This window comes from Alistipes communis (assembly GCF_006542665.1).
Classification (GTDB): Bacteria; Bacteroidota; Bacteroidia; order Bacteroidales; family Rikenellaceae; genus Alistipes; species Alistipes communis.
In genome coordinates, this window is record NZ_AP019735.1 from 1,671,048 (window position 1) to 1,728,718 (window position 57,671).

The following is a 57,671-nucleotide window of genomic DNA, read 5'->3' on the forward strand; positions in this document are numbered from 1 at the left end:
GTCCTGAGCGACGGCGATCGCCGGATGCTCTACCGCGGTAAAACCCGCGGCTGGCAGCCGTGGCAGGGCCGTACGTTCAACGAGGTACCGCAGCATCGGATGCTGTACGGCGTGTCGGGCGGCATCATCACCGACGGCTGGTCGGCCGAGGCTTCGGCGATGCGGTACCTCAATCGGTTCAACTATTTCGGGATAGGAGGTTTCGTCCGTTATACCGAAACGGCTCCCTCTAAACGGAAGGATGCCGAGATGGTTTATTCGTATCGCAACCGCGCTGTTTCTGTGGGAGTTCAGTTCGAAGTTTGCGGATATATCCGCAGCCTTAAAACATTCTACTATCTCCAAGCGGGAGTAGGCTGTTCTTATCACGATTTCAGCGATTGGAGCGTAGAGGGGTATGATTACGAGAATCGGTTCGATGACGCACTTTTGGGGACAGCTTTCGATTTGATGAACTATCCGTCCTCCCAGTGGGCAGCTTCGGTTCATGGCAAAGTCGGGTTGTATACCCGATTGAGCCGGGGGCTTTACGCCGACTTGTCTTTCGGTTGCGTCTGGCGTTCGTTGGATTATAGGGCGACGGAGGACAAGATCGTTTATAAAGCGTCGGATCTGTATCCTTTCGGTGTCTCGCTCGGACTTCGTTTCGGACGGGAACGCAGGTGAGGCGCATGGGCGGTAAGAAAGCTGCTGCAACCTTTTCGGTTGCAGCAGCTTCGGCTTTGATCGGTGCGGTCAATCGGGCGGGTCGGCTCGATGACAGGGACTTATCTCCCTGCGGAGAGCGTGTCGGCCGTGCCGGAAACCGCTGCCGTATCCGCCGGAATTCCGGCAGCAGTCGTATCCTCAGGGGCGTTCACGAGGCTGTCGGACGTCGAATCGGGTGCCGCAACGGAGGTCGCGGCGGGTGCCGCGGCCGATCGGCCGGCCCGTCCGATAAACGAAGAATAGGTGCCGGAACCCAGGATGGCGAAGACAACCACGGCGAGAACGGCTGCCGCGGCCAGCAGTCCGACGATGCGCTTAATCATGCGGCGCCTCCTCCGCAGGCTCTTCTTCGGCAGGCTGTTCCTCCGCCGGTTCTCCCTCGGCGACGGCCTCTGCGGCCTTTACCGTCGGAATCGTGGGATGTTCCAATTCTCCGATCGCGCGCACGATCACCTCGTCTTCGGGATAGATGCTCAGGAAATAGCCGCTGTCTTCGAGCGAGGTGTTCCGGCCGATGTAGGCTTTGAGCTGCGCCTCCATCAGCTGCCGCGAGCGGGCGATGTCGCCGTAGCGCGGGGCGACGCCCTTGCGGGCGGCGTAGCGGACGAAGTCGTCGACGAGTCCCCGGTCGGCATCGAGCAGCGCCCGCAGGTCGGCTGTCGTCCGGACGGCGTTGAGCGCCTTGCGGTGGGCGTCGGCGTATTCGATCGTATAACGGTAGAGAATGTTACGTCCCGATACTTCGAGGTAATATTTGGTCAGGTCGGTCGTGTCGAGCGGTACGAAGATGTCGGGCATGATGCCGCCGCCGCCGTAGACCACCTTGCCGCCCGGCGTTGTGCGGCGCAGCGCGTTGTCGAAACGGATCGAATCGGCCGAGAAGAACTCGTTGTGCTGGTAGCGGTTCCAGATGTCGGCGTCGTAGCTCTCGGCGTCGCCCGAGGTGTAGGGTTTCTGGATCGAGCGCCCCGTGGGGGTGTAGTAGCGGGCGACGGTCAGCCGCAGCGCCGAACCGTCGGCGTAGGGAATCTGCTGTTGGACGAGCCCCTTGCCGAACGAACGGCGGCCGATGATCGTTCCGCGGTCGTTGTCCTGCAACGCTCCGGCGAGGATTTCGCTCGACGAGGCGCTTCCCTCGTCGACGAGCACCGCCAGGTCGAGGTCGGCGGCGCTGCCCGTGCCGTCGCTGTATTGTTCGATGCGCTGGTGGTTGCGGTCTTCGGTATAGACGATCAGTTTGTCGGCGGGCAGGAACTCGTTGGCGATGGCGATCGCCTGGTCGAGGAACCCGCCCGAATTGCCCCGCAGGTCGAGGATCAGTTTGCGCATTCCCTGCGTGCGGAGCGTCGAGAGCGCTTCGAGCAGTTCGGTGTGCGAGGTGCGGGCGAACTGGTCCAGTTTGACGAAGGCGATGTCGCCGGTGAGCATCAGTGCCGCCGTGAGGCTGCGGATCGGGATCTTGTCGCGCACGACCGTCACCTCCACCAGTTCGTCGATGCCGCGCCGTTCGAGCCCCAGCCGCACCTCCGAGCCGCGTTTGCCGCGCAGCCGGCGCATGATCTCGCGCTGGGCGATCTGTTGTCCGGCCACCAGCGAATCGTTGATGCGCACGATGCGGTCGCCCGCCACGACGCCCGCCTTGTCGCTCGGCCCCGACGGAATGACGTTCAGCACGATCACCGTGTCGGTGGCCATGTTGAATACCACGCCGATGCCGTCGAATTCGCCGTCGAGCGGTTCGTTGATTTCGGCCATCTCCGAGGCGGGGATGTAGACCGAGTGGGGGTCGAGTTCCGAAACGATGACGGGCAGCGCCCGTTCGACGAGCGAATCGATGGCCACCGAGTCGACGTACTGCGTCTCGATGAGCGACAGCGTCTGCGATACCTTGTTCTGAGGCAGCGCCAGCGAGCGCAGGATGCCCTTGATGTCGGATTCGGCCGACGACCTCCCCAGAAATTGTCCGAGGAAGATGCCCAGGGCGACTGCCGCTGCCACGACGAGCGGAAGCAAAACGGTGGAACGGGAGTTTTTGTACATGATGCGCGGCGCTTATTTCTTGGGTTTGGGTTTGTTCTGGAACGTGTAGCTCAGTCCGACGCTCAGAATGGCCTGGGTCTGTACCGCATAACTTTGGGCGCGGTTGTAGTAGAGCTGGAAATAGATGCTCGTGGTGAGATATTTCGTCGCCTTGATGTCGAGCGTGTTCTCCCAGCGGACGGTGGGGTGGATCGGCAGCGTCGGTTTGGTCTCCTGATCCTTCCCGTCGGCCTCCCACTTGTCGTAGGCGGCGATGTAGTCGGAGAATTTCGCAATCTTGTTTTTCTGGCCGAGGTTCGAGATCCAGCCGTAGAACGAGAAGAAGGTCGTGCGGTAGCGCAGCACGTCGCGGTTGCCGAATTTGCGGTCGAAATCGATCTGGATCGACGAACCGCCTTCGTACTTCGACGTCTTGTTCGACGGCACGCCGTAGGGTTCGACGTATTTGCGGGTGCCGGCCTCCTTGTTGGCCTCGCTGAAATCGTAGACGAAGTTTTCGCGGATCTGCTTGCTCTCGACGAATACGGCGCTCAGTGCCACCGGCGACATGTTGATTTTGACCGGGAAGCTCTTGTTGGGGCAGTTGTAGGTCAGACCGACCGACAGGTCGAGATAGCCCGGTGACATGAAGGTGCTCTTGCGGTGGATCTCCTTCTGCTGCGTGCGGGCCTTGTAGCCGTTGGCGAACTGGGTGCGGAATTTGAGCATCGCGCCGTAGGACCAGTTTTTCGAGAAGTTGAACGACGGGGCGGTCTGTACCCAGAATTCGTCCTGATTCTTGTACCAGATGCCGACCTCGCCCTCTTCGCCTTCGGGGACGGCCTTGATGCGGTTGTAGCCGAATTTGGCGCTCGCCTTGGTCTCGATCGAGAATTTGTCCTTGGTGAAGATATGATCCAGAAAGAAGGTGCCGATCGCGGCGATCGAGTTGTCGCCGCCCGACACTTCGATCCACGGGTCGTTGAACGAGGTGAGCGTTCCCTGCACCGAAGCCGATATTTCGAGGTAGTTGCGCTCCTTGCGGATAGCGGCCCGTTCGGCACGGTACTTGGCCAGCGAGAAGGCGTCGCGTTCGACCTGCTGCCGGCGGATCGAGTCGGCGAAACTGACTTCTCCGGACTGGGGTTCCACGCGGTCTATGGAGATTTGCGCGGCGGCGGACCCCGCGAGCAGGATCGCCGTGGTCAGGAGAAGCGTCGTACACTTGTTCATACGCGATTTATTTTTTGCAAAAATAGGAAATTATTCAGGAAATCCCGTATATTTGTCGGTAAAAGAGTTGTTATGAAATACTTCGGAGCACATGTGAGCGCTGCGGGCGGCGTCGAGAACGCACCCCGCAACGCCCGTGCCATCGGGGCGACGGCATTCGCCCTTTTTACCAAGAATCAGCGGCAGTGGAGCGCTCCGGCGCTTACGGCGGAGCAGGTCGCGGCCTTCCGCGCCGCCTGCGACGAGTGCGGTTATGCGCCTGCGCAGATTCTGCCCCACGACAGTTACCTGATCAATCTGGGCCACCCCGACGACGAAGCGCTCGAAAAGTCGCGCCGCGCCTTCGAGGAGGAGATGGCGCGCTGCGAGGCGCTGGGACTCGACCGGCTCAACTTCCATCCGGGCAGCCACCTGCGGCAGATCGTGCCCGAGGAGTCGCTCGACCGGATCGCCGCGTCGATCAACCGTGCGCTCGACCGCACGCACGGTGTCACGGCCGTGATCGAGAATACGGCGGGGCAGGGGTCGAACCTCGGTTTTTCGTTCCGTCATCTGGCCTATCTGATCGAGCGCGTGGAGGACAAGTCGCGCGTGGGCGTCTGCATCGACACCTGCCACGCCTTCGCCGCCGGCTACGATCTCTCGACCCGCGCGGGGTGCGAGGCGACCTTCCGCGAACTGGACGAGGTGGTGGGGATGAAGTATCTGCGCGGGATGCACCTCAACGATGCGATGAAGGGTGTCGGCAGCCGTGTCGACCGTCACGCGCCGCTGGGCGAAGGGATGCTCGGACTCGAATGTTTCCGTTATATCGCCGAGGACAGCCGTTTCGACGGTATTCCGCTCATTCTGGAGACGCCCGACGAGAGCCGCTGGCCGGAGGAGATCGCCCTGCTGAAAAGTTTCGCGGAGGGCAGGTAGGAATGCGTCCGTGGCGATCGACCGGATCGAACAAGCGCCGTGAAGCTGACTTCACGGCGCTTTTATTCGGTTGCTGCGGATGCACTTACAGTTTGTCCAGGCACTCGGCGACGATACGGGCCGAGTCGCGCACCTCCTCTTCCGAAATGGTCAGCGGCGGCGAGATGCGGAACGCCGTGTCGCAGTAAAGGAACCAGTCGCTCAGAATCCCCGCCTCCTTGAAAAGCTCCATCATGCGGTAGAGTTTGGCCGCATCGCCCAGCTCGACGGCCAGCAGCAGCCCGCTGCGGCGGATTTCGCGCACCTGCGGATGTCCCGCGAGCAGCTCCTCGTAGAGCGCTCCCTTGGCTTCGACCTGCTCCACGACGCGGTTGCGTGTCAGGTAGTCGAAGGCCGCCAGTCCCGCTGCGCAGCAGACGGGATGGCCGCCGAACGTGGTGATATGTCCCAGGGCGGGGTCGGTCTGCAAGGCGTCCATCGTCCGCTTCGCCGCGACGAACGCCCCCAGCGGCATTCCGCCGCCGAAGGCCTTGGCCAGGCAGACGATGTCGGGCGTGACGCCGTAGCGCTGCATGGCGAAGAGCGCTCCCGTGCGCCCCAGTCCGGTCTGTATTTCGTCGAAGACGAGCAGTGCGCCCGTGCGGTCGCAGCGTTCGCGCAGCGCTTCGAGCCAGCCCGCAGCCGGCAGGCGCACGCCCGCTTCGCCCTGCACTGGCTCGACGAGTACGGCGGCCGTGCGGCGGGTGATCCGGTCGAGTGCCTCGAAATCGTTGAATTCGATCGCGCGCACGTCGGGCAGCAGCGGCCGGAAAGCCGCCTTCCACTCCTCGCCTTCGGGGGTGCCCATCATGCTCATCGCGCCGTGCGTCGAACCGTGGTAGGCGCGGCGCATCGAGACGAGTTCCGTGCGTCCGGTGACGCGCTTGGCCAGTTTGAGCGCCCCTTCGACCGCCTCGGCGCCCGAATTGACGAAATAAACGCTGTCGAGCGGTGCGGGCAGCGCAGCGGCGATCCGCGCGGCATAGGTCACCTGCGGCGACTCGACCATTTCGCCGTAGACCATCACGTGCATGTAGCGCGCCGCCTGCTCCTGCACGGCGCGCACCACGTCGGGGTTGCAGTGGCCGACGTTGCTCACCGAGACGCCCGCCACCAGATCGTAATAGCGTTTCCCGTCGGGGGTGTAGAAGAACGACCCCTCGGCCCGCGCGACCTCGACGAGCATCGGCGACGGCGAGGTTTGTCCCACGTGGGCGAGAAACTGTTTGCGTAGAATCGTATTCATCGTTGTCTTCGGAAATTTCACTCTTCGGGAAAGCGCCGCGCCAGAATCCCTTCGGCGTCGCGTACGGCGGCCCGCATCCAGCGCAGGCGCAGCGCCGCGGCTTCGAGCGGCGGCAGCCGCCACCCCTCGACCTTCGAGCGCACGCGCTGCGAGAGCATGTAGACGAGGATCGCCGCCGAGGCCGAGACGTTGAGGCTCTCGACCAGCCCGCACATCGGGATGCGCAGGTATTCGTCGGCCGCCGCCATCGCCTCGTCGGAGATGCCGGCGTGCTCGGTGCCGAAGACCAGCGCGAAGGGACCGCGCGCGACGTCGAACGTTTCGGGCGTGCAGCTTTCGCGGTGGGGCGTCGTGGCCACGATCCGGTAGCCTTCGGCCCGCAATGCGGCGATCGCTTCGGCCGTCGAGGCGTGGCGGCGCACGTCGACCCACTTGTCCGTCCCGCGCACGATCGAGGCGTTGGGCGAGAACTTGCAGAGGGTTTCGACCGTGTGCAGCTCCTGCACGCCGAAGGCGTCGCAGTGGCGCATCAGCGCCGAGGCGTTGTGCGGATGGAAGGTGTTTTCGGCCAGCAGCGTCATGTAGCGCGTCCGCTCGGCGAGCGCCGCTGCGAGCGTGCGGCGCCGTTCGTCGGTGAGGAACTCGGCGAGGTGGTCGGCGCGCGCGTCGTACCACTCCTGCGGGCGGTCATTTGCGGTATTTGTCATCTTCGTCGCGGATTTTCAGGTAACTTTCGTAGCGCGACCGCGCCACCTCGCCCCGTGCGACCGCCTCGCGCACGGCACAGCCCGGTTCGTGGGTGTGGGTGCAGTTGTAGAAGCGGCAGCCCGCCCCGATGCGCATCATTTCGGGGAAGTAGTGCCACAGTTCGTGATCGTCGATGTCGATCAGGCCGAATCCCTTGATGCCGGGGGTGTCGATCAGGAACCCGCCGCCCGTGAGGGGGTACATGGCCGAGAAGGTGGTCGTATGCCGTCCTTTGCGGTGGCTCTCCGAGATGCTTCCCGTGCGCAGCGCCAGTCCGGGTTCGAGTGCGCCGACGAGCGTCGACTTGCCGACGCCCGAGTTGCCCGCCACGAGCGTCGTGCGGCCGGCGACGAGCGCACGCACCGCGTCGAGCCCCGTGCCGTCGAGCGTCGAGAGGTCGACGACGCGGTAGCCCGCGCTTTCGTAGGTGGCGTGGAAGGCCGCCGCGGCTTCGGGGTCGGCCGCAGCGAGGTCGTATTTGGCCAGCAGGATCGTCGCGGGGATCTTGTAGGCTTCGCACGTCGCCAGAAAGCGGTCGAGGAATTCGGGGGCCGTCACGGGTTGCGAGAGCGTGGCCACGAGCAATGCCTGATCGATGTTCGCGGCGATGATGTGCGACTCTTTCGAGAGGTTCGAGGCGCGCCGGATGATGTAGTTGCGGCGCGGCAGGATGCGTTCGATCACCCACTCTCCGTCGCCGCCTTCGGTGCAGACCACCTCGTCGCCCACGACGACCGGATTGGTCGAGCGGACGCCTTTGAGGCGGATGCGGCCGCGGATGCGGCAGGCGATCGTGCGCCCTTCGTGCAGCACGTCGTACCAGCTCCCCGTGGCACGGGTGACGACTCCTCGGATCTCGGTGCTCATGCGTTTTGCAGTTTTTCGGTTGTCTCCGGCTTTTCCGCGGGTTCTTCCCGCTCCGGTCGGGGCAGGTACTCGCGGGCGTATTCCCCCAGCGAGGGGAAGATCTTGTCCGCCACGCACATCACCGGTGCGTAGCATTTGGACTCTTCGCGCGTGGAACGGGCGATGAGTTCGGGATCGAAATAGTCGGTCGCCTTGAAGGCGAGTCCCAGCAGCAGCACGGCCTGCAACAGCGCCAGCGCGATGCCCAGCAGCGTGTCGAGACCGCCCAGTCCGATCGTGCTGCATGCCTTGCTTACGAGCCGGCCGACGAGGTTGGCCGCGACGGCCGCGGCGACGAAGACGACGATCGGTCCCGCTACGGCGGCCGTCGTTCCCTCCATGTGCAGCGCCTCGCCGCAGCGGGCGCCGTAGCCCAGTGCGAGCCAGATGCCGCCGACGAGTCCGGCCAGCGAGAAGAGTTTGCCGATGAAGCCTTTGCGCCAGCCGTTGAACACGGCGACGGCCAGTGCGAGCCAGACGATGATGTCGAGAATGTTCATTGGTACGCGGAGCGGGTTATTGTATGGGACAAAGATAGTGCAAGCCGAGCGCAGAACCAAATTTATTTGGTTTTGCCGAGGCGCCGCCTAGCTAAGCGGAGGCTTTGCCCTCCGCAAAGTGGTGCAAGGCAAAGGCAAAAGCAACCTGCGATTTGCAATTTAAGAATTAAAATTAGGAATTCCGTTCCGTCATCCCGAGGATGCGTGAGGATCGGTTGCTGCCGTATCTGCGGGTCGAAGTCTGCGGAGCACGCCCACAGTGGCGGGCCTCCGCGGGCGGAGGCTTCGGCCCGCGCGGCGCTGAGCGCCGCAATGTTGCAGCAGGGTATCGTAACGGCTCGGCAGGATGCTGTTTTAATTGCCTGGCGCTTGCTTCTGCCCTCACTTATTCGTATCTTTGGCTGACGCCTTAGATACTCCCGTTCGGCATAATCAAGCCGGTGCTTGCTTCTGCCCTCACTTATTCGTATCTTTGGCTGACGCCTTAGATACTCCCGTTCGGCATAATCAAGCCGGTGCTTGCTTCTGCCCTCACTTATTCGTATCTTTGGCTGACGCCTTAGATACTCCCGTTCGGCATAATCAAGCCGGTGCTTGCTTCTGCCCTCACTTATTCGTATCTTTGCACGAGGACGGGTTCCGCTCCGTCGCGGACGGAGGCGATCCGGATGCGCCGTTCGAACTAAAACGATAGGAGGATTATGAAACGTTATCTGCTTCTGATCAGTATGCTGGCGGCCTTCGTGGCGGAGTCCGCCGCGCGGGAGGTCTACCGTCTCAACGACGACTGGACTTTCTATTTTCGCAGCGAAAACAGCGCTGACGACGCGCGCAATATCACCCTGCCCCATACGTGGAACCTCGATGCGCTGGCCGGCAACTCGGAGTACCAGCGCACGACGGGCAACTACATGCGCCGGCTCTACATTCCTGCCGACTGGGCGTCGAAGCGGCTCTTCCTGCGCTTCGACGGCGTGCAGACTGTGGCCGACGTCTTCGTCAACGGCTATCATGTCGGCGAGCACCGCGGCGGCTTCACGGCCTTCACGTTCGAAATCACCGGCCGCGTGAAGTTCGGCGCCGAGAACCGCCTGCTCGTGGTGGTCAGCAACACTTTCCAGAACGACGTACTGCCCACCTCGACCGAGCAGAACGTCTACGGCGGCATCTACCGCGACGTCGACCTGATCCTGACCGACAGGGTAGCCGTATCGCCTACGGTCTGGGGAACCGACGGGCTCTTCGTCGAGCAGGTGTCGGTGGACGACGACGCGGTCGAGGGCCGTGCGGCGGTCTATGTCTCCGCGCCGAAGGATTGCCAGGGGATGATTACCCTCACGGTGCGCGATCCCGACGGCTATGTGGTGGTCGAGAAGACGCAAAAGAACAACCGGACGGCCGGCGAGCCGGTGACGATTCCCTTCACCGTCGACGCGCCGCGGCTGTGGAGCCCCGCCGCGCCGAACCTCTATACGGTGACGGCGCGCGTCGCGTGCGACTCGCTGTCGGACGAGGTGACCGTGCGCACCGGGTTCCGGCGGATCGCCGCTTCGGGCCGCGGCCTGCTTGTCAACGGCGACACGGTGCGTCTGCACGGCGTGGCGCTCTACCACGATCGGGCGAGCGTCGCCAACGCCTTCACGGCGGCCGACTACGACGAGGATCTGGCCTTCGTACACGATGTGGGGGCCAATGCCGTCCACTCGGTTTCGGGACCGCACGACCAGTACCTCTACGACCGGCTCGACGAGCGGGGGCTCATGGCGTGGATCGATCTGCCGCTCATGCGTTCGCCCTATCTGGGCGACGTCTTCTACTTCCCGACGGAGCGTTTCCGCGCCAACGGCCGCGAGCAGCTGCGCGAGATCGTCGCCCAGAACTTCAACCACCCCTCGGTGGTGATGTGGGGGATCTTTTCGCTCGTCTGGCAGCGCGGCGACGACGTGACGCCCTATATCCGCGAACTGCATACGGCGCTCAAACGGGTCGACCCGTCGCGTCCGACCGTCGCGCTGAGCAATCAGGACGGCGAGCTGAATACGATCACCGACCTCATTGCGCTCAAACAGAACGTGGGCTGGATGCGGGGCACGACCGACGACGTGGGATACTGGTGCGAGACGCTCCACAAGTCGTGGGGCAATCTGCTGGCGGCCCCCTGCTACGGCGTGCCGGGTTATCCCTCGCAGCAGGACGACCTGCTGGGACGCCCGACGCCCGGAACGCACTGGCTGCCCGAACGGTGGCAAACGCGGTTCCATGAGGAGTACGCCCGCAGGATCGTCTCCGATCCGGCCTTCTGGGGCGAGTGGGTCAACGCGATGTTCGATTTCGGTACGGCGCGCGGCGCCAACGACCGCTACGCCTGCGGCATGGTGACGCTCGACCGCCGGCAGAAGAAGGACATCTACTACCTCTACCGTACCTTGTGGAACCGGCGCGAGCCGACGCTCTACATCGCCGAGCGGCGGTGGCGCGTGCGTCCGTCGGCCGAGCAGCGGATCAAGGTCTATTCGTCGGGCGAAGATCCCGTGCTGCTGGTCAACGGCGACAGCGTGGCGCTCACGAAATACGCCGAGGGGCAGTTCCGTGCCGACTGCAAGCTGCTGCCGGGCGAGAACCGCATCGAAGCGCGCTGCGGCGAGCTGCGCGACAGCGTGGCGCTCAGAGTCGGCACTGCTTTAAAAGCGCGGGACTTTGAGGCCCTTCGCAAAACAAAAGGTCTGCGATCGAAAGATTAGGCGTGAAAGGCAGGCGGTCGGAGAAGACCTGAATATAGGGCGGGGACGCGAAGTCCGCGCCCTCTTTTCGTTTGGGGCGCAGGTCGAGATCGCCTTCGTCGGCCGTCAGATACGCTTCCGAGACGGCCGGCATGGGCAGGCCGAGCAGTTCTGCGATCGTCTCCATGAGGCGCAGGTCGTAGTCGAAGAGGAATTCGTAGCGGCGGGTGTAGAAAGGCTCGAAACGGGGGGCGTAGTGGTCGAAGTAGGGCGAAGCCTTGTAGGCCGAGACCAGCGCCGTCCAGTGCTGATGCTGCCAGCGCTTGGAGTAGTCGATACGCACGTCGCGCATCGGCGTGCGCGGGCGGTTGGCGCGCACTGCCTGCACCGTCAGCGCGAGTACGCCGCCGGCCGTGAGGATGTGCGTGCGGTTGCGCTCCGAGCGTTTGACGAAGTGTTCGCCGCCGTCGACCACGCACGGCCCCTGCGCCCAACGGGCGCAGTATTCGATGCTGGGCAGATAGGCTGCGGGAAGAATCGTCATCTCGGGTCGTATCGTTTCGCTGCGGCGGCACCGTCCGCCGGCTGCAAAAATACGAATCTTTCGGCAATCCGAGCTTTTTTTCTGCGATTTCGCTATTTTTGTATTCCGAAAAAACTACTCCTATGCCTCAGACTTCGCTCCCCTCGGCCGCCTATGCCGACAGCAAACCCCATTACGATATTCTGGACGGCCTGCGCGGCGTCGCTGCGCTGCTGGTCGTGGTCTTCCACCTCTGCGAAGCGCACGCCACGAGCCATTTCGACCAGCTGCTCAACCACGGCTACCTGGCCGTCGATTTCTTCTTCGCCCTTTCGGGATTCGTCATCGGCTACGCCTACGACGACCGTTGGGGGCGGATGACCGTCGGCGGCTTCTTCAAGCGGCGCCTGATCCGCCTGCAACCCATGGTGGTGCTGGGCATGGCCGTCGGTGCGGCGCTGTTCTATTTTCAGGATTGCGATATGTGGCCGGTGCATGCCGTGCCGGTGTGGAAGATGCTCGCGGTGATGCTCGTCGGCATGACGCTGCTGCCCGTGCCGGTGTCGATGGACGTGCGCGGCTGGCAGGAGATGCACCCGCTCAACGGGCCGGGGTGGTCGCTTTTCTACGAATATTGCGCCAATATACTCTATGCCCTCGTCGTGCGGCGTTTTCCGAAATGGCTGCTGGGGGTGCTGGTGGCCGTGTCGGGCGCGGCGCTGATCCGCTTCGCCCTGACGAGCCCCTCGGGCGACATCATCGGCGGCTGGTCGCTCACGGCCGAACAACTGGGCGTGGGCTTCACACGCATGATGTATCCCTTCTTCGGGGGATTGCTGCTCTCGCGTCTCGTGCGTCCGGGGCATGTCCGCCGCGCCTTCTGGTGGTGTTCGCTTGGGCTGGTCGCACTGCTGGCCGTGCCGCGCGTCGGCGGGACGGAGCATCTGTGGCAAAACGGGCTCTACGACGCGCTGGTCGTCGTCGTGCTCTTCCCGCTCATCGTCTGGACGGGTGCGAGCGGTACGGTGACGGGGCGTTCGGCGCGTGTCTGCGAGTTTCTTGGCGATATCTCCTATCCGATCTATATCACCCACTACCCGCTCGTCTACACCTACACGGCGTGGGTGCGCAACCATGGCCTCACGCTCGGCGAGGCATGGCCCGCTGCGGCCGGCACGGTCGTCGTGAGCGTCCTGCTGGCTTACGCCGCGCTGAAATGGTACGACGAGCCGGTGCGCCGCTGGCTCCGACGCGAATTCATGTAGGCACCGCCGTTATTCGGGTTCCTGCCAGTCGCCGTTTTCGCGGATCAGGGCGATGAGGCGGTCGAGCGCCTCCTCCTGCGGGATGTTGCGTTCGACGACGGTGCGCCCCTTGTAGAGGGTGATGCGTCCGGGGGCGGCGCCCACGTAGCCGTAGTCGGCGTCGGCCATCTCGCCGGGGCCGTTGACGATGCAGCCCATGACGCCGATTTTGAGATTTTTCAGATGCGACGTGCGCGCCTTGATCTGCGCCAGCGTCCCCTCGATGTCGTAGAGCGTGCGGCCGCACGAGGGGCAGGCGATGTATTCGGTATGCGAGAAGCGTACGCGCGCCGCTTGCAGGATCATCAGCTCCACGTCGCGCAGCTGGGCCTCCGTGAAGCGGTCGTCGAGGATGCGGATGCCGTCGGCCAGTCCGTCCAGAAAGAGCGGTCCCAGGTCGGCTGCGGCCTTTACGGCCAGTGTCGTGAGATCCGTGTCGTCGTAACGGCGGACGACCGCCGCCGGTTCGTCGCCGTCGAGCGAGAGGATCGCCGCACGCAGTTCGGCCGTGGGGTTCTGCGACGTGCTCTCCAAGAGGCGGAACGCGGAGGTGATCTCGTCGCGCACGACGGGCGTCTGTACGCTGCTTCGGCGGCGGTAGACCGTGGGCGAGTAGCGTTCGGGATGTTTCACCTCGAATGTCCCGGGACGTTCGCGGAAATGGTCGGCGAGCAGCCGGGCCACGGGTATTTCGTTTTCGGGCGCTTCGGTCAGCGAGACGCGGATCGTGTCGCCGATGCCGTCGGCGAGCAGCGCGCCGATCCCCACGGCGCTCTTGATGCGCCCTTCCAGTCCGTTGCCCGCCTCGGTGACGCCCAGGTGGATCGGGTAGGTCATCCCTTCGCGCTCCATCGCCTCGACGAGCAGCCGGTAGGCGGCTACCATCACGCGCGTGTTGCTCGACTTCATCGAGACGACCACCTGGTCGAACGCCTCGCGGCGGCAGACGTGCAGAAACTCCATGGCTGCGGCCACCATCCCTTCGGGCGTGTCGCCCCACTCGTCGAAGATGCGCTTCGAGAGCGAGCCGTGGTTGACGCCGATGCGCAGCGCGACGCCCCGCTCGCGGCAGCGGGCGACGAGCGCTTCCAGTTCGCCGCGGTCGAGGCGGTAGTTGCCCGGGTTGATGCGTACCTTGTCGACGTACTGCGCCGCCACGGCCGCCGCTTCGGGCAGGAAATGGATGTCGGCCACGAGGGCCGTCGTATTCCCGTCGGCACGCAGCCGCTCGGTGATGTCGCGCAGGTTCTCGGCTTCGCGCACCCCCTGCGCCGTGAGGCGCACGATGGGCGCGCCGGCGCGGGCGATGCGCTCGATCTGGGCGACGCAGGCCGCAGTGTCGCGCGTGTCGGTGTTGGTCATCGACTGCACCGCCACGGGATGCGTGCCGCCGATCGTGCAGGCGCCGATGCGGACTTCGTGCGTCGCGCGGCGCCGGTATTGCGTAAGGTCGATCATCTTTTTCCGGTTTTATGACACAAAGTTAGGGAATTATTCCTAACTTTGGCATACGACCCTTTAAATGCGCTGACAATGAACAAGCTATGGATGCTGCTGCTCTCCCTGCTCGGATTCGCGGGGTGCGATGAACCGCAGGAGGACATGTACGGTACCCCCTATGCCGAGTATACGGTCAAGGGGCGTGTGACCGACGCCGCGGGGACGCCGATCGCGGGCATCGAAGTGCGGAGATCGTCCTGGGGCTCCGATCCGTCGGCCGTTCGCACCGATACGCGGGGAGCCTACACGTTCGAAGCCGACGGAAATGTGCTTTACATGCCGCCCGTGCTGACCTTCACCGACACGGACGGCCCGGCCGGCGGCGGCGATTTCGCCGGGAAGGAGGTCGAGGTCGCCTTTGCGGAGAGCGACCGGACGGGCCCGGGCGAGGGAAATTGGATGTACGGGCGTTTCGAGCGCTCGGGCGTCGACGTCGTACTCGCGGAGAAAACAGGAGAGGAGTAGCATGGACGGACGACATCTTTCGCTGCGTAAACGGCTGGGGCTGGAACTCTACCGCCGGCTTCACCGCGAGGCGGTGGAGCGGCACGAACTGCGCACGCTCTTTTGGGAGTGTACGCTGCGCTGCAACCTCCGGTGCGGCCACTGCGGTTCGGACTGCACGGCCTCGCCCGACTGCCAAGACATGCCGGCCGAGGATTTTTTCCGCGTGCTCGACCGCCAGATCACGCCCCGCGTCGATCCGCACCGCGTGATGGTCGTCCTCTCGGGCGGCGAGGTGCTCGTGCGCTCCGACCTGGAACGGATCGGCCGTGCGCTCTACGACCGCGAATACCCGTGGGGGATGGTCACCAACGGCATGGCGCTCACGCCGCAGCGGTTCGACGGACTGCTCGGGGCGGGTCTGCACTCGATGACCGTCTCGATCGACGGATTCGAGGCTGAGCACAACCGTTTGCGCCGCCATCCGCTCAGTTTCGTCCGCGCTGCGGAGGCGGTGCGCATGGCCGCCGCCGAGCCTTCGATCGCCTTCGACGCCGTGACCTGCGTCACGCCGGCGCTCGTGCCCCGGCTCGACGAGTTCAAGGAGTACCTGCTCTCGCTGGGGCTGCGGAGCTGGCGGCTGTTCGCGATCTTTCCGGCGGGACGCGCCGCCGAAGACCCTGCGCTGCAACTCTCCGACGGGCAGTTCCGTGCGCTGATGGAGTTCGTCCGCCGCACGCGGCGCGAAGGGCGTATCGCGTGCAGCTATGCCTGCGAAGGGTTTCTGGGCGGCTACGAGATGGAGGCGCGCGACCATTTCTACCACTGCGACGCCGGTGTGTCGGTGGCCTCGATCCGTGTCGACGGCGCCATCTCGGGCTGTACGTCGGTGCGGGCCGACTATGCGCAGGGTAATATCTACCGCGACGATTTCTGGCAGGTGTGGACCGAGCGGTTCGAACCCTTCCGCCGCCGCGAATGGATGCGTCGGGGTGCGTGCGCCGACTGCGCCGCGTGGCGCTACTGCGAGGGCGGCCCGATGCACCTGCGCGACGCCGACGGAGGGATGATGCACTGCTCCTACCGGCGGCTGTGCCGCTGAGCGGCAGGATGGTTCCGTACGGGTGTCGCAGGAGACTGCGAAACGTCTGTACGGGCCATGAAATCGGCGGCGGCGGGAAAAAAGTGGGGGGGGGGTAGCAGGCTCCGCTTTTTTCGTTATATTTGCCGACGTAATGAGGAAACTTTTTTCGAGATACGCCCTGTCGGCGATCGTCGCGCCTCTGCTGGCCGTCGGTTGCAACGACGGGGTTTTCATCGACGACTTCCTGCCCGAAGCGCCCTCGGTGACGGTCGGGCCGGACGATACGTCCGCCACGATCCGCTTCGAGGCGGGCAACTGGGACATTCTGTCGGTCGAGGGGCCGACGACCTCGCTCCGCGGCGACATCTACGATGCGGAGGGAAATCTCCTCTACGGCAACCATCTGCTCTACGGCGACGGTCTGCTCCGCATGACCTACGACGACGGCCTGCTCGATTTCGGCATCGAGCGCAACGACTACCGTACGTTGCGGATCACCCTCGGCGAGAGTCTGCGCGACGAACCCTGGGAGACGCGGATCCTCGTGGGGAACGACTACGAAAGCGAAACGGTGTCGGTGACGTTCGCCCCTACCGAGAAATACCGTGTCGACAGTGTGGTCTACCGCTGGGACGAGTTCGAAAGCTGGGACAATTCGATCGAGTTGCAGGATGCCTTCACGATCGACAACACCGCCTCGTCGGAACCCGCTTCCGTGGTCGTGTCGCCCTTCCGGAACGCGAAACGGACGGTTCGTTTCTGGCCGGACGACTTCAACGATCGTCGGGAGGAGATCTTCGGTGTGCCGCTGCCCGAAATCGTGATTCCCGACATGGCGGACGGCGCGCCGGTCGTCGCGGAGTCGTCGGCCCGCTTCGCGAGGAACGACCAGCAGCTTCCGCTCTCCTTCCCCGACGACGAGCAGGTGACCGTCACGGCGAAGCCCCACGAACGTTTGAACGTCGAGGTGTATCTGTCGCTCGAACAGTTCCGCGTGCCCTATACCGTCTACGCCTCCGGTCCTGCCGGACGGCAGCGCACCTTCACCGGCACGCTGCACAGTTCGCTGCCGTACGACTATCTGATCCTCAAACCCAAGACCGATGAATAAGGCCATGCGCGTGATCTCCGCTTCGTTTGCTGCTGTTCTGCTGTGCCTGACCGTCGTGTCGCTGCCCGCTCCGGTGCGGGGCGAATCCCTGCGGCGTCCGACGCCGGACAGCCTCGCCCGCCCGGAGGCGCTCGTTCACAAATTCGGCCTCGACGTCAGTCCGGGGGCGCTGTTCCGCACGGACGACTTTTTCAAGGGGGCCAACGCCGCGGGGAAAGAGTTCGGGACGACGCTCTCCGTGCATCTGAAATATGCCTTCCAGTTCGGCCCCGAAACCCGTTTCGGCCGCAACTACCCCTTCACCTATCAAGGCGTCGGACTGGGTTACAACACCTTTTTCAACAGCGCCGAGGTCGGTACGCCCGTAGCGCTCTACGTGTTCCAGCATGCGCGCATCGCCGCGCTGACGGAGCGGCTGTCGCTGGATTACGAGTGGAATTTCGGCCTCTCGTTCGGTTGGAAGCCCTTCGACGAACAGACCAATCCGTTCAACACGGTGGTCGGTTCGAAAATCAATGCCTACATCAATCTGGGGTTGATGCTCAACTGGCGTTTCGCACCGCGGTGGAGCCTGACGGCGGGCGTCGGGCTCACGCACTTCTCCAACGGAAACACGCGCTATCCGAACGGCGGGGTCAACCTCATCGGCGGCCGGGTGGGCGTGATGCGGACCTTCGGCCGCGACGCGGCCGACGACCGGAGGGCCGCCGTGCGGCGCAGCGATCCGTTCCGCCCCTATGTGAGCTACGACGTGATTCTCTACGGCGCGCTGCGCAAGAAGGGATTCTTGCAGGAGAGCCGGGCCTACCTGATCCCCGGGTCGTTCGCTGTGGCGGGTTTGAATTTCACCCCGATGTACAATTTCAGCCGGTTCTTCCGCGCCGGTCTGTCGCTCGACGCCCAGTACGACGAAAGCGCCAACCTCAAAGACCATATCGCCAACGACTATCCGCTGGCCGACGAACTCAAATTCCACCGTCCGCCCTTCAAGGAGCAGTTCGCCGTGGGGGTGTCGATCCGCTGCGAGGTCGTGATGCCGATCTTTTCGATCAATCTGGGTATCGGCAAGAACCTGATCGGCAGGGGAGACGACACGAATTCGTTCTACCAGGTCTTCGCCCTCAAAGCCGATGTGGCGTGCAACGTCTTCCTGCACGTCGGGTATCAGCTCTACAAGTTCCGCAATCCGAACAACCTGATGCTGGGCGTCGGTTACCGGTTCAACGGGCGTTGACGGTTCGCTGCACGATTGAAATCAAATAGGGCTTCGCGGCAAAATCTTTATTTGGCTGCGGTCTCGATGTACCTCTGCCGTTCGGCTTTTCGGATTTTTGGCTTCGCCGAAGATACTCCGTCTCGGCATAATCAAGCTGTCGCTTGCTTCTGCGCTCGACTTTTCGTATCTTTGTAAAAACAAACGATAGACCCGATGAAACGTACCCTCTCCTTTCTGCTTCCGGCCGCAGCGATGCTGCTGGCCGCCTGCGGCGGTGCGAACGACCGTCCCTCCTTCCCCGATTTTCAGGAAATGGCCGATCCTGCGGCCGCATTCGCCGACTGGTCGGCGGCCGGCGATACTCCCTGCGCGTCGTTCGTGACGACGGATCGCCGCTTCGGCAAGTCGCAGCTGCCCGACGTGGAGCCGCGGACGGCGTGCCGCCTGACGGCATGGCGCGGCGAGCGGGTGTCGGCGCAGTTGCTCGTATGGAGTGCGCAGCCCGTGGAGCGGCTCGTCTGTACGGCAGGGGTGCTGACCTCCGATGAAGGGCGGCTGCCCGAAAGTGCGGTGCGCACCCGTTTCGTGCGCTACGTGATGAGCGACGAATTCGCCTGCGGCTGCTGCAAGCGCAAGCCGCAGGATTTCGCGGCGGTGCTGACTGCCGACATGCTCGACGAGCGGCCTTCGATGGCGCTCGAAGCCTGCACGGTGCGTCCGGTATGGATCACCGTCGACGTGCCGCAGGATGCCGCGCCCGGACTCTACCGCACGCCGGTGACGGTCGCCTGCGACGGCGACGAGCAGCGGCTCGAACTGGCCGTGGAGGTCACCGGCCGCACGCTTCCCGCACCCTCCGAGTGGCGGTACCACCTCGATCTGTGGCAGCATCCCGCCGCCGTGGCGCGCGTCGAGGGGACGGAGATGTGGAGCGACGCCCATTTCGAGGCGCTCCGCCCCGTGATGAAGCCGCTGGCCGACGCCGGACAGAAGGTCGTCACGGCGACGCTCAACAAGGATCCGTGGAACAACCAGTGCTACGACGCCTACGCCGACATGATCGTCTGGACGAAGGGCGCCGACGGCGCGTGGACATACGACTATGCGGCCTTCGACCGCTGGGTGGAGTTCATGGAGGGGCTGGGCGTCGACAAACAGATCAACTGCTACTCGATGCTGCCGTGGAACAATATGCTGCACTACCGCGACGCCGCGACGGGCGAGTGGGTGGACGTGAAGGCCGAACCGGGCCAGCCCGCCTTCGACGAGATGTGGCGGCCGTTCCTCGCCGATTTCGTGCGGCATCTGGAAGAAAAAGGGTGGCTGGCGAAGACCTGCATCGCCATGGACGAGCGGTCGCCCGAACAGATGGAGATCGCCGTGGCCTTCCTCGCGGAACACGCTCCGCAGCTGGGCATCGCGCTGGCCGACAACCACGACAGCTACAAGCGTTACCCGCAGCTGCACGACATCTGCGTCTCGGCACGGCAGGAGGTCGCTCCCGAGGATATCGCCGCGCGCCGCGCCGCAGGGCAGGTGACGACCTACTACGTCTGCTGCTCGCACCGCTATCCCAACATGTTCACCTTCTCCGATCCGGTCGAGGCGACCGTGGCGGCGTGGTACGCCGTGGCCAACGGCTACGACGGCTTCCTGCGCTGGGCCTACAACTCGTGGACGGAAGACCCGCTGCGCGATTCGCGTTTCCGCACGTGGCCCGCGGGCGATACCTACGTCATCTATCCGGGCGGCCGGTCGTCGATCCGTTTCGAGCGCCTGCGCGAAGGGATTCAGGATGCCGAGAAGATCCGTATCCTGCGCGCCGAAGCGGGCCGCGGGAACTCGGCCGGGGCTGATGAAAAACGGGCGCGGCTCGAAGCGGTCATCGCCCCTTTCGCATCGCGCGAGCCGGCCGCCGACCTGCACGAGCGGCTGGCCGAGGCCAAGCGGGTGCTCAACGAATTGTAACGCCGCAATGGGAAACTGGTATACGGACGACGTGAAATACATCGCCGGCGTCGGCGAGGCACGGGCCAAACTGCTCGACAAGGAGTTGGGTATAGCGACCGTGGGCGATCTGCTTTACCATTTCCCGTTCCGCTATATCGACCGCACGAAGATCTACCGGATCGCCGAAATCGGCGCTTCGGGGCAGACGCTCGTCCAGTTCCGGGGTCGCGTCACCGGCGTGGCCTATGCCGGCGCAGGACGCAAACGACGCTTCACGGCCTATGTCGCGGATGCCACGGGACAGGCCGAGCTGGTGTGGTTCCAGGGGATCAAGTGGATCGAGAAGCGCATCGAAGTGGGGCGCGAATACCTCGTCTTCGGCCGCCCGTCGTTCTTCCGCAACGAACTCTCGCTGGTGCATCCCGAGGTGGAGACCGTCGAAAAGGCGTTGTCGCGGCGTGCCGAGAGCGGTTTGCAGGGGATCTACTCCTCGACCGAGCGGCTGTCGTCGGTGTTGGGAACCAAAGGGTTTCATACGATCGTGAGCAATGCGTGGCGGATTGCGGGCGAGCGCATCGGCGAGACGCTGCCTCCCGAGATGCGCAGGCAGTACGGACTGGCGACCCTGCGCGAAGCGCTCTACAACATCCATTTCCCCCAGTCGCCGGAGGCGCTCCGGCAGGCGCAGTACCGCCTCAAATTCGAGGAGCTGCTCGGCGTGCAGCTCAACGTGATGGCGCGCCGTTCGGAGCGTCTGGCCCGAAACGACGGTTTCTATTTCGCCCGCGTGGGGGAGTCGTTCAATACGTTTTACAGGGAGAAGCTGCCCTTTCCGCTTACGGGGGCGCAGAAGCGCGTCGTGCGCGAAATCCGGCAGGATACGGTGACGGGCTACCAGATGAACCGGCTGTTGCAGGGCGACGTGGGGTCGGGCAAGACGCTCGTGGCGCTGCTGTCGATGCTGCTGGCCGTCGACAACGGTTTTCAGGCCTGCATGATGGCTCCCACCGAGATTCTGGCGCGGCAGCACTACGCCACGCTCACGCGCCTGCTCGACGGGCTGTCCGTGCGGGTGGCGATCCTCACGGGTGCGTCGAAGGCCCGCGAACGCCGCGCCGCACTCGAAGGGGTCGCGTCGGGCGAGGTGCAGCTGCTGGTGGGAACCCATGCGCTCATCGAGGACAGGGTGCGCTTCGCCAACCTGGGGCTGGTCGTCATCGACGAGCAGCACCGTTTCGGCGTCGAACAGCGGGCGCGGATGTGGACGAAGAACGAGCAGCCGCCCCACGTGCTGGTGATGACCGCCACGCCCATTCCGCGGACGCTCGCCATGACGCTCTACGGCGATCTCGACGTCTCGGTGATCGACGAGCTGCCGCCCGGACGCCGGCCCGTGCGCACGGTGCACTACACCGATGCGGCGCGGCTCAGGGTGTGGGGGTTCCTGCGGCAGGAGATCGCCCGGGGTCGCCAGGCCTATGTGGTCTACCCGCTGATCGAAGAGTCGGAATCGATGGATTACAAGGATTTGCAGGACGGTTACGAGGCCATTTCGCGCGACTTTCCGCTGCCGGAGTACGTCGTCGAGGTGGTGCACGGCCGCATGAAGCCCGAGGACAAGGAGGCGGCGATGCGCCGCTTCAAGTCGGGCGAGGCGCAGATACTGGTCTCGACGACGGTTATCGAGGTGGGGGTCGACGTCCCCAATGCCACGGTGATGGTCATCGAGTCGGCCGAACGTTTCGGCCTGTCGCAGCTGCATCAGCTGCGCGGACGCGTGGGGCGCGGCGCCGAGCAGTCGTACTGCATCCTCATGTCGGGCGAGAAACTCTCGAAGGAGGCGCGGGCGCGGCTCGACGCGATGTGCCAGACCAACGACGGGTTCCGCCTTGCGGAGCTCGACCTCAAACTGCGCGGCGCGGGCGATATCGCCGGTACGCAGCAGAGCGGTATGGCCTTTGATTTGAAGATAGCCAATCCGACGCTCGACGTGCAGATTCTGCAACTTACGCGCGATGCGGCCGGCGGGGTGCTCGCCGCCGATGCGGCGCTCGCGGCGCCCGAGCACGCCGGATTGCGCGAACTGAAACGACGCTATTCGGGGGAGAAGTCGATCGATTTCTCGATGATCTCCTGACGCCGCGAAAATAAAAGCGGCGCGGAACCCGTTTGTTTATTAACAGACGCTTTCCCGCCTCGGCGAAGTCCGAACAAGTTCGGCTCTATGCTCGGCTTAACGAAAACGGTGAATTTTTTTCTTCGTTTTCTCGCCTCGGCAAAGCTCGCGCAAGCGCGGCTCTGCACTCGGCTTAACGAAAACGGTGAATGACAGATGAAACAACTTACGATGAAACGAATCCTCATACTTTTTCTGCTGACGGGAGGCATATTCTCCGCCGCGGGACAGATCTACGTGCCCGGCGAAGAGTTGTTCTACCGTGTCAGCTACCGCGCCAAGCTGGTGCCCAATACGGAGGTGGCCACCGTCGTGGTGCGTACCTCCGAGGTCGAACTCGACGGACAGACCGTCTATAACGTCTTCGGACAGGGCAAGACGCTGGCCTCGTTCCGGTGGTTCTTCTCGCTCGACGACCGGTACAACATCTGGGTCGATACCGCGACGCTGCGCACCGTGCGATTCACGAGCGATATCCACGAAGGGGGCTATACCTTCCGCAGCCGGTTCGACTACGACTGGCCGGCGCGGCGCGTGGCGACCCGCTGGCAGCGGCGCACGCTGCCCGAAAACCGGAAGGAGATGGCGCTCACCGACGTGAGCATGGACGCCGTGTCGCTCTTTTTCAACATGCGCAGCGCCGACGCTGCGTCGTTCCGCGTCGGCGAGCAGCGTGTCTTGCAGATGGTGCTCGAAGATACGATCCGCCATTTGCGCTACCGCTTCGAGGGGCGCGAGGTGAAGAAAATCCGCAACATGGGGAAATTCAACACGTTGAAGTTCGCCTGCCAGATCGGTACCTCCGAGAGTTTCTCGTTCACCGACGGATCGGAGTTCTTCATCTGGCTGTCGGACGACGAGAACAAGATTCCCCTTCACCTCGAATCGCCCATTCGCGTGGGAAGCGTCAATGCCTATATCACGGGGTATAAGGGGCTGAAATATCCGTTGACCAGCAAAATCAGGTGAAGATGAAACTGACGCAGATCGATTTGGCGGAGGGCCGCGGCGGATCGCAGCGGGAGGTGTCGGCATCGGAAGCGGTCGCACGCGCGGAAGAGGCGTGCGGCGGTACGCTGCTGCTTTTCGAACCGGACGGCGCGCCGCGCGCGGCCGTCGCGATCTGTCCGGGCGGCGGATTCGGTAAGGTCAACACGGAACACGAGGGGGTTGCCTTCGCCGAATGGTTCGTTGCACACGGCATCGCCGCCGGCGTGGTGAAGTACCGTCTGCCCGAAGGCGATCCGGCGCTTCCGCAGCAGGATGTCGAACGGGCCGCGGAGTTGCTGCGCAATCGTTTCGACGGCGTGAAGACCGGTGTGCTGGGCGCCTCGATCGGCGGTTATCTGGCGGCTTGCGCGGCACTCGCGCAGCCTGCGGCGCGGCGTCCCGATTTCCAGCTGCTGTTTTATCCGGTGGTGAGCATGGAAGAAGAGTTCGCGCATCGTCCTTCGATGCTGCGCATGTTCGGCCGCGAGCTGCACGGCCTGGAAGCCAAACGCCGTTCCCCGCTCTACCGGATCGATCGGGCGGCGCCTCCGGCCTTTCTCGCCGCGGCGGCCGACGACGGCGCCGTGACGCCGCTCGGCGCGTGCCGTTATGCCGAATGCCTGCTGGCGGCGGGTGCGGGCGCCGCGTTGCATCTCTATCCCTCCGGCGGCCACGGATTCGGCCTGCGACGGGAGTTCGCGTGGCGCGAAGCGCTTGTCGGGGAGTTGAGGATGTGGCTCGATGCGACGATCGGGACGGTGTGATTTCTCCGTTTCCGAAAAAAATTCTATCTTTGAGACCAAAACCGTATCGTTATGGAAGAGAATAAAGACTATAATCCGTCGCAGTACGAGGACGACGATCGAATGGAGGCTCCGAAGAGCGCCAAATCGATCCGCGGTTACCAGACGATCATCGTCATCCTGGCCGTCATCCTGGCCGCGCTGTCGATCCTCTATTTCAATATCCACCGTCAGCAGCAGGAGGAGTACGATCTGCTGTTGGTCGACCGCGATTCGATCAAGAGCAACCTCTCGCACCTGATGGAGGATTTCGACAACCTTCAAATTTCGAACGACAGCATTTCGCAGAGCCTCGGTCTCGAACGCAGCCGCGCCGATTCGCTCATGGAGCGGCTCACCAAGGAGCGTTCGTGGAGCTACGCCAAGATCAAGAAGTACGAGAAGGAGATCGGAACCATGCGGACGATCATGCGCGGCTATCTGCGTCAGATCGATTCGCTCAATACGCTCAACAAGAACCTGATCAAGGAGAACGTCTCCTACCGCAAGGAGATTTCGTCGGCCAACCTGCGTGCCGAAGTGGCCGAGGAGAAGGCTTCGGAGCTGAGCACCAAGGTACGTCAGGGTGCGGTGATCCGCGCACGGGGCATCCGGCTCGTGCCGCTCAACGCGCGCGACAAGGAGGTGTCGCGCGTGAAGAACGCCTCGCGCCTGCGCGTCGAATTCACGCTGGCGGGCAACGACCTGGCCGAGCCGGGCGAACGGACGGTTTACGTGCGCATCACCTCGCCCGACGGGTACGTGCAGTCCAATGCATCGGCGGCGACCTTCGAGTTCGAGGGCGAGCGGCTGACCTACACCGCTTCGCGCGACGTCGACTACCAGAATGAAGACCTGGCCGTGGGCGTCTACTACAACGACGGCGCCGGCTTCACGGCCGGAACCTACCGCGTCGAGGTCTATGCCGACGGCCGCCTGGCCGGTCAGAGCGACATCGTGCTGCGGTAAGGGCCGGTTTCGTTAAGGCGGGTGCAGAGCTGCGCTTGCGCGGGCTCTGCCGAGGTGAGAAGACGGAGAAAAGATTCGACGAAAAGGTCGGGAACGATCTGTTTGCAGCATGAAAAAAGGAGTCGCAAGACTCCTTTTTCCTTTATCTGCCCGCCTGCCGGACGGTGAGTTGACTCCACTCCATCCAATAGTTTGGAATGTTCGTGATGAACCGTATCCGGATCTCCTTTTGCTGTCCGGTGTTCGTGTCGGCGCCGAGATGAAGCGTTTGGAGATAACGTGGAACACAGTGCTGTTCGCCTTTGTATTCTACGTCGATGTAGTCGTAGATTTCCAACTTCTCCGATGCCGGATCGGGGGTGACCTTTATGGTGAATCCTTCGACCTTGTATTCTCCGAGTCCGGACATCGAGTATCCTCCGATACCGAACTCTTGAACACCTTTCGAAACGATCCGTAACTCGACGGTGTTTTGTTCGGCCGGCAGTTCGAGAATGTATCCGTCGGTTTCCACGAGCTGTTGCCCGTCGAGCATATAGATTCCACCGAAGACAAGACCCCCTTCGGTGTACTCCTCTTCTTTTTCCTTACAGGAGAAGTTCGAGAGTGCCGACAGCGCAATCAGTATGGCGAATATCTTTTTCATAATTAGGTGTTCGTTATTTCGCTCCCGCCTGCCGGATGGTGATGTCGGCGCATTCGGGCATGGGATTCTGTGTGATAATTCGGAATCGACAGTCTCTCGCTTGCTTTTGCCCGTTCGTCTCTGCGATTATTCTGAGTGTCTGTACATATCGCGGAATGTTCCGTGTCTCGCCGTCAACCTTGATCGGAATATAGTCGTAGATAACAGCATCGTCCCCCGTGAATCCGGTCAGGATCGTAAGGGTAATTTCGGGTGATTGATCCAGTTTTTCGATCTTTACGGCTCCTTCCGATACGATTTGCAGGTCGACGTCACGTTGCTTGGAGTCGATATCGATCGTATGTTCGTGCAGCAAGATCAGTTCATCGCCGTCGAGCAGGAAGACGTCGTGGGCGAGGTATACGCCGCCTTCGAAATCGACGTCGTCCTTGCAGGAGGTGCTCAGCATCGCGCCCAGCGCAAGCAGAACGGTAATCAGTTTTTTCATAATCAGTAACCGTTATTTCGTTCCCGCCTGCCGGACGGTGATGTCGGCGGCACTGCTGTCTAAGGCCCCGGGTGTCCAAATCCTGAATTTTACAATTCTGGGGAGTTTGAACGCATTTTGTTTTGCACTTATGCTGACGGTTTGCAGATAGCGCGGTCGATCTTTGTGTACGACTCCCCAAGAATCGACGGTGTAGTCGTATATCTCGGCCTCTTCGAGTTTCTTCGTGAGCGTGACGGAAATAGCGTCGGGGAGGTTCATGCCGAAGTGATCCAGATCGATACTTTGTTGGTTGTAGATTCCCGACGAAACGATTTGCAGATCGACGGTGCACTGCTGTGCGGGCAATTCGACGGTGTATCCGTGTGCCTCGATGAGATTTTCGCCATCGAGAATATAAGCGTCATGGAAATCCCAGTCACCACCTACTTGCTTTTCCTCACAGGCACAGCAAAGCAACGCGAGCAGGGCGATGGAGATGGTTGTATGTTTTTTCATTTGTTCAATATTATATTAAAATCCCGTAATGAGAAGATCTTGTCGATCGGAAGAGTAGTTGCATATCTCATTGTTTTTATTGGGGAATTGGATACTGCTGTCTAAAAACCAACCGTCTTGGTTTGCGTATTGCCCCCAGTTCATGTGGAAGAAGACATTCTGTGCATGATAGACCCTTTCGGAATCGAGTTCGATGTACCAAGGTCGTGGAAGTCCGTTGTTCAGCGCATATAACTTGTATTCCGTATAGGCGGTTATCGAGTTGCTGCCATCAATTACCCAAGCGTGGCCTTTATCGCGGGCTCTATCCTGTCCATCCGTATAGACTGGAAGATTGCTGTTCAGCATCGTATAGACGGTCGAGGCGTTATGACTCCTTTTCGAGCAACTGTATCCGTAACTTTCGAGAACCCGTTTCGCATGGTCGATATTGCTCGATCCGCTGTCGGATACGCGCAGTTCTCCGTGTAATTGCGCCAAAAAAGAGGATAAGGTCGAGTTGCTCGTTTCGTCAGGCATGTCCGACCAGTTGAAATAGGCGGGGTGTTGGTAGTAGCGCATCAGTTGGCCGACGGCGATGGTTACGCAGCCCAAGGGCTTTTCCCCGCCTATCTGTGAATTATAAGGTGCATATTGTCTCCATTTCGTCGTGAGGAACGGGCCTTTCTTTGTTCCCGATTCATGGTATTTGACCGTAATAATTCCCGACTCCATGCAGTTGTAGGGGGTGTCGACCCAAGCGTCGTCGCCGATAGCGGTTTCGCAGAAACGCTGATAGGCATCTTCGGGCATGTCGTCGGGTTTGATGGCCAAACGATACGTGTCGGCTCCTTCCGCGAACCATTTTCCATACCATTCGTTCTGGATGTCGTAGAACTCGTCGTCGGTCATTCGCGTTTGTACCCGTTCGGGGCGGGTGCGCTCTTCGTAGGGAAGCCATGCGGAGCGGCAGTCGAAGACGGCGGCGGAGTCGCGTGCGGCCTCGATCGTCTCGGTCATCTCCTGCAAGACGACGTCCAGCCCGCTCGGTTCGCGGTCGAGTGTGAAGGTGCCGCGGTCGATCTGCGCCAGGATAGGATAGCAGCGTTTGGTGGCGGAGATCAGCAGGTAGCCCTCTTGCAGGTTGACCGCATAGATTGCCGGACGCCCTGCTGCGTCGCGGATCGTCACGACGTTGCGGACGACTGCACCGCTGCCGGCACGGGTCGGACGGTTGCCGTTGCGGAAAATGCGGGCGACCGCCGCCGCGTCGCCTGCCGACAGATCGGAATCGTCTGCGACGAATTCCGCCGCCGGTGCGGGGAGAGAGGGCGTCGGGGCGGAGTCGGACAGTTCGGTTTGCTGACAGGCGCCGATTATGAGTGTAACGGAGATGACAAACGCTCCGAAAAGAGTTTTGTTTGGTTTCATAGGCGCATGTTTTTTTTAATTAGATTGGCTCTTAGTGCAAATATAATAAAAATCAAATGTAAAAGAAGGTATATTTGTAAAAAAAATAGCATCCCTTTTCAGGAATGCTACCTTCGTGCGAAACGGCAGGCGGAAAATTCTATTTTCCGTGCGCCTCTTTGAGAAGTTCTCCGAACTCTTTGAGCGACAGCGCCGTGACGTCGGGCTGCGGGTCGGCTGCCGAGGCGACCTCCTCGGTCGTCTCGCCCGAGAGTACCAGTACGCCCAGTGCGCCGGCGTTGCGGGCCATCGCTACGTCGGTATAGATGCGGTCGCCCACCATGGCGATCTCATCGGCGCGCAGGCCGAAGCGCTCCTTGATGCCGGTGAGCATGTTGGGATCGGGTTTGCCCAGCACGATGTCGGGCGTGCGTCCCGTGGCGTGTTCGAGGCACTTGCAGATCGAGCCGCAGTCGACCAGCACGACGGGCTGATCGGTAGGACATACGCGGTCGGGGTTCGTGGCGATGTAGGGGATGCCCTGCGATGCCCACCATGCGGCGCGGCACAGGCGCGGGTAGGTGAGCGTCATGTCGAAGGCGGCGACCACCACGTCGGGGACATCGTCGGCGCTGTCGGCCGTCGATTCGAAGCCGGCGGCCTCGAACTCCGAGATCATGCTCGGCGTACCCAGCAGGAAGAGTCGTTTGGCCGTCGGGTAGTGCGAGCGGATGTAGTCGATCGTGGCCAGCGCCGTGGTATACATCTCCTCGCGCGTGGCTTCGATGCCCAGCGTTTCGAGCTTGTGGAGGTAGTCGGCGATGCTCTTCGAAGGATTGTTCGTCAGGAACGAGTAGCCGATGCCCATCTCCGTCAGGTCGGAGAGGAACCGCTTGGTCCAGGGGAAGAGGGACATGCCCATGTAGATGGTGCCGTCCATATCGAGCGCCACGTGCCGGATGCGGCGGGCGCGTTCGAGAAGCTCCTCGTGCGGAAAGGGCGAGCGGTAGGAGTCGATTGTAGCCATGAATGTAATTTTAGTGCGGTTGCGTAAATTCGTGAAGTCCGGCCGCATGGAGCGGGCCGGACTTCGCAAAGATACGAAAAGTCGGGGGCAGAAGCAAACATTCATGTTTGATTATGTCGAGACGGAGTATCTAAGGCGAAGCCAAAGATACGAATAAGCCGGGCGCAATGTAAATTTATTTGCTTTTTGCCGGGCGGGAGCATCTAAGGCGCAAGTTGAAATAAAAATAAGCAAATGCAATGTCAGAATAAATTCGACATTGCATTTGCGGGATAAGGCGTCAGCCCAAGATGAAAATTCGCAGAATGACCTGACCGGTTATTCGGCGATCGCAGGATAGTTGTCCACCATCGGATAGTCCGTTTCGGCGGCCGTGGTGAAGACGTTCTGCGTGTAGACCTTGCCGAAACAGTCGGTTGCGCGGATCTCGACGGCCGCTTTGGCATCTTTGAGTTTGTAGTGGTAGAAGTGGTCGTAGGTGGTCTTGCCGTGCGAATCGGGATTCGCGCTCAGGACTCCCACGTGATAGCCCGCACCCCATGCGTCCAGCGATTTCTCGCGGGTCATCTCGCCGGTTTTGTTGCCGTTTTCATACACTTCGACCTTCCAGTTCCTGTCGTCCGAGTTCCAGATGTTGGCCACGATCTCGTCGGAGGCCGTGTAGGTGAACTTGTAGCCGCCCGCGAAGGTCGTCTCGCCCCGGTACATGCGGATCTGGAAATCCTTCGACAGCCGCGTGGGTTTGTAGTACCAGTTCTCGATCTTGCTGCCGGAGATGTCGTAGACGCCGTAACCGTTAGGGGTACCGTCGACGTTGATGGTCGATTTCCACCAGGCGCCGCAGACGGCACCGTGGATATGTTCGTAGACGTCGCCGTCGATATAGTTCTGGGCGTAGTGCGTGTGGCCGGCCATGATGTGGACGTTGTCGAACTCTTTGAGCAGGTTGCGCACGGTCTCGCGGTTGAACGACGTGGCGTTGCGCAGCGGAATATGCACGCAGAAGATGACGAGCTTCTCCTTCGGGACGAGGCTCAGATCCTGCCGCAGCCACTCGACCTGCGCATCGGTGAAGCCCCCTTCGTAGTCCGAGGGGTTGTGTTTCTCGTCCGTCAGCAGAACGTCGTCCATGGCGACGATGTGGGCGTTGCCCCGGTCGAAAGAGTAATCGCACGGGCCGAACTTGTATTCGAAGTTGCGGCGTCCGGCCAGATCGAAGTTGCTGCTCTCGTCGGTGACGGTGGGCGTCATGCAGTTGTCGTGGTTGCCCATCACCTGAAAGAGTTTCAATCCGATCTCGCTTTCGCGCATGGCCAGCGCGATGGGAGGCATCATCTGGTTGGTGACGTCTTTACTCCTCTCGTTGAAGATGATATCGCCCAGCGTAATGCCGTAGACGGGACCTTCGAGCGTCGAGACATGCGCGCGGATATCGGGCACGGACTCCTCCTTGAAACGGGCCAGATCCGTGTCTTTCTGTACCTGCGGATCGGCGATGCAGACCAGTTTGAAGTCGGTTTCGACCGCCTGCTGCGGCATCAGAACGAAGTCGTAGCGTTCCTGCGTCTTCGAAAGACGCTGCCAGAAGCAGGGACGGCCCTCCGACATCGGGATTTCACGGTCGGCGGGGATGCGGTAGAAGACATGGAAGGCGTCGGCATGGCGCGGCATCTGGTAGACGCCGTTGGCATCGGTCGCCACGCACGAGAAGCCGTCGCTCACGACGATTCCTCCGACCGGAGCGCCGTTGGGGTCCGTCACTACGCCGTAGAGATTGTTCCCCTCCTGGATCGGGGTGTTCAGCGGGGCCTGCGTATCGTCGTCGGAGCAGCCCGCGAAGAGCGCACCGGCGGCAAATAACAAAGAATATATGATTCGCTTCATTGTTTGAATGTGTTATGTTTTACGGATCGGATGTCTGCGGCGGCCGGCCCGAACCGACCGGCCGCCGCAGCGTCCGGGAGTGCTATTTCCAAGCTACGTTCTGTCCCAGATCGGGGTTCTTGTCGAGTGCCGTCTTCGGAATCGGGTGGACGTAGCGCTGCTCGTTGAAATAACGTTGCAGGTTGTAGACCAGACGGCCGCTGGCGCCGTCTTCGAGGGCGCGTTCCGAGTTGCGGACGATGTACTTCACGCCGGGTTCGCTGCCCGCCTTGTCGGTCACGCATACGTCGTTGACGCCGTCGTTGTTGAGGTCGTAGGCCTTGTCCACCTCACCGATGTAGATGCCGTACCACTGTTTGTTGAGCAGTCCGCCCAGATGCCAGCGCATCAGGTCGTCGTAGCGGCGTCCTTCGAGCAGCAGCTCGATGGCGCGTTCGCGGCGGATTTCCAGAATATCGCAGTCGGTGATCTTGGGGTTGCCGTCGTCGGTGCTGTAATAGGCGTTTTGCAGGTATTCGTCGATCTTCGTGGGACGGGTTCCGTCAACGCCGGCACGTTCGCGCAGCGGTTTGATCGTCTTGTCCCAGACCGCGTCGTCGAACTCGCCCAGCTCGGCTTTCGCCTCGGCGTAGTTGAGCAATACCTCGGCGTAGCGCAGGATCGGCAGGCAGTTCCAGCAGATGCCCGACGCTTCGTAGGAGTCGTCGTCGATGTTGAACTTGATGACCTGATAGCCCGTGTAGCTTACCGAGAGGTCGGGGGCGAAGAGCTTCGAGGTGCCTCCGACCAGTTTGCGGTATTCGGGCGAGATGACCGTCTGCTGCAAGCGGTAGTCGCGGTTTTCGAACTGCTCGGCGTAGGTCGTCGACTTGTAGTCGGCCCGGTCGGTGAAACGGCTGCCGTCGCGGTTCAGATAGGTGTAGACGAAGTCGGCGTCGAGCGACCAGCCCTGGCCCATCGACCCCGAGGTGAAGTACCACGTCACGTCGTGCCGGACGTTCTTCTCGTCGTTGTATTCGCGCGCCCACATCACCTCCTGTTTGAGCACGGAGGGCGACGTGAAGAGCGAACGGTATTGCGTGGCCACGTCGGCCGGCGAGTTGACGAGCGAGTAGACGCCCGCCTCCATCAGCTCTTCGCAGGCATCGGCCGCCTCGCGCAGCCATTTGTTGTCCTTGTTGTATTCGGGATCCCACGCCTTGCCCGTCGACGGATCGACGCGGTGGTATTTGCGGTAGGTTCCCTCGAAGAGGCAGATGCGCGACTTGATGGCCAGTGCGATGTAGCGGTTGATCTTCTGGTTGTTGACCCATGCCTCCGAGGTGTAGCAGTGTTCGCAGGCGTAGTTGAGGTCTTCGAGCACGCGCTCCATGACGTATTCGCGGCTGTCGCGGGGCTTGTAGAGGTCTTCCTCGCTGTCGGAACGGACGACGTGGTCGTACCAGGGCACTCCGCCGAAGGTCTTCACCAGTTCGAAATAGTTCCATGCCCGCCAGAAGCGCGCCGTACCCTCGTAGTGGGCGAAGGCCGCTTCGCTCACGCCCTGCGCTTCGTGCATCCGTTCGAGGAAGGTGTTGATGTAGTAGACGAAGTTCCATGTGCTGTTGCTCCAACCGCCTTGCAGCGAGGAGTTCCAGACGGGTTGGTAGAGGTAGCTCGACGTCTGTTTCACCTCGATGATGTCGCAGTTGCCGTCGCCGCGCGTGACGTCGCCCGAACTCGGCGTGTAGGAGTTCAGGAAGCCGTTGGTGTATTTCTCCAGCGAAGCTTCGTCCTTGAAATATTCGTCGGTGCCGATCTGCTCGATCGGCTGCTTGTCGAGGAAATCCTCGCAGGAGGCGAACGTCAGACAAGCCAGAGCCGCATAAATTATTCTTTTCATAGTTTCGTTCAAATTAGAAGGTGATACTCAAACCGATGCTGTACGAACGCATGACGGGATAACCGTCGCCGTCGCCCGAACCGTCGCCGCCGCGCGTGCTCGAAAAGTCGGAGTCGCCGGCGTAGATGTTCTCGGGGTCGTAGTTCTTGGCGTACTTTTTCAGCGGGGTGATCGTGAACAGGTTCTCGCCCGAAAGGTAGATGCGCAGGTTCTGGATGCCGATCTTGGTGAGCATCTGCTTGGGGAAGGTGTAGTCGATCGTCAGGTTTTTCAGACGCACGTAACGGGCCTTCTGCAAGTAACGGGTATTGGGCTGCGAAAGGATCGCATTCGCGCCCTGTGCCGTGTAACCGATCAGACGCGGCCAGTAGGCGTCGGTGTTCTGGTTGGCATCGGTGTAGCGGTCGTTGTGCCACGGCAGCGCGATGCTGTACGGCCGGCCGTACTGTCCCCAGAAGTAGCCCGACTCTTTGGCGGGATACCAGTCGCGGCGGCCGACGCCTTGCCAGACCATCGAGAGGCCGATGCCGTTCCAGCGTGCACCCGCGGCGAGGCTGTAACAGTAGCGGGGCGAGGTGTTGCCGATGATCGACAGGTCGCCGTGGTCTTCCAGCCGGTTGGAGCCGTTGTCGATGCGGCCGTCGCCGTTGAGGTCTTCGTATTTCGGGTCGCCCTTCTGCCATACGATCTTGTTCTGCGCGAACTTCGAGTAGTCGGCGTAGGTTTGCGCCTCTTCGTTGCTCTGGAACAGTCCGTTGCAGGTGTAGCCCCACAACTCGCCCAGCGTCATGCCTTCGTAGTAGTTGGTGGCGTAGTTGGTCGGCAGCGTGTTGGTCGTGGCCATGTATTTGGTCACTTTGGTCACGTTGTCCCAGATGGCGAATTTCAGGTTGTAGCTGAAATCCTTGCCGCCCAGTTTGAAGTTGTCGCGCCACGAGATGCTGGCCTCCCAGCCGTCGGTGCGCATGTCGGCGTAGTTGCCCTTGGGGGCGGAGTTACCGAATACGGCGGGAAGTTCGGGGCCGACGACGTACATGTCGGTCGTGTTCTTGCGGTAGATGTCCGCCACGATCGACAGCCGGCCGTTGAGCATCTCCCAGTCCAGACCCAGGTCGTAGGTGCTGACCGTCTCCCACGTCAGGCCGTCGGGGATGAGCGACGGTTTGTCGGCGTAGATCAGCGGGCTGTCGCCTGTCAGGAATCCGAGATTCTTCTTGATCGCGATCTTGCTCAGGAAAAGGTAGTTGTCGACTTGGCCGTTGCCGGTAGAACCGAACGAGGCGCGGATTTTCAGGTTGTCGAGCCAGCTTTTGGCTCCGGCCATGAAGGGCTCCTCCGAAATACGCCAGCCGACCGACGCCGAGGGGAAGAAGCCCCAGCGCTGGTTGCTCGGGAATTTCGAGTTGCCGTCGTAGCGGCCGCTCACCTCGACGAGGTATTTTCCCTTGTAGCCGTAGTTCACGCGGAAGAAGGTGCCCACGAGGCTGGCCGAGTAGCTGCCGTTGCCCTGCGCCTTGGGCAGTTCGCCGTCGGTAAGGCTCAGACTGGGGTGCTCGGGATCGATGACACCCGTATTCTGCCCCAGCGTGGAGGTGTAGTCCATGTTCTCGATGTTCCAGCCGCCCATGAGTTTGAGCCAGTGGTTTTCGCCCAGTTTCGGCGTCCACGTCAGCACGGCGTTGCTGGCCACGCGTTCGCGGTTGTAGTAGCGCTCCTCGTACCACGAGGTCGCGGGACGTTCGCCCGAACTTTCGGGCCCCGTGTAATAGGTGTAGGGCACGGCGAGCATGTGGCGCTCGGTGTGGTTGCGATAGTAGCTGACGTCGATCTCGCCGACCAGCACGTCCTTGATGAAATCGAGGGTGAATTTCGTTTTGTTGTTCAGGTCGAACTTGTCGTCTTCGCGCCACGTGTTCCCTTCGACGAATCCGGCCCAGCCCATGTAGACGGCCGCGTCGGTCCAGGTTCCGTCGGGGTTCTTTTCGAGCGTCATCGGGAAGCCCTGGTGGTTCATCATGCGCGTCGGGGTCACCGTGAACGACTGTCCGCCCGTGGTCAGCGTCGGCTGGTGCGAAAAACGGCTCATGAACGAGGTGGTGTTTTCGACGCGGAGCCATTTGGTCGCCTGCACGGTGCCTTTGGCCAATACGTTGTACTGGTTGTAGCGTTCGTCGCCGGCGTTGTAGATACCGTCCTGATGGAAGAAACGGCCCGACACGTAGTACGACGCCTTGTCCGTTCCGCCCGTAATCGAGAGGTTGTGCTGGTGTCCGGTGGTGTAGTCCTTGTAGAATATCTTGTACCAGTTGGTGTTGCCGAAGTACTCGTAGCGGTTGTCGGCAGGATTGATCCGCCACTTCTCGTAGGAGGGGTCGCTGTTGCGGCGTTCCAGTTCGCTGTACCATGCGCGGCTGAAACGGAAGACGTTGTTGATGTTGGTCGGATCGGTGGCGTAGCTGTTGGTGTACGCTTCGAGGTAGGAGGTCGTCCAGTCGTAGCCGTTGTCGACCAGTTCGGGCGTCACGGTGCGCTTGTAGAAGTTGTACGAACCGTTGTAGGTGATCTTCATCTGGCCTTTTTCGGGGCGTTTGGTGGTGATGAGGATGACGCCGAACGTACCGCGCGAACCGTAGACGGCCGTCGATGAGGCGTCCTTCAATACCGAGATGCTCTCGATGTCTTCGGAGTTGACCGTCGTGATGTCGGTCTCCACGCCGTCGACGAGGATGAGGGCCGAACCGCCCGCACCGATCGAGTTGGCGCCGCGCACCTGGAACGAGGCGCCGCGCGTGGGTTTACCGTCGGAGAAGGTGACCGTCAGGCCGGGGATGGCTCCCTGCAACGAACGCGACACGTTCTGGTAGGAGCCGATGCGGTCGGCGATATCCTTGCTGGATATCTGTTCGACAGCGCCTACGATGTCGCGCTTCTTCTGCACGCCGTAACCTACGACCACGACCTCTTCGAGCGAGGTGTTGTCTTCGGTCAGTACGACGTCGATCGTCGTTCGGTTGTTGATTTGGATGAGTTGGGATTGGTAGCCGATATAGCTGAAATTCAGCGACTCCTTGGCTGAGGCTTTGATGGTGTAGCGACCGTCGATGTCGGTAGAGGTGCCGCGCGCCGTGTTGGGGATCGTGACGGCTGCACCTATGATGGGATTACCGCTCTTGTCCTTGACTGTGCCGGTGATATTCCCCCCCCCTTGTGCGAAGGCACTGGTTGTCAGGGCAGTCAAAACAAGTGCGACCACGAAGAATCCCATACGCCGGCAGCGGTTCGCGAGCGTGCGGACTCCTCTCTGAGTAGGACATTGTTTCATTGTTAAAACAGTTTAAGTTAACATTCGGTTGGGTTCGGACATCCGTGTCGGATTTTTAAATTATTTAAAATATGAAAGTCCGGTACGGGAATCCTCACGTTGCAGACTGATCCGATCTAAACTGTTCCGGGAGGGATGAAAAAGGTTCGGTTAGTTTCTGTTCATTTGTTTTGATGTGTGTTTTAAGGTTTGGTTTCGTGCTCTTTTGGAGAGCGGGTTATGGCTTTATAGATGCAAATGTAAATTTATTATTTGTTTTATGCAATAATTTATACGATAATTTTTTGAAGAGATCCGATAACACGCGACGAAGGAAAAATCGGCGAAGAGCGTCGAAATCGGAGCCGTCTCTCTTTTCCGGAAAGGTTTCTGCCGTGTGCCGGAGCGTGTTTTTCAGGGCGCGTTTTGGATTATTTTAGGATTGTCGGCGATATCTACTGAAAAATATTATTTTCGAAAAATTTGGATACAATGAAAAATTGTGTACATTTGTTTTCGCAAGCTGATCTGAAATTCTTTCTTGGAGGCGGGGCGCATCGCAGGGATGCTTCCCGAAAACTATTTTTACCAATAGTATTACTCTAATACCGACGAATTTTATGAAACTAACGAAATGGATGGCTGCAACCGCGCTGTTCCTGTCCTTTGGCGTTGCCGGTTGTACCGACGACATTACCGACGAGGTGAGCCAATTGACACGCAATACCGACGAGGTGAGTGTGGCTTATAATAAGGATGCGACCGCCCGGATCTCGGTCCGTGTGCCGGGGGCATGGTCCGCATCGGTGGCATGTAAGGACGCCGCAGGGCAGGAGACGGCGGCCTGGTTGCGACTCGATCCCGCCGAAGGGGTCGGCAACGGCAAGGATTACCAGTGGATCACGGCGATCGCCGACCGCAACCTCGGCGGCGAGCGCGAAGCCGTGATTACGATCGTGGGCGCTACGCGCGGCGATGCCGTCGAGGTGAAGGTCACGCAGGACGACGGTACCTTCACGGTGAAAAAACCCGTGCTTTCGGGCGACCTGAAAGCCAATGTCGCATCGAATGCGCTGCTGGCCGTGGAGTACGACAAGGCGAAGGGCGGCGAACCCGTCGAGATGACCTTTACGTTCGACGGCGACAATCGCGGGCTGGCGATCAAGAACTACACGGGAACGATCGAAGGCGAGGGCAGCGGCAAGATCGAATTGCCGATCACGGGAACCCCCTCCGATATCGGCGTGGTGAAACTCAACATGAAAATGACCATCGAGGGCAAGACGATCTTCGACGACGTGATTTCGCTCAATATCCAGTCCGAGAATTTCATCTTCTCGATGGACTTCGGCAAATTCGTCTGGGGCGGCGACCTGATGGCCAATAAGAAGGGCAAGTGTCCCGGCGGGAAACAGGTTTCCGGTCAGGATATTACGGGCCTCGAAGAGGCCGACGGCGAGGTCTCGGTGGGAACCGACGGCGCGGGCGACGCCTTCAAGTCGCTGGGTGAGACCTACCGCATCAACCGCGATCTGGTCGGTTGGCAGGGAGAGCGTGTCTACGAACACCCGGGTTACATCAAGCTCGGAACGGGCAGCAACAACGGTTGGATTCAGACGCCGAAAATGGACAAACTCTCTTCGGCGCCGCAGACCGTCGTCGTGTCGTTCGACATCTCGCTGTACGATAAATCCGACGATCTGATCCTCTTCACGGCCGAAGGCGCAGGTTCGGTCGAGGGCGGCGGCAACATCTCGCTGCCGACCTTCTCGGGCTGGGCGAACGCCAAGTGGACGACCTGCACGTTCGTGGTCAACGGCGCCACTTCGGCCACGTCGTTCAAGTGGGCGTCGACCAAGACGGACGGCAAGGGCCGTTTCGTGCTGGACAACATCTCGGTGATGTCGTCCGCCGTCAAGGAGCGCACCGAACCGTTGGAGAAGGTCGATGCGGAACGGATTCTCTATACGAGCGGAGCGAATTCGATCGAGGTGGAGTGGCCGGGCGTCGCCGACGCGACGGGTTATGAAGTAGCCCTCGTGCCGCAGGAGAACCCCTCGTTCGTGAACAAGGCGGTGGTTCCCGCCGCAGAGGGAGTCGACGATGTTTTCTCGCACGAATTTACCGACTTGCAGCCGGGATTCTACATCTTCGAGATCGTCGCGCTCTACGAGCCGAATCCCGAGTTCGATTCGGAGAAGGTCTCCGTCCTGCTCGGTACCGAAGGCTTCCTGGCCGGCCCGTTGAAGACGCCCGAGGCGACCGCTTCGGCGACGTCGTATGCGGTGACGATCAGTTGGGAGACGGTGAGCGGCGCGAGCGGCTACAAGGCCGTGCTCAAAGAGGCCGGTGCCGTGGTGAAGGAGCAGAGCGTGGATGCCGACGCGCTGTCGTGCACCTTCGGCGAACTGACGCCCGACCGTGACTATGCCGTTGCGGTGCAGGCGCTCTACGAGAGCAAGCCCGAATACAATTCGGAGTTCACGGCCGACATCGCCGTGCATACGCCGGCGTTGCTGACCCGCCCTGTCGTGCATCTCTACGACGGATTCGAGGTGACGCACAACATGGCCATCGTCGAGTGGGATATCGACGCGGCGCAGCAGTCCGACACCAAGACGTCGCTCCAGCTGCTCGAAGGGTCGAAACTGATCTACAACTTCTCGAAGTGGGGGCTGCCCAGCGCCAAATACAAATTCCCGCGCTTCGTATTCGGCGGTCTCAAAGCGAATACGACCTACACGGCGCGCATTCAGCGCATCTCGGCCGACGCCTCCAAGTTCGGCGATTCGGAGTGGGGTGAATATACCTTCACTACGACGGCGAAGGAGGATCATTCCGACTGTCTCTTCTATGCTGATTTCAACGAACATTGGTGGGGCGGCAACGGTGCGGCCATCGCATTCGGCATGTATCCCAAGACGGAGAAGGACGATCTGACGGGCGACCTGACCCAGTTGGCCTATACGTCCGGCACGCCGGTCAAGAACATGCCCAACCCCAACAGCGGTTGCGGCGCGGTGCCGGCCGATTACCACCGGCTCTTCCTTTCGCAGTGGGACGCTTCGAAGCTGCCTACGGCGACGGAGGATTACATGCTGCGTTCGTATCTGACCGCAGGTATCCTGAAATTCGGTTCTACGGAGAACAACGGCTACATGCCGATTCCGTATATGACCTCGTTGACCGGTCCGACGACCGTGGTGCTGACTTTCAAGTCGTCGCCCTATTGCGAACCGAACACTTCGACAGGCGATCTGGAAGTCGGTAATGCTGTCCTGGATGGCCGTGAAGGCGTCTGGGTGCGTCTGAAAGAGGCCGACGGTGCGAAGATCGTCAAGGCGGACGGTGTCGCCGTCGCAGCGGAAAATGCGACGGACGTTCTGGTGAAGCACAAACTCCCGGCCGAATACGGTGCCAACAGCAAGAAGTGCTTCGAGTTTACCGACCACGAGGTCGTGATCGAAGGCGTGACGGCCAAAACGCTGATTCAGATCTATACCAAACTGTATAAGGCGACGGCCGAGTACGACAAATACAATACGCCGGGCGACCGTGCCTGGATCGACGACGTGATCGTCAAGAAACAGTAAACGCCCTCTCTTTTTAGCGGTTTTCGCGGCGGACGGCCCTTTGGGTCGTCCGCTTTTTTGCGGGTGCGGGTGCCCGTGCGGAAAATATCGGCCGGAGATTCCGGCCGTGAGAGACAGAGCGACGTTGTCGATAAGCCAAATGGGCAGAGCCGCGCTTGTTCGGACTATGCCGAGGCGAGAAAACGAAGAGAGAAAATCAACGCTTTTTTGCAGAACTCGTCGATATTTACTATATTTACGCAATTAAAATCGAAACAAACCGAATATGTTGAGCGTAGCCGAAAGACACAAATACATTCTCGATCATCTGAACAAATACGGCTTCGTGCGCATCACCGACGTGGCCAACGAATTGGGCGTGACGAAGGTGACGATCCGCAAGGACGTCAAGATACTGGAAGCGAAGGGGCTGTTGTACAAGGTACACGGCAGCGCCCGTTCGGCCAATCCCCACGTGGCGGATACCGACGTCCACGTGAAGGGCAATGTCAACCGCGAGGAGAAGGAGCGCATCGCCCGGAAGGCGGTCGAACTGCTCAACGACAACGATTCGATCATCATGGCTTCGGGATCGACGATCTATGCGTTCGCCGAGGCGATCAAGCGCGAGTTCCGCTCGCATCTCAACGTGGTGACCACGTTCCTCAAAACCTCGGTGCTGCTCAACGACGTCGAGGAGATCAACGTCGTGCAGCTGGGCGGGTGCGTCCACAAGAAGTCGTTGTCGGCGATCGGCGGTTACGCCGAGGCGGCGCTGAGCGATTTCAGCTGCTCGAAGCTCTTCTTCGGGGTCGACGGCATCGATCTGGAACACGGGATCACCACCTCGACGATCGAGGAGGCGAAGCTCACGCAGGTGATGATGCGCTCGGCGTCGAAGATCATCATTCTGGCCGACTCGTCGAAGTTCGGGCAGCGCGGTTTCGGCCGTATCTGTTCGCTCGAAGAGATCGACGTGATCGTGACCGACAGCCGCATTTCGGAGCAGGCGGTCGCCATGGCCGAGGAGGCGGGTGTCGATCTGGTGATCGCATAGGGCGGAGCCGCACTGCGCGGCGGTATGCTTCCGGGTAAATTGGAAACGCCCCTTTGCAGCTCTCTGCAAAGGGGCGTTTCCCGTCGCACGGCGGCGGAACCGCTGCGAGACGGTTTATTTCGGGATTCCGTAGACGGCCTTGTCGCCCAGCTCCTCGGCGATGCGGAGCAGCTGGTTGTATTTGGCCATGCGGTCGGTGCGCGACATCGAACCGGTCTTGATCTGGCCGGCGTTGGTCGCTACGGCCAGATCGGCGATCGTCGTGTCCTCGGTCTCGCCCGAGCGGTGCGAGATGACGGCCGTGTAGCCGGCGCGCTGTGCCATGGCGATGGCGTCGAGCGTCTCGGTGAGCGTGCCGATCTGGTTGACCTTCACCAGAATCGAGTTGGCGCAGCGGCGCTCGATGCCCTTGCGCAGGAATTCGACGTTGGTGACGAACAGGTCGTCGCCCACCAGCTGGCAGCGGGCGCCCAGACGTGCGGTGAGCATCTCCCAGCCCTCCCAGTCGTTTTCGGCCATCCCGTCCTCGATCGAATCGATCGGGTACTTCTCCACCAGTGCGGCGAGATACTCGACCTGCTCGGCTGCGTTGCGGCGGGCGCCCTTTTCGCCTTCGAACGTCGTGTAGTCGTAGAGACCGTCGCGGTAGAACTCCGACGAGGCGCAATCCATGGCGATCGAGACGTCGCCCTGCTCGTCGCAGCGGCCGGCGCGGTAGCCGGCGGCGTGGATCGCCTCGATGATCGTTTCGATGGCGTCTTCCGTACCGTTGAGCGCAGGCGCGAATCCGCCCTCGTCGCCCACGGCCGTCGAGAGGCCGCGTTTGTGAAGCACCTTTTTCAGGGCGTGGAACACCTCGGCACCCATGCGCACCGCTTCGGGGAAGGTGCGGGCGCCGATCGGCCGGATCATGAACTCCTGGAAAGCGATCGGTGCGTCGGAGTGCGAACCGCCGTTGATGATGTTCATCATCGGCACGGGCAGCACGTGTGCGTTCACGCCGCCGATGTAGCGGTAGAGCGGCACGCCGAGGTAGTTGGCCGCGGCATGTGCCGCAGCGAGCGATACGCCCAGCAGGGCGTTGGCGCCGAGATTCGATTTGGTCGGGGTGTGGTCGGCGGCCAGCAGGGCACGGTCGATGCCGGTCTGGTCGAGCACGCTCATTCCCGTGAGCAGGGGAGCCAGCGTCCGGTTGACGTTCTCCACGGCCTTCTGAACCCCTTTGCCGCCGTAACGGCGGGGATCGCCGTCGCGCAGTTCGAGCGCTTCGTGTTCGCCGGTCGAGGCGCCGCTGGGTACGGCCGCACGGCCGTGGGCACCCGATGCCGTCGTGATTTCGACCTCGACGGTCGGGTTGCCCCGCGAGTCGAGAATCTCTCGTGCATGTACATCTACAATTTGCATAGTCGTATTGTTTTTTGCGTTTGTTTTATTTGTTAATTATCAATTTGATAACGGAATCGTCCGCCGGTTTATTGTGCGGCGGGGAGACCTTTTCGCGCTTTTCGTGCGGCGACAGAGCACCGGACGGTGCGCTCTGCATCGTCGTGTGCAATGCGTGTGCCGAATCGGGGCTGCGGGGCGGGAATTCAGCCGGCGAACGGCGCGTCGTTGACGAGCAGCGACGAATCGCCGTAGCTCAGGAACCGGAAATCGTTCCGGAGGGCATAGTCATAAATTCTGTGCCAATCTTCGCCGACGTAGGCCGAAACCAGCAGCAGCAGGGTCGATTTGGGCTGGTGGAAATTGGTGACGATCGCCCGCACGATGCGCCAGCGGTAGCCCAGCGGTGCGATCATGATCTGCGTCGAGGCTTTCAGCGTGCCGAGGTCGTTCCGCTCCATGTAGGCCAGCAGTTCTTCCAGCGCTTCGCGGCCGGTGTAGGAGGCCGGGATGTCGTAGAGTTCCCATTGGCCGACCGCGCGCATTTCGTCGGGCGATCCTTCGCGCCGGATGCGCCAGGCCAGCGCCGCCAGCGATTCGAGCGTGCGTACCGAGGTGGTGCCCACGGCGACGATGTGGCCCCAGCGGTGCAACAGCCGTTCGACGGTCGTGCGGCGGATCTCGAAATGTTCGGTGTGCATCGCGTGGCGGCAGGCGTCGTCGTCCTTGACGGGAAGGAAGGTGCCGGCTCCGACGTGGAGCGTCACCTCTTCGAACTCGACGCCTGCGGCGCCGAGCGACGCGATCAGTTCGGGGGTGAAGTGCAGTCCCGCCGTCGGCGCGGCCACCGAACCTTCGAATTTGGAGTAGACGGTCTGGTAGCGCGTGTAGTCGATCTGCTGGCTGTCGCGGTTCAGGTAGGGCGGAATCGGAATCCGTCCCAGCAGTTCGAGCAGCTCTCCGAACGTGAGGTCGGCCTCCCACTCGAACCGCACGATCTGCTCGCGGCCGCCGGTGCCCGTGCGGTAGGCGCGCAGTTGCTGCGGGGTGCCGTCGAGCGTGAAGTCGATCACGAGCGCTCCTTCCTTCCACTTTTTGAGATTGCCCACGATACAGCTCCATGCGCACTTCCCCTTGACGGCGAAGGCGCGTTCGTAGTCGGCCGGCGCGTGGGGTTCGAGGCAGAAGACCTCGATGCGGGCGCCCGAAGGCTTGTGCATGATGATGCGTGCGCGGATGACCTTCGTATTGTTGAAGACCAGCATCGCCCCCTCGGGCAGCTCTTCGCCCAGCCGGTCGAAGCGGCTCTCCGAGATCGCGCCGTTGCGGTAGACGAGCAGCTTGGAGGCGGAGCGTTCGGCCAGCGGGAATTTGGCGATGCGCTCGTCGGGCAGATCGTAGTCGAATTGGTTGATGTCGATATGGCGTTCCATGTTCGGGCGGTTTACGCCTGCAAAATTACAATTTAATCCGCACCGTCGGGTCTTTCCGTCGGGCTTTTCCCGCAAAAAAGTCGCGGCGGTTGCAGCCGGCGGTCCTTTTTCGACGTACAGACGGTGCGGAGTCGCCGAAAATCGCTACCTTTGCAACCGTACAATCAACTCTGTCCGTGATGAAACGAGTACTCCTGACGGCGGTCGCGCTCTTGTTCGGCGCCGCTGCGTTCGCCCAGCCGTCGGCCTCGGTCGAGACGCTGGCGCGGAAATACGCCGACCGCGACGGTGCGCTAGTCATGCGGCTCGACAGTACGATGGTCGGCCTGGTGAAGTTGCGCGTGGCCGCGCTGCCCGATTCGTTGCGGCGTTCCGCGGCACTGCTGGACAAGGTGAGCGGCATGACCAACATCATGCTGATGACTGGACTGGCGCGCACGCTCGATCCCGCCGCCGATACGACGGCTTTCGTGCGGCTGGAAAGCGATTTCCGCGCCGACATGGCCGCACTGACGGCCGAACCCGCGCGCAGGCGGCTGTTCCGCGAACGGGAGGCGGGCGTGGAGGTCGCGGGCTATTACTTGGCCGCGCCTTCGGGCGAGGCCGAACTGGTGCTGGTCGTTTCGGGAGGCGGCAACGAGGCGCTGTGCGTGCTCGGCGGCCGTTTCGGCGAGGAGGAGGCCCTGCGTTTGGCGACGATGCAGCGCGAGCACCTGCTCGGTCGCGGCGGTACGCGATAGGGCCAGACGGGCGACGGAACGGAAAAACCTCGCCGTCTTTTCCGCGTGTCGTGAAAAATCGTTACTTTTGTGCCACTTAATCGTACTTTTGAGATGCAAACCGATTTTCTGGTGATAGGTTCCGGTGCGGCGGGTCTGAGCTTCGCGCTCAAAGCGGCCGAACACGGCCGTGTCACCGTCGTCACCAAAGGCGAATTGGACGAGTGCAACACCAACTATGCGCAGGGCGGTATCTGTTCGGTGACGTATGCCCCCGACACGTTCGAAAAACACATCCGCGATACGCTGGTGTGCGGCGCCGGAAAATGCGATCCGGCCGCCGTGGAGCTGGTGGTGCGCCGTGCTCCCGAGCTGATCCGCGACCTGATCGCATGGGGCACGCGCTTCGACAAGACGCCCGACGGGCGGTTCGAGCTGAACCGCGAGGGGGGCCACTCGGAGCACCGCATCCTGCACTACGAGGACCTGACGGGCGCCGAGATCGAACGTGCGCTGGTGGCTTCGGTGCGGCGTCATCCCAACATCACCCTGCTGGAACGGCACTACGCCGTCGACCTGCTGACGCAGCATCACCTGGGCGAGTTCGTCACGCGCCACACGCGGGGCGTCACCTGCTTCGGCGCCTATGTGCTCGATCTGATGACGAATGCGATCGAAACCGTGCTGGCGAAGTTCACCGTAGTGGCTGCCGGCGGTTGCGGCAACGTCTATTCGACCACGACCAATCCCGTGGTGGCTACCGGCGACGGCATCGCCATGTGCCACCGGGCGAAGGCCATCACGGAGAACATGGAGTACATCCAGTTCCACCCCACGTCGCTCTACAATCCGGGCGAACGCCCGTCGTTTCTCATCACGGAGGCGATGCGCGGCTTCGGTGCCATCCTGCGCCTGCAAAACGGCGAGGAGTTCATGGACAAGTACCATCCGATGAAGTCGCTCGCGCCGCGCGACGTGGTGGCGCGTTCGATCTACCGCGAGATGCAGCTGCACGGCCAGGAGTTCGTCTATCTGGACGTGACGCACAAACCCGCCGACGCGATCCGCAGCCACTTCCCCAATATCTACGAGAAGTGTCTCTCGATCGGTATCGACATCACGAAGGACTGGATTCCCGTCACGCCCGCGGCGCACTACTGCTGCGGCGGGGTGAAGGTCTCGACCGACGGCGAGACCTCCATCCGCCGGCTCTATGCGCTGGGCGAAACCTCCTGCACGGGGCTGCACGGCGCCAACCGGCTGGCCTCCAATTCGCTCATCGAGGCGGTGGTCTACGCCGACCAGGCGGCGCGCCATGCCGTGGCGCAGCTGGATCGGGTCACGATCCAGGAGGGTATTCCCGACTGGAATTTCGAGGGAACGGCCACGGCCGAGGAGATGCTGCTCGTGATCCAGTCGAAGCGCGAGTTGCAGCAGATCATGTCCAACTACGTGGGCATCATCCGTTCGAATCTCTACCTCAAACGCGCCATGCGCCGTCTGGAAACGCTCTGGCACGAGACGGAGGAGCTCTACGGCAAGACGACGCCCAACCGCGAGTTGTGCGAACTGCGCAACATGATTACGGTCGCCTACCTTATTATCAAGCAGGGGCGCGAGTTGAAGGAGTCGGTCGGCTGCCACTACAATACGGACTATCCGCCCGAGACGGCGGCCGAGTGAAGCGAGCGGCGGATGCCGGCGCGGTTTCCCGCAAAGACGGGAGCCGGAATAGAAACAGTTGACAATGGAATAGCAGGGAGCAGCGGTTCGCCGCTCCCGACCGTAACGATATGACTTTACAGGAAGAGATCACCCGGCGGCGGACGTTCGCCATCATTTCGCACCCCGACGCCGGCAAGACGACCCTTACCGAGAAGTTGCTGCTCTTCGGCGGCGCGATCCACGTGGCGGGCGCCGTCAAGAGCAACAAGATCAAGAAGGGCGCGACGTCCGATTTCATGGAGATCGAACGGCAGCGCGGCATCTCGGTGGCCACCTCCGTCATGGGATTCGAGTATAACGGAGTGAAGATCAATATTCTCGATACGCCCGGCCACGAGGATTTCGCCGAGGACACCTACCGCACGCTGACGGCCGTCGATTCGGTCATCATCGTCATCGACGGCGCCAAGGGCGTCGAGCAGCAGACGCGCCGCCTGATGGAGGTGTGCCGGATGCGCAAGACGCCGGTGATGGTCTTCATCAACAAGCTGGACCGCCCGTGCAAGGACCCCTTCGACCTGCTGGACGAGGTGGAGCGCGAGTTGCGCATCAAAGTACGTCCGCTGGCCTTTCCGATCTCCAACGGCCCGACGTTCAAGGGCGTTTACAACATCTATGCGCACGGTCTGTCGCTCTTCACCTCCGACGAGCGGCAGACGGCTACGGCGTCGACCGTCGAAATCCGCGATCTGGCTGCACCGGAGCTCGACGCGCATGTGGGCGAGCGCTATGCCCGCCAGCTGCGCGAGGATTCGGAACTGATCGAGGGCGTCTACGATCCCTTCGACCGCGACGCCTATCTGGCGGGCGATCTGGCGCCGGTCTTCTTCGGCTCGGCGATCAACAATTTCGGCGTGCGCGAGCTGCTCGAATGTTTCATCGACATCGCCCCCTCGCCGCGCCCCTCGCAGACCGAGACGCGGCGCGTGGAGCCGGCCGAGGAGAAGATGACGGGCTTCGTCTTCAAGATCCACGCCAACATGGACCCCAACCACCGCGACCGCATCGCCTTCCTGAAAATCTGCTCCGGCCGCTTCGAGCGCAACCGCAACTACCTGCACGTGCGCAGCGGCAAGCAGCTCAAATTCTCGTCGCCGACGGCCTTCATGGCCGAGAAGAAGTCGGTGATCGACGAGGCCTATCCGGGCGATATCGTGGGTCTGCACGACACGGGAACCTTCAAGATCGGCGATACGTTCACCGAAGGCGAGAAGCTCAAATTCACGGGCATTCCCTCGTTCGCTCCCGAGCAGTTCCGTTATATAGAAAACGCCGATCCGCTGAAATTCAAGCAGCTGGCCAAAGGCGTCGATCAGCTGATGGACGAAGGCGTGGCGCAGCTGTTCACGTCGCAGCTCAACGGCCGGCGCATCATCGGTACGGTCGGCGCGCTGCAATTCGAGGTGATCCAGTACCGCTTGGAACACGAGTACGGCGCCAAGTGCCGCTGGGAGCCGATCTCGATCTACAAGGCGTGCTGGATCGAAAGCGACGATGCCGGGCAGCTGGCCGATTTCAAGCGCCGCAAGCACACCAACATGGCGGTCGACAAGCACGGCCGCGACGTCTTTCTGGCCGATACGAGCTATGCGCTGACGCTGGCGCAGGAGAACTTCAAGGAGATCCGCTTCAAGTTCACATCGGAGTTTTAGGGTGCGAGGATGTGTGTTTTAAAACCGTCCGGATTCGTTTCGGACGGTTTTTTTATCGTCGTAAAACATAAGAAAAACATACTTTTTGCGTTGAATACCTGAAAAGAAGTTTATCGGCGAGGTAAAATCGACCGTTTTCGTTAAGCCGAGCGCAGAGCCGAACTTGTTCGGACTATGCCGAGGCGAGAAAACGAAGAGAGAAACTCACCGTTTTCGTTAAGCCGAGCGCAGAGCCGCGCTTGCGCGAGCTTTGCCGAGGCGAGAAAATTAAGAATGAAATTCACCGGTTTTTGCCCGTTTTTCGCGGGAAATCGTATCTTTGCGGCATTGAAATGCGGGTATCTCCGCAGAAGTAAGTTTGAAAATAAGATTGGGCAGGTATGAATCCGAAGGTTGACAAATGGGTGCGTAAAGCCGGTTCGTGGTGCGAAAAGGCTTGTCCGCAAACCCGAAGCGGGTGGATCATGATCGCGTTGACGGCGGTCGTCATTGTGGCCGGTGTCGTGTGGCTGCTCCGTCCTCGAAGCGAGGCGGTGCACTATCCGATCGTGGCGGTCGAGCCGGTCGCCACGCAGAACGTGGAGATCTACGGCGAGTTCGTGGGGCGCATCCGTGCGCAGCAGTTCGTCGAGGTGCGGGCCCGCGTGGAGGGTTATCTCGAACGGATGCTCTTCCGCGAGGGAAGCTACGTGAAGAAGGGGCAGACGCTCTTCATCATCGACCCCAAGATCTACCGCGCCCGCGTGGACAAGGCCAAGGCGCAGCTCAACAAGGATCGCGCACTGGCCCAGAAGGCCGAGCGCGACCTAAAACGCATCCGCCCGCTCTATGCGCAGAATGCCGCCAGCCAGCTCGATCTGGACAATGCGACGGCCGCCTACGAGAGCGCGACAGCCAACGTGCTGATGAGCGAAGCCGACCTGATGCAGGCGGCCACGGCGCTGGGCTATACCACCGTACAGTCGCCCATCACGGGCTATATCAGCGCCAGCAACGCCGACATCGGAACCCTCGTGGGGCCGGGCGGCAAGTCGCTGCTGGCGACCATCGTCAAGAGCGATACGGTGCGTGTCGATTTCAGCATGACCGGCATGGATTACCTGCGCAGCAAGGAGCGCAATGTCAATCTGGGGCAGAAGGATTCCACGCGCCGCTGGAACCCCTACATCACCGTCACCCTGCCCGACAACTCGCGCTATCCGCTGCGGGGGCTGGTCGATTTCGCCGACCCGCAGGTCGACCCCGAGACGGGAACCTTCTCCGTGCGCGCCGAGATGCCCAACCCCGACCATATCCTGCTGCCCGGCCAGTTCACCAAGGTCAAGCTGCTGCTCGACGTGCGTGAGAACGCCGTGGTCGTACCGTCCAAGGCGATCGTGATCGAGAAAGGCGGTGCCTACATCTTCGTCGTGCGGCCCGACAGCGTCGTCGAAAAACGTTTTATCGAGACGGGGCCCGAGCTGGACAACAAGACGGTGGTCGAACGCGGTCTGCTCTCCGGCGAACGGATCGTCGTGGAGGGTTACCACAAACTCAATCACGGTATGCGCGTCGAGGCGGTCGAGCCCCGGCGCGACAATGGCGTGGCATCCAATTAACGACAGCCTATGAAGAGCGATTTCTTTATCGACCGGCCGGTCTTTTCGACCGTTCTCTCGGTCATCATCGTCATCGTGGGCGTCATCGGACTGGCGCTGCTGCCCATCGACCAGTATCCCAAGATCGTCCCGCCCGTGGTGAAGGTGAGCGCCTCCTATCCGGGCGCCAGCGCCCAGACCGTGACGCAGGCGGTGGCCACGCCGATCGAACAGGAGCTCAACGGTACGCCGGGGATGCTCTACATGGAGTCGTCGTCGACCAACTCCGGCGGCTTCACCGCCACGATCACCTTCGACATCGACACCGATGCCGACCTGGCGGCCGTCGAGGTGCAGAACCGCGTGAAGCTGGCCGAAAGCCGGCTGCCGGCCGAGGTGGTGCAGAACGGCATCTCGGTCGAGAAACAGGCGTCGAGCAAACTGCTGACGATCACGCTGCTGTCGTCGGATCCCAAGTTCGACGAAATCTACCTGAGCAACTACGCGACGCTCAACGTGCTGGACATGCTGCGGCGCGTGCCGGGCGTGGGCAGCGTCTCGAACGTCGGATCGCGCTACTACGCCATGCAGATCTGGGTGCTGCCCGACCGGCTGGCCAATCTGGGGCTGACGGTGCAGGACTTGCAGCGGGCATTGAAGGATCAGAACCGCGAATCGGCCGCCGGCGTGCTCGGACAGCAGCCCATGACCGATCTCGATGTGACGATCCCCATTACGGCGCAGGGGCGTTTGTCGTCGGTGGGCGAGTTCGAGGAGATCGTCGTCCGCGCCAACCCCGACGGCTCGATCATCCGCCTGCGCGACGTGGCGCGCGTTTCGCTCGAAGCGTCGTCCTATAACACCGAGAGCGGTATCAACGGGGGAAATGCCGCGGTGCTCAACATCAACATGCTGCCGGGCGCCAACGCCATGGAGGTGGCCGACGCGGTGAAAGAGGCCATGGAGGAGATCAGCCGCAACTTCCCCGAAGGAATCTCCTACCAGATACCGTTCGACATGACGACCTATATCTCCGAGTCGATCCACCACGTCTATCAGACCCTGTTCGAGGCGTTGCTGCTGGTGATTCTGGTGGTCTTCCTTTCGTTGCAGAACTGGCGCGCGACGCTCATCCCGATCGTGGCGGTGCCGATCTCGCTGATCGGAACCTTCGGCGTGATGCTCGTCTTCGGGTTCTCGCTGAACATGATGACGCTGCTGGGCCTGATTCTGGCCATCGGTATCGTCGTGGACGACGCGATCGTGGTGGTCGAGAACGTCGAGCGCATCATGGAACAGGAACGGCTGTCGCCCTACGAAGCGACCAAGAAGGCCATGGCGTCGCTCGGCGGCGCGCTCATCGCCATGTCGCTCGTGTTGTGCGCCGTCTTCGTGCCGGTGAGCTTCCTGGCCGGCATCACGGGGCAGCTCTACCGGCAGTTCACCATTACGATCGCCGTGTCGGTCATCATCTCCACCGTCGTGGCGCTGACGCTCAGTCCGGTGATGTGCGCCTATTTCCTGCGCCCCGACAACGGACGCCGCAAACCCAAACTGTTCCGGCGTATCAACTACTGGCTGCGGCGCGGCAATACGGTCTACCAGCGAGGAATCCGCGGCAGCCTGCGCCATTCGCGGCGGATGCTGGCGGCCTTCGGCATCCTGCTCGTCGGCATCTGGCTGATGAACCGCATCACGCCGCAGAGTTTCATGCCCAAGGAGGACCAGGGCTATTTCACCGTCGAGCTGGAACTTCCCGAAGGGGCGACGCTCGAACGGACGCGTCGTGTGACGGATCGTGCGATGAAGTACCTGATGGGCCTTTCCGACGTGGAGTATGTGCTCAATGTGACGGGGTCGTCGCCCCGACTGGGCAGCAATCAGGCGCACAGCCAGCTGACGGTGATTCTCAAACCGTGGGGCGACCGTACGTCGGAGAGCATCGACGAACTGATGGAGGAGGTGCGCGACGAGCTGTCGCTCTATCCCGAGAGCAAGGTCTACCTAAGTTCGCCCGCCGTCATCCCGGGTCTGGGTACTTCGGGCGGCTTCGAGATGGTGCTCGAAGCGCGCGGCGACCGCACCTATACCGACTTGCAGCAGGCCGTCGACACGCTGATGTATTACGCTGAGCGGCGTCCCGAACTGGCGGGGCTGTCGTCGTCGATGCAGAGCGACATTCCGCAGCTCTACTACGACGTCGACCGCGACAAGGCGCAACTGCTGGGCGTGTCGATGTCCGATGTCTTCTCGACGCTCAAAACCTTCACAGGTTCGGTCTATGTCAACGACTTCAACATGTTCAACCGTATCTACCGCGTCTACGTTCAGGCCGAGGCGCCCTACCGTGCGCACCAGAGCAATCTCGACCTCTTCCATGTGCGGGGCAACGGCGGTGCGATGATCCCCGTCACGGCCCTCGGTACGACGCACTACACGACCGGGCCCGGTACGATCCGCCGCTTCAACATGTTCAATGCCGCGACCATCTCGGGCGAGGCGGCGCACGGTTACAGTTCGGGACAGGCGATGGAGGCGCTCGAACAGATCGTGCGCGAGCACTTGCCGGCCAATATCGGCGTCGAGTGGAGCGGCCTGTCGTATCAGGAGAAACACGCCAGCGGCCAGACGGGGCTGGTACTGGCGCTGGCGCTGCTCTTCGTCTTCTTGTTCCTCGCCGCGCAGTACGAAAGCTGGTCGGTGCCGGTGGCGGTGATCCTGTCGCTGCCGATCGCGGGACTGGGCGCCTATGTGGGCAACTGGCTCTGCGGACTGGAAAACAATATCTATTTCCAGATCGGACTGGTGATGCTGGTGGGTCTGGTGGCCAAGAACGCCATCCTGATCGTCGAGTTCGCCAAGGAGGAGGTCGACCGCGGCGGCGATCTGGTGCAGTCGGCGCTGCACGCCGCGCGGCTGCGTTTCCGCCCGATCGTGATGACATCGCTGGCCTTCATCCTGGGTATGCTACCGCTGGTCTTCGCTTCGGGGCCCGGATCGGCGAGCCGCCAGGGAATCGGTACGGGTGTCTTCTTCGGTATGCTGGTGGCGATCTCCGTGGGTATCGTCTTCGTCCCCTTCTTCTTCGTGTGGGTCTACCGCATCAAGGATAAATTCAAACGCGTGAGCCATGAAAAGAGATAAGATCGTTTACGGGGCGCTGCTGTGCGGCGTCGTACTGCTCTGCAATTCCTGTATGCTGGGGCGCCGTCAGATCAAGAGCCCCGAACTGGAACTGCCGGCTACGGTCGTGGCCGATGCGACCGATTCGCTGACGATGGCCGACATGGCGTGGTGGAACGTCTACTCCGATTCGACGCTCACGGCGCTGATCGAACGCACGCTCGAACGCAATAAGGACATGCTGGCCGCTTCGGCCCGCGTGCGCCGGATGCGTGCGCTCGGCCGCGTGGCGCGCGCCGACCAGTTGCCGTCGGTATCGGGGCAGCTGGCGGCCGATACCGAGCACAACGATTACGACGGAGAGGCAGCGAAGAATGACCCCGAATTCGACGCCAAGGTCTCGTTGGCGTGGGAGCTCGATCTGTGGGGCAATCTACGCTGGGCCAACCGGAAGGCCGTGGCCGAGTACCTGGCTACGGTCGATGCGCAGCGCGCGTTGCAGATGACGCTCGTGGCCGAAGTGGCGACCGCCTATTATGAATTGGTGGCGCTCGATCAGGAGTTGAGCATCGTGCGGCGCACGCTTCAAACCCGCAAGGAGGGGGTGCGGCAGGCGCGCCTGCGTTTCGAGGGCGGACTGACCTCCGAGACGGCGTTGCAACAGGCGAAGGTGGAGTTGGCCAGTACGGCCACGCTCATTCCCGGACTCGAAAGTCGCATCGCGCTCAAAGAGCACCAGATCGCCCTGCTGGCAGGTGCCTATCCCACGCTGCGCATCGACCGGCAGACGATGGAGATGCATGCACGGCTGCCCGAACGGTTGAAGGTGGGGCTGCCTTCGGAGCTGTTGAAGCGGCGTCCCGACCTGCGGCAGAGCGAACAGACGCTGCGTGCGGCCGAAGCGGCGATGGGGATGGCATCCGCCGACCGCTTCCCGCGCATCACCTTCTCGCTGACGGGCGGTTGGGAGAACGACGACCTCAAAGGGCTCTTTTCGTCGCCCTTCTCCTACGTGAACGGGTCGCTCGTGTCGCCGCTCTTCTCGTTCGGCAAGAAAAAGGCGAAATACAAGGCTGCGCTGGCCGCCTGCGATGAGGCGCGGCTCAATTATGAACAGAAGGTGTTGGAAGCTTTCCGCGAGGTCAACGATGCGGTGGTGACCTACCGCAATGTTCGTACGGCGGCAGCGCTGAAACGCGATTTGCAGCAGGCGGCGCAGAAGTACGTGGAGCTGGCGCAGCTGCAATATTTCAACGGCGTAATCAACTACCTCGACGTGCTGGATGCCCAGCGCAAGTACTTCGACGCGCAGATCGGACTGAGCAACGCCGTGCGCGACGAACACCTGGCGATGGTCGACCTCTACAAGGCGCTCGGCGGCGGCTGGGGCGTCGAACGAGAGTAGTTCCGGCCGATACGGATTGCCTGTCACCTGCCCGCCGAGCGCTGCCGGCGGGCAGTGTTATTTCGTGACGGCGTTCACGAGCGGCCGGCCGTCGAAAAAATCCTTGATATTTTGCAGCGTAGTCTCGGTGATGTTGTGCATCGCCTCGGCCGTGAAGAAGGCCTGGTGCGACGTGACGATCACGTTGGGGAAGAGCAGCAGCCGCGCCAGCGTGTCGTCGTCGATGATCGAGTCCGACCGGTCTTCGTAGAAGTAGTCGCCTTCCTCCTCGTAGACGTCCAGCCCCGCCGCGCCGACCTGCTTGCTTTTGAGCGCTTCGATCAGCGCTTCGGTCTGGATAAGCTGTCCGCGGCCGGTGTTGACGATCATCACGCCGCGTTTCATGCGGGCGATCGAGGTCTCGTTGACGAGGTGCTTCGTCTCGTTGGTGAGCGGGCAGTGGAGCGTGATGATGTCCGAACGGCGGTAGAGTTCGTCGAGCGAGACGTAGGCGATGCCCGTCTCGCGGGCGAAAACGCCGTCGGGGTAGGGGTCGTAGGCCAGAACTTCCATGCCGAATCCGAGCAGGATACGGATGACGATGCGGGCGATCTTGCCCGTGCCGATCACCCCGACGGTCTTGCCGTTCATATCGAATCCCATGAGTCCTTGCAGCGAGAAGTTGCCGTCGCGCGTGCGCCAGCTTGCGCGCGGGATCTTGCGGTTGAGCGAGAGCATCATCGCCACCGTGTACTCCGCGACGGCATGGGGCGAATAGGCGGGTACGCGCACGACGGGGATGTTGAAGGTCCGCGCGGCTTCCAGGTCGACGTTGTTGTAACCGGCACAGCGCAGCGCCAGCAGTCGCACGCCGTTGCGTGCCAGTTCGCGCATCACTTCGGCGTCGGCCGTATCGTTGACGAAGATACACGCCGCCTGCGCGCCGTGCGTGGCGACGACCGTCTGACGGCTGAGATGGCCTTTGAAATAGCGGAATTCGAATCCGAAATCGCGGTTCAGTGCGTCGAACGACTCCTGTTCGTAGGGTTGCGTCCCGAAGAAGGTGACGATGGGTTTCATGGCTCTTGCGTTTTGTCTTGTTGTTCTAACGTAAAACGATGCCGGCAAATTACCTGCCGGAGTCTGAAAATCGGCGTGTCGGAGCCGAAAAGCAGATCTGACGTGAGAACCGTCGATAAGATTGCAGGGAGAATGGCTCGCAGTTCTTTCATTTCATGGGTATGCAGTGCAGAAAAGCGATTCGGATATGCGGGAACTGCCTGTTATCGGCCGGACAAAAAAATCACCGCGACCCGTTTTTCGGGTCGCGGTGATTTTCGAAGATATTCCTTCCGTGGAATTTCGGACGGACGTTATTTGATTTCGATCTGGTGCGAAACCGGCGCGGCCGGAGTCACCTCCTTTTTGGGCAGGTCGATCGTCAGCACACCGTTCTCGACCTTGGCCGAAATTTTCTGGCGGTCTACGTCGTCGGGCAGCGAGAAACTCTGCTGGAACGAGGTGTAGGAGAATTCGCGCCGCAGGTAGGTTCCCCTATGTCCCTCCTTCTTGTCCTTGTCGCCTTCCTTCTCCTCCTTCTCGCTGCGTTTTTCGAGCGAAATGACCAGCTCGTTGTCGGCGTTTACGTTCACCTTGAAGTCCTCCTTCGTCGTGCCCGGAACAGCCAGTTCCACACGGAAGTCCTTCTCGTTCTCGATGATGTTGATCGCAGGCACCGAAGCGTGTTTGTGCTGCATACCCATCCACTCGTCGCCGAAAAAGTCGTTGAACAGACTCGGCAACCAATTCTGATTTCTCATTACAGGCATCATAATTTTGTCCTCCTCAGGTTTATTTGGTTATACATTGTTTTCGTCGTCTCGTGTCCGGAACTTCGTCCCGCCGTTCCGTATGCCGGCGTTCGCTCGTCCCGTCCGGGATTCGACATGCTAAGGAGCAAACCGCGTGCCACTGCCTGCGAGCGGAAATTTTGTCAATTCATGACACGAAATGGCAGCGTGTCGTGCTCTTTTGTCCTGTCGTTGACAGATTGACACGACGAATGACAGCGGGCGACGCATCCGACGTCGCCCGCTGCCGTTTTCGATTCGCCCGCAGCGGTTACTTTTTGGCAGCGACGGTGCGGACGAATGCCGGGTAGATCAGGTTCGTGTAGTTGCTTTTGGTGCTCTCGATCGTCGAGCCGTCGCCGTCGTAGACCTGCTTGAAGGAGACTTCGTAGAGGAAGCAGCCGCGGTAGCGGTTGTTTTTGAGCAGTTCGTAGTAGAATTCGCCCCAGTCGATCAGTCCGCCGGAGAAGGGTTCGAGGTGCTTGTCCTTGGGATCGGTCGGATCGAGTGCGCCCGGGTTCTGCTGGATGTGCAGGGTTCCCAGACGGGTGCCGATGCGGCGGAGCACGTCGAGTGCGTCGCCGTTGCACACGGGGTCGATGTACTTGCCGTTGAGCGGAATGAGGGCGTGACCCGTGTCGAGGCAGACACGTACCTTTTCCAGCCCTTCGGCATCGAGCAGGTCGAGTAGCGAGTCGCCGTCGTAGGCGAGGCTTCGTGCGCAGTTCTCCACGCACAGAATGGCTTTCGTGCCGTGCTGTGCGTTGCACGATTCGATATGGCGCTGCAACTCGGCCAGCGACTTGCGGCTCTGCGCCGTGCGTTCGGCGAAATCTCCGCCTGTCGTGAGGATCGTGCCGGTATTGGGATGGATGACGAAATGCTGCGGGCGCAGGTGTTCGATCGTCAGTTCGATGAGGCGTTTGAGTTTCAGCACGGCCGTTACGCGCGTATTTTCGTTCGTCGACGAGATGTCGTAGGTCTGATAGGGCAGGTGCAGCCCCCAGAAATCGGCTTTCGTCGAGCGGATCGCCTCGCCGCATTCGGCGAACAGCCCGTCGAGCCGCTCGTCGGTCATGTCGGAGGCGAAGACGATCTTGTCGCTGGCCATGATGTCAATGCACATACCCGCAGCCACGGCACGGCGGCAGTTGGCGGCGTTGACCTGATTGATCGAGATGAGTTTGCCCGGTTTGAGTTGCAGGTTCTCGATCGCTTCGTCGGCTTTGCCGAGTTCGGTGGTGGGGGCGACGGGTACGGGTGCGGCGGGCGGATCCGTTTTGCCGCCCTCGTCGCTGCTGCCGCACGATGCATTGAGCAGAAGCGCCGCTGTCAGGAAGAAAACGATGTGTTTCATGATCGGATGGTTCGAAAAACGATCGGCAGGCAGGGACTGCCTGCCGATCGACGGTTATGCAATTCGTTCGTCAGTTCTTGCGGATCGCGATGTTGTCCAGGCAGATGCGGCCGTCCTTGCTCTCGGCGCCCACGCCGGTCGTGTCCCAGCGGATCTGCGTCTCGGCCGTTGCGCCGTCGATCGTGAGCGTGAAGCAGGACCACTTCTTGAAGTCGTCGTTGGCATGTTTGGGACAGTGCGTCGACGTGATGGCGATCGACTGTCCGTCGGCTGCGGGGGTAATGGCCGTTTCGGCCGTCCCTTCCTCGATGCGCACGCTGGCTGTCTTTATGGTTCCCGCGCCCAGCACCTTGACGGGAATATCGGACGTCGAGGCGAACCGCACGGCGTCGAAGGTGAGCGTGATGCTCGTCGGGCCGCTCAGCGCCGTGAGTTTGGGAGTGGTCAGGATCCCGTACATGTTTCCCGAGGAGTTGGCTGTATTCGAGAGACGGATGTAACCCGGGAATTCGAAACAGTGGGCGATTCCCCAACCCGTCAGTCCGCGATTGGCCAGATAGGCCGGCGATGCCTCGCCTTCCGAGGCGATCTTGGCGCCGAAAGTGGTATACGACGCCTCCTTCTCGCCCGGTTCGGT

44 protein-coding genes (2 of these 44 cut by a window edge) are annotated in these 57,671 nt (G+C 61.5%); 21 read left to right on the forward strand and 23 right to left on the reverse strand.

Features of this window, described 5'->3' with window-relative positions:
- Window positions 1–666: the 3' portion of a hypothetical protein gene (locus FMF02_RS06945; protein WP_141412607.1), read on the forward strand. It extends 207 nt beyond the left edge of the window; 666 of the gene's 873 nt are visible here — the last part of the coding sequence; its start codon lies beyond the left edge, outside the window; the stop codon is at window positions 664–666.
- A gap of 101 nt (window positions 667–767) precedes the next feature.
- On the opposite strand, the gene FMF02_RS06950 is transcribed toward FMF02_RS06945, so the two are convergent.
- Genes FMF02_RS06950 through FMF02_RS06960 form a run of 3 tightly spaced genes read right to left on the reverse strand, consistent with a single transcriptional unit; the run spans window position 768 to window position 3,960 of the window.
- Complete coding sequence (locus FMF02_RS06950) at window positions 768–1,031, reverse strand: hypothetical protein (RefSeq protein WP_141412608.1); 264 nt, start codon at window positions 1,029–1,031, stop codon at window positions 768–770.
- The gene (locus FMF02_RS06955; protein WP_141412609.1) at window positions 1,024–2,748 is read right to left on the reverse strand and encodes a S41 family peptidase; all 1,725 of its coding nucleotides are present in this window, start codon (window positions 2,746–2,748) and stop codon (window positions 1,024–1,026) included. The genes FMF02_RS06950 and FMF02_RS06955 overlap by 8 nt, the downstream gene beginning before the upstream one ends.
- Window positions 2,749–2,760: 12 nt before the next feature.
- The gene (locus FMF02_RS06960) at window positions 2,761–3,960 is read right to left on the reverse strand and encodes a DUF3078 domain-containing protein (protein ID WP_141412610.1); all 1,200 of its coding nucleotides are present in this window, start codon (window positions 3,958–3,960) and stop codon (window positions 2,761–2,763) included.
- A gap of 72 nt (window positions 3,961–4,032) precedes the next feature.
- Between FMF02_RS06960 and nfo the strand changes: the two genes are divergently transcribed.
- Window positions 4,033–4,881, forward strand: coding sequence for a deoxyribonuclease IV (nfo, locus tag FMF02_RS06965; protein ID WP_141412611.1), 849 nt, complete (start codon window positions 4,033–4,035; stop codon window positions 4,879–4,881).
- An 85-nt stretch (window positions 4,882–4,966) separates the two neighbouring features.
- Here nfo and FMF02_RS06970 read toward each other — a convergent pair whose 3' ends face one another.
- Genes FMF02_RS06970 through FMF02_RS06985 form a run of 4 tightly spaced genes read right to left on the reverse strand, consistent with a single transcriptional unit; the run spans window position 4,967 to window position 8,319 of the window.
- On the reverse strand, window positions 4,967–6,166 hold the full coding sequence (locus FMF02_RS06970; RefSeq protein WP_141412612.1) for an aspartate aminotransferase family protein: 1,200 nt from the start codon (window positions 6,164–6,166) through the stop codon (window positions 4,967–4,969).
- 17 nt (window positions 6,167–6,183) lie between these two features.
- Window positions 6,184–6,873 carry a TrmH family RNA methyltransferase gene (locus FMF02_RS06975; protein WP_019130497.1) on the reverse strand — a complete coding sequence of 230 codons (690 nt, stop codon included), beginning with the start codon at window positions 6,871–6,873 and terminating at the stop codon, window positions 6,184–6,186.
- The gene (gene rsgA / locus FMF02_RS06980; protein WP_141412613.1) at window positions 6,854–7,780 is read right to left on the reverse strand and encodes a ribosome small subunit-dependent GTPase A; all 927 of its coding nucleotides are present in this window, start codon (window positions 7,778–7,780) and stop codon (window positions 6,854–6,856) included. Before rsgA ends, FMF02_RS06975 begins: the two co-directional genes overlap by 20 nt.
- Complete coding sequence (locus FMF02_RS06985) at window positions 7,777–8,319, reverse strand: CvpA family protein (protein WP_019130495.1); 543 nt, start codon at window positions 8,317–8,319, stop codon at window positions 7,777–7,779. The genes rsgA and FMF02_RS06985 overlap by 4 nt, the downstream gene beginning before the upstream one ends.
- Before the next feature lie 701 nt (window positions 8,320–9,020).
- Here FMF02_RS06985 and FMF02_RS06990 point away from each other — a divergent pair.
- On the forward strand, window positions 9,021–11,060 hold the full coding sequence (locus FMF02_RS06990) for a glycoside hydrolase family 2 protein (protein ID WP_141412614.1): 2,040 nt from the start codon (window positions 9,021–9,023) through the stop codon (window positions 11,058–11,060).
- Here the strand turns inward: FMF02_RS06990 and FMF02_RS06995 are convergent.
- A complete protein-coding gene (locus tag FMF02_RS06995; RefSeq protein WP_141412615.1) occupies window positions 10,984–11,583 on the reverse strand; it encodes a WbqC family protein in 600 nt (199 codons plus the stop codon). The genes FMF02_RS06990 and FMF02_RS06995 overlap by 77 nt on opposite strands.
- A gap of 122 nt (window positions 11,584–11,705) precedes the next feature.
- Here FMF02_RS06995 and FMF02_RS07000 point away from each other — a divergent pair, with 122 nt between their 5' ends.
- Window positions 11,706–12,827, forward strand: a complete 1,122-nt coding sequence (locus tag FMF02_RS07000) for an acyltransferase family protein (RefSeq protein WP_019130492.1) — start codon at window positions 11,706–11,708, stop codon at window positions 12,825–12,827.
- Window positions 12,828–12,836: 9 nt separating this feature from the next.
- Here FMF02_RS07000 and ispG read toward each other — a convergent pair whose 3' ends face one another.
- On the reverse strand, window positions 12,837–14,324 hold the full coding sequence (ispG, locus tag FMF02_RS07005; protein WP_141412616.1) for a (E)-4-hydroxy-3-methylbut-2-enyl-diphosphate synthase: 1,488 nt from the start codon (window positions 14,322–14,324) through the stop codon (window positions 12,837–12,839).
- A 75-nt stretch (window positions 14,325–14,399) separates the two neighbouring features.
- Between ispG and FMF02_RS07010 the strand changes: the two genes are divergently transcribed.
- The 9 genes from FMF02_RS07010 (at window position 14,400) to FMF02_RS07050 (ending at window position 25,088) form a co-directional block, all read left to right on the forward strand.
- Window positions 14,400–14,831 carry a radical SAM-associated putative lipoprotein gene (locus tag FMF02_RS07010; RefSeq protein WP_141412617.1) on the forward strand — a complete coding sequence of 144 codons (432 nt, stop codon included), beginning with the start codon at window positions 14,400–14,402 and terminating at the stop codon, window positions 14,829–14,831.
- A 1-nt stretch (window position 14,832) separates the two neighbouring features.
- A complete protein-coding gene (locus tag FMF02_RS07015) occupies window positions 14,833–15,912 on the forward strand; it encodes a TIGR04133 family radical SAM/SPASM protein (protein WP_141412618.1) in 1,080 nt (359 codons plus the stop codon).
- A gap of 133 nt (window positions 15,913–16,045) precedes the next feature.
- Window positions 16,046–17,005, forward strand: coding sequence for a hypothetical protein (locus FMF02_RS07020; RefSeq protein WP_141412619.1), 960 nt, complete (start codon window positions 16,046–16,048; stop codon window positions 17,003–17,005).
- Window positions 16,998–18,239: an acyloxyacyl hydrolase gene (locus tag FMF02_RS07025; RefSeq protein ID WP_229090230.1), complete on the forward strand. Its 1,242-nt coding sequence runs from the start codon at window positions 16,998–17,000 to the stop codon at window positions 18,237–18,239. The genes FMF02_RS07020 and FMF02_RS07025 overlap by 8 nt, the downstream gene beginning before the upstream one ends.
- Before the next feature lie 195 nt (window positions 18,240–18,434).
- Window positions 18,435–20,189: a DUF4091 domain-containing protein gene (locus tag FMF02_RS07030; RefSeq protein ID WP_141412620.1), complete on the forward strand. Its 1,755-nt coding sequence runs from the start codon at window positions 18,435–18,437 to the stop codon at window positions 20,187–20,189.
- A 7-nt stretch (window positions 20,190–20,196) separates the two neighbouring features.
- Window positions 20,197–22,308 carry an ATP-dependent DNA helicase RecG gene (gene recG, locus FMF02_RS07035; protein ID WP_141412621.1) on the forward strand — a complete coding sequence of 704 codons (2,112 nt, stop codon included), beginning with the start codon at window positions 20,197–20,199 and terminating at the stop codon, window positions 22,306–22,308.
- 195 nt (window positions 22,309–22,503) lie between these two features.
- Window positions 22,504–23,316, forward strand: a complete 813-nt coding sequence (locus tag FMF02_RS07040) for a DUF3108 domain-containing protein (RefSeq protein WP_019130484.1) — start codon at window positions 22,504–22,506, stop codon at window positions 23,314–23,316.
- A 2-nt stretch (window positions 23,317–23,318) separates the two neighbouring features.
- Window positions 23,319–24,101, forward strand: a complete 783-nt coding sequence (locus tag FMF02_RS07045; RefSeq protein ID WP_019130483.1) for an alpha/beta hydrolase — start codon at window positions 23,319–23,321, stop codon at window positions 24,099–24,101.
- 51 nt (window positions 24,102–24,152) lie between these two features.
- Complete coding sequence (locus FMF02_RS07050; RefSeq protein ID WP_019130482.1) at window positions 24,153–25,088, forward strand: DUF8429 coiled-coil domain-containing protein; 936 nt, start codon at window positions 24,153–24,155, stop codon at window positions 25,086–25,088.
- 142 nt (window positions 25,089–25,230) lie between these two features.
- On the opposite strand, the gene FMF02_RS07055 is transcribed toward FMF02_RS07050, so the two are convergent.
- The 8 genes from FMF02_RS07055 to FMF02_RS07090 form a co-directional block, all read right to left on the reverse strand.
- Complete coding sequence (locus FMF02_RS07055) at window positions 25,231–25,734, reverse strand: hypothetical protein (RefSeq protein WP_141412622.1); 504 nt, start codon at window positions 25,732–25,734, stop codon at window positions 25,231–25,233.
- Between the two features lie 13 nt (window positions 25,735–25,747).
- On the reverse strand, window positions 25,748–26,221 hold the full coding sequence (locus FMF02_RS07060) for a hypothetical protein (protein WP_141412623.1): 474 nt from the start codon (window positions 26,219–26,221) through the stop codon (window positions 25,748–25,750).
- A gap of 12 nt (window positions 26,222–26,233) precedes the next feature.
- Complete coding sequence (locus FMF02_RS07065) at window positions 26,234–26,719, reverse strand: hypothetical protein (protein ID WP_141412624.1); 486 nt, start codon at window positions 26,717–26,719, stop codon at window positions 26,234–26,236.
- A gap of 15 nt (window positions 26,720–26,734) precedes the next feature.
- Window positions 26,735–28,129, reverse strand: a complete 1,395-nt coding sequence (locus FMF02_RS07070) for a C10 family peptidase (protein WP_141412625.1) — start codon at window positions 28,127–28,129, stop codon at window positions 26,735–26,737.
- 139 nt (window positions 28,130–28,268) lie between these two features.
- Window positions 28,269–29,135 carry an HAD-IIA family hydrolase gene (locus FMF02_RS07075; protein ID WP_141412626.1) on the reverse strand — a complete coding sequence of 289 codons (867 nt, stop codon included), beginning with the start codon at window positions 29,133–29,135 and terminating at the stop codon, window positions 28,269–28,271.
- 318 nt (window positions 29,136–29,453) lie between these two features.
- On the reverse strand, window positions 29,454–31,019 hold the full coding sequence (locus FMF02_RS07080) for a calcineurin-like phosphoesterase C-terminal domain-containing protein (RefSeq protein WP_244611547.1): 1,566 nt from the start codon (window positions 31,017–31,019) through the stop codon (window positions 29,454–29,456).
- An 82-nt stretch (window positions 31,020–31,101) separates the two neighbouring features.
- On the reverse strand, window positions 31,102–32,901 hold the full coding sequence (locus tag FMF02_RS07085) for a RagB/SusD family nutrient uptake outer membrane protein (protein ID WP_019130476.1): 1,800 nt from the start codon (window positions 32,899–32,901) through the stop codon (window positions 31,102–31,104).
- A 13-nt stretch (window positions 32,902–32,914) separates the two neighbouring features.
- Window positions 32,915–36,223 carry a SusC/RagA family TonB-linked outer membrane protein gene (locus tag FMF02_RS07090; protein WP_141412627.1) on the reverse strand — a complete coding sequence of 1,103 codons (3,309 nt, stop codon included), beginning with the start codon at window positions 36,221–36,223 and terminating at the stop codon, window positions 32,915–32,917.
- Between the two features lie 599 nt (window positions 36,224–36,822).
- Between FMF02_RS07090 and FMF02_RS07095 the strand changes: the two genes are divergently transcribed.
- Window positions 36,823–39,795, forward strand: a complete 2,973-nt coding sequence (locus FMF02_RS07095; protein WP_141412628.1) for a hypothetical protein — start codon at window positions 36,823–36,825, stop codon at window positions 39,793–39,795.
- Window positions 39,796–40,060: 265 nt separating this feature from the next.
- The gene (locus tag FMF02_RS07100) at window positions 40,061–40,831 is read left to right on the forward strand and encodes a DeoR/GlpR family DNA-binding transcription regulator (RefSeq protein WP_019130473.1); all 771 of its coding nucleotides are present in this window, start codon (window positions 40,061–40,063) and stop codon (window positions 40,829–40,831) included.
- A gap of 114 nt (window positions 40,832–40,945) precedes the next feature.
- On the opposite strand, the gene eno is transcribed toward FMF02_RS07100, so the two are convergent.
- A complete protein-coding gene (gene eno / locus FMF02_RS07105; protein ID WP_141412629.1) occupies window positions 40,946–42,235 on the reverse strand; it encodes a phosphopyruvate hydratase in 1,290 nt (429 codons plus the stop codon).
- A 185-nt stretch (window positions 42,236–42,420) separates the two neighbouring features.
- The gene (locus tag FMF02_RS07110; protein ID WP_141412630.1) at window positions 42,421–43,647 is read right to left on the reverse strand and encodes an S-adenosylmethionine:tRNA ribosyltransferase-isomerase; all 1,227 of its coding nucleotides are present in this window, start codon (window positions 43,645–43,647) and stop codon (window positions 42,421–42,423) included.
- 179 nt (window positions 43,648–43,826) lie between these two features.
- Here FMF02_RS07110 and FMF02_RS13655 point away from each other — a divergent pair, with 179 nt between their 5' ends.
- The 6 genes from FMF02_RS13655 to FMF02_RS07140 all read left to right on the forward strand — a co-directional run bounded on the left by FMF02_RS13655 (window position 43,827) and on the right by FMF02_RS07140 (window position 53,848).
- Entirely contained in the window at window positions 43,827–44,387 is a 561-nt protein-coding gene (locus FMF02_RS13655; RefSeq protein WP_162502282.1) for a hypothetical protein, read from the forward strand.
- A 93-nt stretch (window positions 44,388–44,480) separates the two neighbouring features.
- Window positions 44,481–46,049 carry an L-aspartate oxidase gene (gene nadB / locus FMF02_RS07120; RefSeq protein WP_141412631.1) on the forward strand — a complete coding sequence of 523 codons (1,569 nt, stop codon included), beginning with the start codon at window positions 44,481–44,483 and terminating at the stop codon, window positions 46,047–46,049.
- Window positions 46,050–46,159: 110 nt separating this feature from the next.
- A complete protein-coding gene (locus FMF02_RS07125; RefSeq protein WP_141412632.1) occupies window positions 46,160–47,743 on the forward strand; it encodes a peptide chain release factor 3 in 1,584 nt (527 codons plus the stop codon).
- A 464-nt stretch (window positions 47,744–48,207) separates the two neighbouring features.
- Entirely contained in the window at window positions 48,208–49,341 is a 1,134-nt protein-coding gene (locus tag FMF02_RS07130; protein ID WP_019130467.1) for an efflux RND transporter periplasmic adaptor subunit, read from the forward strand.
- A 9-nt stretch (window positions 49,342–49,350) separates the two neighbouring features.
- Window positions 49,351–52,464: an efflux RND transporter permease subunit gene (locus FMF02_RS07135; protein ID WP_019130466.1), complete on the forward strand. Its 3,114-nt coding sequence runs from the start codon at window positions 49,351–49,353 to the stop codon at window positions 52,462–52,464.
- Entirely contained in the window at window positions 52,451–53,848 is a 1,398-nt protein-coding gene (locus tag FMF02_RS07140) for an efflux transporter outer membrane subunit (protein WP_141412634.1), read from the forward strand. The genes FMF02_RS07135 and FMF02_RS07140 overlap by 14 nt, the downstream gene beginning before the upstream one ends.
- A gap of 57 nt (window positions 53,849–53,905) precedes the next feature.
- Here the strand turns inward: FMF02_RS07140 and FMF02_RS07145 are convergent, their stop codons facing one another.
- The 4 genes from FMF02_RS07145 to FMF02_RS07160 all read right to left on the reverse strand — a co-directional run.
- Window positions 53,906–54,907 carry a 2-hydroxyacid dehydrogenase gene (locus FMF02_RS07145; protein WP_019130464.1) on the reverse strand — a complete coding sequence of 334 codons (1,002 nt, stop codon included), beginning with the start codon at window positions 54,905–54,907 and terminating at the stop codon, window positions 53,906–53,908.
- A 293-nt stretch (window positions 54,908–55,200) separates the two neighbouring features.
- On the reverse strand, window positions 55,201–55,659 hold the full coding sequence (locus FMF02_RS07150) for an Hsp20/alpha crystallin family protein (RefSeq protein WP_141412635.1): 459 nt from the start codon (window positions 55,657–55,659) through the stop codon (window positions 55,201–55,203).
- 289 nt (window positions 55,660–55,948) lie between these two features.
- Window positions 55,949–57,034, reverse strand: coding sequence for a sugar phosphate isomerase/epimerase family protein (locus FMF02_RS07155; protein WP_141412636.1), 1,086 nt, complete (start codon window positions 57,032–57,034; stop codon window positions 55,949–55,951).
- A 70-nt stretch (window positions 57,035–57,104) separates the two neighbouring features.
- On the reverse strand, window positions 57,105–57,671 hold the final stretch of the coding sequence (locus FMF02_RS07160; protein ID WP_141412637.1) for a hypothetical protein. The gene runs 1,119 nt beyond the window's last position; 567 of the gene's 1,686 nt are visible here — the last part of the coding sequence; its start codon lies off the right edge, out of view; it ends in the stop codon at window positions 57,105–57,107.

Excerpts from the sequence above, each read along its gene's own strand:
- FMF02_RS06950 (WP_141412608.1), bottom strand. The coding sequence starts at position 1,031 with ATGATTAAGCGCATCGTCGGACTGCTGGCCGCGGCAGCCGTTCTCGCC.
- FMF02_RS06955 (WP_141412609.1), bottom strand. The coding sequence starts at position 2,748 with ATGTACAAAAACTCCCGTTCCACCGTTTTGCTTCCGCTCGTCGTGGCA.
- FMF02_RS06960 (WP_141412610.1), bottom strand. The coding sequence starts at position 3,960 with ATGAACAAGTGTACGACGCTTCTCCTGACCACGGCGATCCTGCTCGCG.
- nfo (WP_141412611.1), top strand. The coding sequence starts at position 4,033 with ATGAAATACTTCGGAGCACATGTGAGCGCTGCGGGCGGCGTCGAGAAC.
- FMF02_RS06970 (WP_141412612.1), bottom strand. The coding sequence starts at position 6,166 with ATGAATACGATTCTACGCAAACAGTTTCTCGCCCACGTGGGACAAACC.
- FMF02_RS06975 (WP_019130497.1), bottom strand. The coding sequence starts at position 6,873 with ATGACAAATACCGCAAATGACCGCCCGCAGGAGTGGTACGACGCGCGC.
- rsgA (WP_141412613.1), bottom strand. The coding sequence starts at position 7,780 with ATGAGCACCGAGATCCGAGGAGTCGTCACCCGTGCCACGGGGAGCTGG.
- FMF02_RS06985 (WP_019130495.1), bottom strand. The coding sequence starts at position 8,319 with ATGAACATTCTCGACATCATCGTCTGGCTCGCACTGGCCGTCGCCGTG.
- FMF02_RS06990 (WP_141412614.1), top strand. The coding sequence starts at position 9,021 with ATGAAACGTTATCTGCTTCTGATCAGTATGCTGGCGGCCTTCGTGGCG.
- FMF02_RS06995 (WP_141412615.1), bottom strand. The coding sequence starts at position 11,583 with ATGACGATTCTTCCCGCAGCCTATCTGCCCAGCATCGAATACTGCGCC.
- FMF02_RS07000 (WP_019130492.1), top strand. The coding sequence starts at position 11,706 with ATGCCTCAGACTTCGCTCCCCTCGGCCGCCTATGCCGACAGCAAACCC.
- ispG (WP_141412616.1), bottom strand. The coding sequence starts at position 14,324 with ATGATCGACCTTACGCAATACCGGCGCCGCGCGACGCACGAAGTCCGC.
- FMF02_RS07010 (WP_141412617.1), top strand. The coding sequence starts at position 14,400 with ATGAACAAGCTATGGATGCTGCTGCTCTCCCTGCTCGGATTCGCGGGG.
- FMF02_RS07015 (WP_141412618.1), top strand. The coding sequence starts at position 14,833 with ATGGACGGACGACATCTTTCGCTGCGTAAACGGCTGGGGCTGGAACTC.
- FMF02_RS07020 (WP_141412619.1), top strand. The coding sequence starts at position 16,046 with ATGAGGAAACTTTTTTCGAGATACGCCCTGTCGGCGATCGTCGCGCCT.
- FMF02_RS07025 (WP_229090230.1), top strand. The coding sequence starts at position 16,998 with ATGAATAAGGCCATGCGCGTGATCTCCGCTTCGTTTGCTGCTGTTCTG.
- FMF02_RS07030 (WP_141412620.1), top strand. The coding sequence starts at position 18,435 with ATGAAACGTACCCTCTCCTTTCTGCTTCCGGCCGCAGCGATGCTGCTG.
- recG (WP_141412621.1), top strand. The coding sequence starts at position 20,197 with ATGGGAAACTGGTATACGGACGACGTGAAATACATCGCCGGCGTCGGC.
- FMF02_RS07040 (WP_019130484.1), top strand. The coding sequence starts at position 22,504 with ATGAAACAACTTACGATGAAACGAATCCTCATACTTTTTCTGCTGACG.
- FMF02_RS07045 (WP_019130483.1), top strand. The coding sequence starts at position 23,319 with ATGAAACTGACGCAGATCGATTTGGCGGAGGGCCGCGGCGGATCGCAG.
- FMF02_RS07050 (WP_019130482.1), top strand. The coding sequence starts at position 24,153 with ATGGAAGAGAATAAAGACTATAATCCGTCGCAGTACGAGGACGACGAT.
- FMF02_RS07055 (WP_141412622.1), bottom strand. The coding sequence starts at position 25,734 with ATGAAAAAGATATTCGCCATACTGATTGCGCTGTCGGCACTCTCGAAC.
- FMF02_RS07060 (WP_141412623.1), bottom strand. The coding sequence starts at position 26,221 with ATGAAAAAACTGATTACCGTTCTGCTTGCGCTGGGCGCGATGCTGAGC.
- FMF02_RS07065 (WP_141412624.1), bottom strand. The coding sequence starts at position 26,719 with ATGAAAAAACATACAACCATCTCCATCGCCCTGCTCGCGTTGCTTTGC.
- FMF02_RS07070 (WP_141412625.1), bottom strand. The coding sequence starts at position 28,129 with ATGAAACCAAACAAAACTCTTTTCGGAGCGTTTGTCATCTCCGTTACA.
- FMF02_RS07075 (WP_141412626.1), bottom strand. The coding sequence starts at position 29,135 with ATGGCTACAATCGACTCCTACCGCTCGCCCTTTCCGCACGAGGAGCTT.
- FMF02_RS07080 (WP_244611547.1), bottom strand. The coding sequence starts at position 31,019 with ATGAAGCGAATCATATATTCTTTGTTATTTGCCGCCGGTGCGCTCTTC.
- FMF02_RS07085 (WP_019130476.1), bottom strand. The coding sequence starts at position 32,901 with ATGAAAAGAATAATTTATGCGGCTCTGGCTTGTCTGACGTTCGCCTCC.
- FMF02_RS07090 (WP_141412627.1), bottom strand. The coding sequence starts at position 36,223 with ATGAAACAATGTCCTACTCAGAGAGGAGTCCGCACGCTCGCGAACCGC.
- FMF02_RS07095 (WP_141412628.1), top strand. The coding sequence starts at position 36,823 with ATGAAACTAACGAAATGGATGGCTGCAACCGCGCTGTTCCTGTCCTTT.
- FMF02_RS07100 (WP_019130473.1), top strand. The coding sequence starts at position 40,061 with ATGTTGAGCGTAGCCGAAAGACACAAATACATTCTCGATCATCTGAAC.
- eno (WP_141412629.1), bottom strand. The coding sequence starts at position 42,235 with ATGCAAATTGTAGATGTACATGCACGAGAGATTCTCGACTCGCGGGGC.
- FMF02_RS07110 (WP_141412630.1), bottom strand. The coding sequence starts at position 43,647 with ATGGAACGCCATATCGACATCAACCAATTCGACTACGATCTGCCCGAC.
- FMF02_RS13655 (WP_162502282.1), top strand. The coding sequence starts at position 43,827 with ATGAAACGAGTACTCCTGACGGCGGTCGCGCTCTTGTTCGGCGCCGCT.
- nadB (WP_141412631.1), top strand. The coding sequence starts at position 44,481 with ATGCAAACCGATTTTCTGGTGATAGGTTCCGGTGCGGCGGGTCTGAGC.
- FMF02_RS07125 (WP_141412632.1), top strand. The coding sequence starts at position 46,160 with ATGACTTTACAGGAAGAGATCACCCGGCGGCGGACGTTCGCCATCATT.
- FMF02_RS07130 (WP_019130467.1), top strand. The coding sequence starts at position 48,208 with ATGATCGCGTTGACGGCGGTCGTCATTGTGGCCGGTGTCGTGTGGCTG.
- FMF02_RS07135 (WP_019130466.1), top strand. The coding sequence starts at position 49,351 with ATGAAGAGCGATTTCTTTATCGACCGGCCGGTCTTTTCGACCGTTCTC.
- FMF02_RS07140 (WP_141412634.1), top strand. The coding sequence starts at position 52,451 with ATGAAAAGAGATAAGATCGTTTACGGGGCGCTGCTGTGCGGCGTCGTA.
- FMF02_RS07145 (WP_019130464.1), bottom strand. The coding sequence starts at position 54,907 with ATGAAACCCATCGTCACCTTCTTCGGGACGCAACCCTACGAACAGGAG.
- FMF02_RS07150 (WP_141412635.1), bottom strand. The coding sequence starts at position 55,659 with ATGATGCCTGTAATGAGAAATCAGAATTGGTTGCCGAGTCTGTTCAAC.
- FMF02_RS07155 (WP_141412636.1), bottom strand. The coding sequence starts at position 57,034 with ATGAAACACATCGTTTTCTTCCTGACAGCGGCGCTTCTGCTCAATGCA.